We start from the raw sequence: 56450 nt of genomic DNA on the forward strand, positions 1-56450 counted from the left end.
CTCGTATGCCGGCTACGACCCTGTTTTCCTGTCCATCGCCCGCTCGGCGATCGGCGGCCTGTGTGTTTTCGGCTGGTGCCGCTGGCGCGGCATTGCGCTGTTCACGCCCGACAAAACCCTCGTCGCTGGCATTCTGGCGGGTGCGCTTTTTGGTCTCGAGTTCCTGTTTCTCTACGTCGGACTCGAGCACACGACGGTTGTGCGCAATACCTTGCTGGTCAACACCATGCCGTTCTGGATGCTGGTTGGCGGTCATTTCCTGCTGGGCGAAAGCATCACGGCAGGCAAGCTCGTTGGTCTTCTGCTCGCTTTCGCCGGACTGATCGCGGTGTTTTCCGATAAACTGAGCGCCAATGGCGGCGCAACATTGGGCGGCGATTTGCTCAGTCTCGGTGCCGGCATCCTGTGGGCCGTGACCAATATCGTCATCAAGCGGTCGAAGCTGGTGACGGCCAGCGCCGAAAAGCTGCTGCTCTATCAGCTGGCCGGGGCCGCCGTCGTCGGCATTTTGGTGATGCCTTTTGCCGGGCCGCCCGTCCGCAACTTTACCGTCTTGCCAACCTTGGCTCTGCTGTTCCAGGCCGTCTACATCGTCGCCTTCACCTATGTGCTGTGGTTCTGGTTGCTGCGGCGCTACCCTGCATCTGGACTGTCGAGCTTCACCTTCCTGTCGCCGGTCATCGGCGTGCTCTGCGGCGCCGTGTTCTTGAACGAGCCGTTGACGGTGCGTATCTTCCTGGCACTCGGCCTCATCGCCGCCGGTCTTATCATCGTCAACCGGCCGGCCCGAAAACAAAGCCCCGGATAAGCATGCGCGATATATTGAACGACCTCGAAGCTGGAAAGCAGCTCTCTGATCCGGACCCGGTGCGTCGCGCCCAGATCCAGATGAAGACGCCGCTGCCGAAGCACTTCTACAAGACCGTCGCGGTAGCACCGGTCGAAGACGGTTTTGCCGTCCATCTCGATGGCAAGCCCGTCCGCACGCCGGCCAAGGCGCTGCTGGCGCTGCCGACCGAAAAGGCGGCTGCTCTCGTCGCCGAGGAATTCGCCGCACAGAGCGAAACAATCAACCTGGTGACGATGCCGGTGATGCGTCTGGTCAATACGGCAATCGATGGCGTCGCCAGTGATCCCCAGGCCGTGCTGGAGGACATCCTGCGCTTTGCCTCGTCCGATCTGCTCTGCTACCGCGCCGATGCGCCCCAAGGACTCGTCGACCGGCAGAACGAGCATTGGGATCCGGTCATCGACTGGGTGCGCAGCGCGCTCGGCGCCCGGTTCCATCTTGCCGAAGGCGTGATCCATGTCGAACAGCCGCGCGAGACCATCGCGCTGCTTGGCCAGCATCTTGCCCAGCGTGCCGATCCGCTGCGCCTTGCCGCCATCCACGTCATGACGTCGCTGACCGGATCGGCGCTGCTGGCGCTGGCCGTCGACTTCGGCGAGCTCGACGGCGAAGCGGCCTGGGCTGCCGGTCATGTCGACGAGGACTGGCAGGCCGAGCAATGGGGCCATGATGCCGAGGCCGTCGCGCACCGCGCGGCCCGCAAGCGCGACATGATGGCGGCAGTCAGCCTGCTCGAAGCTCTCAAAGGCTGACCGCACCGTCGTTTCTATTTCGCACTGCACATTAGACCAAAGTCATAATCCCAAAGGCGGTCTGCCTCTGGGCACTGCTTTCTGTCATTTTTTGCACCGATGGCTGCACTGAGTCTGCGTTGCGAGGAAACGCGGACGATGACGCGCAGCATCGAGGACTGACGGAATCACACGGGAGGATACACTCATGGCAATGGCATCGACCGCCGGCAAAACAAGCCGCGGCATGACGCGCGAGGAGAAGAAGGTCATCTTCGCTTCCTCGCTCGGCACCGTTTTTGAATGGTACGATTTTTATCTCTACGGCTCGCTGGCAGTATTCATTGGTTCGACTTTTTTCAGTCCAACCATTCCGGAAGCGACGCGCAATATTTTCGCGCTGCTGGCGTTTGCCGCTGGCTTCCTCGTGCGCCCGTTCGGCGCATTGCTGTTCGGCCGCATCGGCGACCTTGTCGGCCGTAAATATACTTTCCTTGTCACCATGACGATCATGGGCCTGTCGACCTTCCTGGTCGGCTTGCTGCCTGGCTATGCGACTTTGGGCATCGCCGCTCCCGTGATCCTGATCATCTTGCGCATGTTGCAGGGCCTGGCGCTCGGCGGCGAGTATGGCGGTGCCGCCACCTATGTCGCCGAGCATGCACCCGACGATCGCCGCGGCTACTACACGTCGTGGATACAGACGACGGCAACGCTCGGCCTGTTCCTGTCGCTGATCGTCATCCTGATCGTCCAGGGGTCGATGACCAAGGAAACCTACGCCGCCTGGGGCTGGCGCATTCCGTTCATCGTTTCCTTCCTCCTCCTCGGCATTTCGATCTGGATCCGGCTGTCGCTTTCTGAATCGCCGACCTTCCAGCGCATGAAGGACGAAGGCAAAGGCTCCAAGGCGCCGCTGTCAGAAGCCTTCGGTCAGTGGAAGAACGCCAAGATCGCGCTGCTGGCGCTGCTCGGCCTCACAGCCGGTCAGGCCGTAGTTTGGTACAATGGCCAGTTCTACGCGCTGTTCTTCTTGCAGAACGTGCTCAAGGTCGATCCGCAATCGGTCAACATCATGATCGCGATTGCTCTGGCTGTTGGCTCGATCTTCTTCGTCGTGTTCGGCTGGCTCTCCGACAAGATCGGCCGCAAGCCGATTATCATGGCCGGCCTTGCACTGGCGATCGTCTGCACCTTCCCGTTGTTCAAGGCGCTGACCTGGGCAGCCAACCCGGCGCTCGCCACCGCGCAGCAGAACACCCGTGCGACGGTGACCGCGGCACCGGGAGACTGCAAGTTCCAGTTCAACCCGGTGGGCACGGCGAAGTTCACCACGTCCTGCGATATCGCCACCTCGTTTCTGACCAAGAACTCGGTGCCTTATGACGTAGTGGCCACGGCAGCGCCCGGCACTGCTGCGTCGGTCAAAATCGGCAACGAGACGGTTGAGTCGTATGACGCCACCGCAGCCGGCGATCAAGCCAAGGCCAAGGACGCTGTTTTCGCCAAGGCGGTAAACACGGCGCTTCAGGACGGCGGCTATCCGCTGAAACGGGCAGCGGCGAAGGTGCCGGATCAGAAGCTCGAAGCCTTCATCGCGGCCAATCCCGAACTGAAGCTCGATGCGGCCGCGATCCGCGCCGGCGAGAAGGCCATGGTTCCGGCCGACCAGGCGATCAAGGACAAGCTGCTGACTGCCGATGAGGCTGCGGGAGCTCCCGAGGTCACCGTCTACACCGTACCAGGCGGCGGTCCCTTTGCCATGTTCGCCGACCCGGCGGCGGTCAACTGGCCGATGACGATCGGCATCCTGCTCATCCTCGTGATCTTCGTCACGATGGTCTACGGGCCGATTGCCGCGATCCTGGTCGAGATGTTCCCGACCCGCATCCGCTACACCGGCATGTCGCTGCCCTACCATATCGGCAACGGCTGGTTCGGCGGGCTGCTGCCGGCGACGGTGTTCGCGCTCAGCGCCTACAAGGGCGATATCTACTACGGCCTCTGGTATCCGGTCGCCGTTGCAGCGATGTCGCTGATCATCGGCATGATCTTCGTCAGGGATACCCTCGGAACAGACCTGCACACCAAGCAGTAGCCGGCCTGTCCCGGTTCAAAGCAAAGCCCGGCGCGAGCGATCGCGCCGGGCTTTTTCAATTTATCGAGTGCAGGGCTTAGCTCTTCCGATCCTGTTTCGCTTCCTCGATCGCTGCCTCATGATACCAGGCACTTCCGAAATCCGTTCGGTTGCGTAAAGAAGCAAGTTCTGCCGCGAACTTAGCCTTTCCGCTTAAATTTGAGGCAGAAGCGCGCGCTGCCACCGGGAACATCAGGATTTTGGCCGACTGACGAGTGGAAGTGATTTCCATTGTCGGTTTCCTTTCTTCGACAGAACCTTGCCGATTCAACCTTTCCCCAACATAGGTTCAGCAACGGAAATAGGCAACATGATTACGAAAAGATCAGTACTTGCACATTATTTGTGCAAAATGTGCTTGTGGATGATCCGAACGCAGCATGACGGCGGACCAGCGATTTTGGGCGGATACAACCTCACTTTTGCCGCATCCATCGCCGGCGAGAATGGCACACGAATTGCATTTTAGTAATCCGGCAGGTCGGCTGCTGGATAGGCCGGCTCGCCCCGGCGCCATCCAGGGTTCGGTGATCAAGCAACGAGAGGCTAGAATGACGAAATACAAGCTCGAGTACATTTGGCTCGATGGATACACGCCGGTTCCCAATCTTCGCGGAAAGACGCAGGTCAAGGACTATGCCGAGTTTCCGACGCTCGACCAGCTTCCGCTGTGGGGCTTCGACGGTTCTTCGACCATGCAGGCCGAGGGCCACAGCTCCGATTGCGTTCTGAAGCCGGTCGCCGTTTATCCGGATCCCGCCCGCACCAATGGCGCGCTCGTCATGTGCGAGGTCATGATGCCCGATGGCGTGACGCCGCATGCCTCCAATAAGCGCGCCACCATCCTCGACGACGAGGGCGCCTGGTTCGGCTTCGAGCAGGAGTATTTCTTCTACAAGGACGGCCGCCCGCTCGGCTTTCCCGAGAGTGGCTATCCGGCGCCGCAAGGCCCGTACTACACCGGTGTCGGCTACAGCAATGTCGGCTCCGTCGCTAGGCAGATCGTCGAGGAGCATCTCGACCTTTGCCTTGCCGCCGGCATCAACCATGAAGGCATCAACGCCGAAGTGGCCAAAGGCCAGTGGGAATTCCAGATCTTCGGCAAAGGCTCCAAGAAGGCCGCCGACCAGATGTGGATGGCACGCTATTTGATGCAGCGCCTGACCGAGAAATACGGCATCGACATCGAATATCACTGCAAGCCGCTCGGCGACACCGACTGGAACGGCTCCGGCATGCATGCCAACTTCTCGACAGCCTATATGCGCGAAGTCGGCGGCAAGGCGTATTTCGAAGCGCTGATGGCGGCCTTCGACAAAAACCTGCTGGATCACATCGCCGTCTATGGGCCGGACAACGACAAGCGTTTGACCGGCAAGCACGAGACGGCGCCGTGGAACAGGTTCAGCTACGGCATCGCCGACCGCGGCGCCTCGATCCGCGTGCCGCATTCTTTTATCAATAACGGCTACAAGGGCTATCTCGAGGATCGCCGGCCGAACTCGCAGGGCGACCCCTACCAGATCGCCTCGCAGATATTGAAGACGATCGCCTCCGTCCCGACCAGCGCCGAGGTTTCGGCCGCGGCTTGAGCATTCGTCATGGCGTGGACCTCAGGTCTGCGCCGTGACTTTCTCTCCAATCGCATCACAATAAAAAACCCCGGCGTCTCTGCCGGGGTTTTTTCTATTGGCTGCAACGATCCGGATCACACCGAATAGTACATATCGTATTCGACCGGATGCGGCGTCATTTCGAAGCGCATCACCTCGGCCATCTTAAGCTCGATGTAGCTGTCGATCTGGTCGTCGTCGAAGACGCCGCCGGCCTTAAGGAAGCCGCGGTCCTTGTCGAGGCTCTGCAAAGCCTCGCGCAGCGAGCCGCAGACGGTCGGGATTTTCTTCAATTCCTTCGGCGGCAGATCGTAGAGATCCTTGTCCATCGGCTGTCCCGGGTGGATCTTGTTCTTGATGCCGTCGAGGCCGGCCATCAGCATGGCGGCGAAGGCGAGATAGGGGTTGGCGCCCGGATCGGGGAAGCGGACCTCGACGCGCTTGGATTTCGGCGACGAGCCGAACGGAATGCGGCACGAGGCCGAGCGGTTGCGTGCCGAATAGGCGAGCAGCACCGGCGCTTCATAGCCCGGCACCAGGCGCTTGTAGGAGTTGGTCAGCGGGTTGGTGAAGGCGTTGATCGCCTTCGCATGCTTGATGATGCCACCGATGTAGAACAGGCAGCTCTCAGACAGGCCGGCATATTCGTTGCCGGCGAAAGTCGGCTTGCCTTCCTTCCAGATCGACTGGTGGACATGCATGCCCGAGCCATTGTCGCCGAACACCGGCTTCGGCATGAAGGTGGCCGTCTTGCCATACGCATTGGCGACCTGGTGCACGACATATTTGTAGATCAGCATCTTGTCGGCGTTGCGGACCAGCGTGTCGAACTTGATGCCGAGCTCGTGCTGGGCGGCGGCCACTTCGTGATGGTGCTTTTCAACGCGCACGCCCATTTCGGCGAGCACGGTGAGCATTTCCGAGCGCATGTCCTGTGCCGAATCGATCGGCGGCACCGGGAAATAGCCGCCCTTGATGCGCGGCCGGTGACCGAGATTGCCGGTCTCGTAGTCGGTGTCGTCATTGGACGGCAGTTCGGTGGAATCCAGCCTGAAGCCGGTGTTGTAGGGATCGGCTTTGTACTTGACGTCGTCGAACACGAAGAACTCGGCTTCAGGACCGACGAAGATCTGGTCGCCGATGCCTTCGGCCTTCATGTAGGCCTCGGCTTTTTTAGCGGTGCCGCGCGGGTCGCGATTGTAGGATTCCCCGGAGATCGGATCGAGGATGTCGCACAGGATGACCATGGTCGACTGCGCGAAGAACGGGTCCATATGCACCGTATCGGAATCCGGCATCAGCACCATGTCGGACTCGTTGATCGCCTTCCAGCCTGCGATCGAGGAACCATCGAACATGACGCCATCGGCAAACATGTCTTCCTCGACCTCGACGACATCCATCGTAACGTGCTGCAGTTTGCCCTTCGGATCGGTGAAGCGCAGATCGACGAACTTAACGTCGTTGTCCTTGATCTGCTTCATGATGTCTTTGGCTGTCGTCATGTCCCTGCTTCCCTATGTGATGACGTTTTGAACATGGCCTTTTAACGGGAAAATTCAGACGGCGTCCATGCCGGTTTCGCCGGTGCGAATGCGCACCACTTCCTCGATATTGGAGACGAAGATCTTACCGTCGCCGATGCGGCCGGTCTGGGCCGCCTTGCGGATGGCTTCGATCGCGGCTTCGACCGCATCGTCGCCGAGCACGACCTCGATTTTCACCTTCGGCAGGAAGTCGACGACATATTCGGCGCCGCGATAAAGCTCGGTATGGCCCTTCTGGCGGCCAAACCCTTTGGCCTCGGTAACGGTGATACCTTGCAGGCCGGCCTCCTGAAGCGCTTCCTTCACTTCGTCTAGCTTGAACGGCTTGATGATCGCTTCGATCTTTTTCATGTAAAAAGTGGCCTCCACTGCCAAAAAAGACGGGTTGTGAGCCCCGCTTGCGCCTCAATCAAGCACGAACTGTGCCAATTGATGGGGCGCCGAACGGCCTCACATGATTTGGATACCATGCCACGCGGGAATGTACATTCGCGTCATTCGCAGCGTTGGATGCGCCATGAATGCCGCGAGCCTACACACCGCCGGTCCTGCCGTCCGCACAAAAATTGGGCAGATCGGGTATTTCATGGGCAGCTGCGCGCCGTCGTCCCGAACGATGTACGCCGCCAAATTGCTTGGGGACCTTCGTTGTTTGCGTCGGATCAAAAACTGGACAATGCTTGGGGATGTGCATGTCGCCCGCATGAGCAATGAACTTCTGTCTCCGTCCGACATGGCCGAGGCCGACCGGCTGGCGATTGCCGCTGGTCCATTCGACGGCATCGGCCTGATGCGCAATGCCGGTGCTGCGGTTGCTGCCGTAGTACTCAAGCGCTACCCGAACGCAACGCGCGTCCACGTGCTTTGCGGCCCCGGCAACAATGGCGGCGACGGCTATGTCGTGGCGCGCATCCTTCGGGAGAGCGCCGTCGACGTTTCGGTATGGGCGTCCGGATCGCCTAAAGGAGGCAGCGATGCAGCAGTCGCTGCCTCGGAGTGTCCGGTTGAAGCTCGGCCGCTGTCGGATTTCGTTGCCGAGACGGGCTCGATCGTGGTCGATGCGCTTTACGGGGCGGGGCTGTCCAAGCCGCTTTCCGGCGACCCCGCCAAGGCGATCGACAATGTGGCGGAGTTGAATTTGCCGGTCGTCGCGGTCGACCTGCCGTCGGGCGTCTCTGGTGAGAGCGGCAATGTCCTCGGTCAGGCTTTCCGCGTCCGAATCACCGTGACCTTTGCGCGAAAAAAGCCAGGCCATCTTTTGTTGCCGGGGCGCGAGCTGTGCGGCGAAATCATGCTCGCTGATATCGGCATAAGCGACAGTGTTGTAGCGCAGCTTGAACCACGAACATTCGAGAACATTCCGGCGCTCTGGCTTGGCCGCTTTCCGGTTCCGGCCGTCGACACCCATAAGTATAAACGCGGCCATGTCGGCGTCTTTTCCGGCGGGCCGTCGGCGACGGGTGCTGCGCGGCTGTCGGCGCTTGCCGCGGCAAGGAGCGGGGCAGGGGCCGTCACCATGTTGTCGCCGGCGAACGCCATCCATGTGAACGCGGCGCATCTGACCTCGATCATGCTGCGCAAGGTAGACACTGTCGCGGATGTGGACGAATTCGTCGGCAGCCGCCGGCCATCGGCCTTCGTGCTCGGCCCGGGATTTGGCATTGGTGAGAAGACGCGCGAATTCGCCCTGGCCGTGCTGAATGGCGCCCATGGGCAGGGCGGCGGGATTGAAGGCTTGGTGCTCGACGCCGACGGCGTCACCTCGTTTCGCGACGCGCCGGATGCCCTGTTCGAAGCCGCCAGCCGGCCGAGCGCGCCGGCTCTGGTGATGACGCCGCATGACGGCGAATTCGCCAGGCTTTTTTCAGATATCGCCGAGGACAAGGACCTGTCCAAACTCGCCAAGGCACGCGCCGCAGCCGAACGGGCCAACGCCACTCTCGTCTACAAGGGTGCCGACTCGGTGATCGCGGCGCCGGACGGCCGGGCGGCGATCAACGCCAATGGCGCGCCTTGGCTGGCCACCGCCGGTTCGGGCGACGTGCTGTCGGGCATCATCGCCGCGCTGCTGGCGCAGGGCATGCCGGCCTTTGAAGCGGCCTGTGCGGCAGTCTGGATCCATGCCGAGGCCGGCAGCCGTTTCGGACCGGGGCTGATCGCCGAGGACCTGCCGCTGGCGCTGGTGCCGGTCCTGCGCGAGCTTATCGAAAGTCGCGGGATAGCTGCCGAATGAACCGCATGTTCACGCTGCTCGTTGCGATCGTCAGCGCCGTATTCATGGCGCAGGCTGCGAACGCCGAAACTCCGCTGACGATCGTCGACGACCCGGCCGTTCTCGCCGCCCTCGACAGCAACGGTTACGGGTTCGCCGGCATTTTAGGCGTCGATGGCAAGGGCGATTTGAAGACGCTTTACGACAAGGCGCCGGCCTATCACGCGATCGTCGAAACGATTGCAAGCGACGTCGCGGCATTGCGGGCCGAGATGAAGGCCGGCGGCCGGCCGCTTTACGAGGTGACCGACGGCAATGTCGGCCGCGTCATGGACATGCGCTGGCTGAGGACCGAGGCCGCACGCTTCCGCCTTGTCGGCGTGGTCAACCGGCTCGACCGGCGCGACTTCGCCGCGCTGCAAGGCGATACGAGTTGCGGCGAAGTGCGCTTCGTCTATCGCCTCGTCTACAGCTTCAAGAAGAACGGCAAGGTTCTGGCCTCGCGCCTGCCGTTCAATTTCAGTGCCGTCTACAATGCCGCGCCGGATGCCGATGGCGGTTGTGTCGGCGTCGCCGGGCGCTGGGCACCACAGCTCGACGAGAACGTCGATGCCGGCTGGCTGATCGGTGGGCCGCTGGACAGGGCGGCGCTCACCTTCAAGCAGCTCGAGCTCAATGCGCAAGTGGGTGCGCTTCCCCTCCGGCCAGGAGACCGAATTCGGCGGGCAGGCTGCCTATCTCATGCGAATTTTCGGCATCGACGGAGCGGCTGCCAGCGAAAAGCCGTTGGAAAACACGCCCGATGCGGCACGCCTTGCCGAAGACGTCGCGCTGAAAGCAAGACTTGCGGACTATGTCCGCACCAGTGTCGCGGCGGTCGATCTCGGCGTCTACCAAATCCCCGATGAATTCTTGGCAAGGAAGGTCATTTCGTGGTCGACCTTCGGCAGTGCAAGGCAGGCCAACCACCCGTTCACGCCACTGTTCCAGCCCGCGGATTTCGCTGGTGTCGATTTCTCCGCGCTGAAGCTGGTGCGCACGCCGGAGGCATTGGTCGAGCGGCTGGACAACGGCGCCTGCCAGGGCTGCCATCAGGCGGGCTCGACTGCCGGCTTCCATTTCATCGGCCTTGACGACAAGACGACCTCGCCGCTCAACCACATCGAGGTTGGCATCTCGCCGCATCTCCACGCCGACATCCCGCGCCGCGTCGCCTGGCTGCGCGCGACTGCCGACGGCAAGGAACCGAACCGCTTTCGCCCGTTATCGTTCGCGCCGCCGGCGACCTGGAACGATGCCGGCGAAATCGCCTATTCGCCGGCCGAAATGGGGATGCCGTGCCTGATGCCACAGGATGCGGCCCGCTTCGGCGCGACATGGCAATGCGGCGCCGGCACCGTCTGCACGCCGCTGGCGACCGCGTCCGGCGTGCGCACCAAGCTGGCGCAATGCCTGCTGCCCAAGCACAGCGAAAGCATGTTCTCCGGCCATCCGTGCCTGACCGGCTCGATCGCCAGCAACCCGGCACAGCCTTTCAATGACCACTATACCATCACCGGTCAGTTCGCGGCGTTCGCGCCAAGCATTTCGCGCGCCGCCTACACCTGCCGACCGCCGAAGATCGGTGTGCCGGCGGGTATCGCCTATCGCGGCTGCGACGACCGGGATCGCAGCTTTGCCGCCTTCAAGACGGGCAAGCCGATGCCCAACGAGATTTGCGGGCTGGTCGGCGGCAAGAAATTCGACACCTGCGTGGCGACCAATAATTTCGACCAGTGCCTGGGCGGCGCCGTCAATCGCGGCAATCGTCCTGCCTGCTCGGCCGACCATTTCTGCCGCGAGGATTACATGTGCCAGTCGCTGCCGCCCGACATTCCCGGTATCGGCAAAGTGAAGGGCATCGGCTTCTGCTCGCCGACTTATTTTATCTTCCAGATGCGCATCGACAATCACGCCACGCCATGGTCGGGCGCTGTCCGCGCGACGAGGGGGGCCGGGTTCGGAGCGGCGGAAGCGGAATAGCCTGCGCCGACTGGGCATTAGCCGCTATAGTTTCAGGTGGATAGCTATCGATCGAGATAGTCGGCGATCTTCGATGTCCATTCGCCGTCGAAATGGCGGACATGTTCGGCGACGATCTCATCGCTCAGCAGGCTCGACAAGGCGGAAACCAGAACTGGTTCTATCTCTGGAGCCGAGCTAAATCCAAGAGCGGTCAAACGTTCGGACCAGGGCGGATGATCCGCGCTTTCGTTATCTGGCGCGTCCCAGGCCTTTTGCGCATATTCTTGCAGGATGGGAAGCCTCGACAGGTGACTGGCGGCCGCCAGAACTCTTTCAAGTGGTGGACGAGGCGGTACCATGGTGCCAAGCAGTTCACGTTTAAGCGGAATATACACTTGGTCATCGAAGAACGCACTGGCAGCACCGATCAGCAGCATGGCGCGCGCCGTTTCATATGCATTGCCGGACATCGCTGCATGACGATCTGCGTCAATTTCCGCCCGCCGCGACAACCGTATTTCTTCGCGCTCCAGCGTGCGCGACAGCGGCCCAAGCATCCAGTAGAACAGGCTGCCCGAAACGGTTTTTCCCGGTGGGGCGAAGTCGAAGATTAGATCGAAGCTCTTTTCGAGTTCGGCCAGGTTGAGCCCGCCATTTGTATCTTTATTTTTCAGATGGGCGTCCTCATGGGCCAAGATCGCCGCAAACCCCTTTTGGTCGGTCGCTGCGAGCAGCGGCAGGCCCACGGTGAGAATTGCCCTGCGACCAAGCAGGCCCAGAAACGGCCGCTCTTCACCGATACTGGCGTTGAGATCGGGGCTCAGCACGATGGTAGTCCGGCTGGCGCGGTGTTTGCCGGCAATACTCTCCCAGATGGCCCATAATTTCGGGGCTGATTCCCGAGCGATCCCCTCCACCTTGCTGGGTCGAAAACCGGCGAACAACGTCCCGATCAACAGAACGATGGCCAGCATCGCAGCTGGGATCGCAACAACGCCAGCCGCGATGACGGCGAGCGGATGCCGGTCGAGAAACCAGAACCATAAGACTATTGGGCAGAACAGCGGCAGAGCGAAAAGCAGGACGGCAAACCTGCCGAAGCGCGCTCCCATGTAGAGGATCAGGCGCGACATCAGCGCCTCACAGCGGAATGTTGTCGTGCTTCTTCCAGGGGTTTTGCATATCCTTGTTGCGCAGCATCCTGAGCGCGCGGGCGATGCGGCGGCGGGTCGAATGCGGCATGATCACCTCGTCGACATAGCCACGCTCAGCGGCAACGAAGGGGGACAGGAAGCGATCCTCGTAAGCCTTTGTGTGTGCTGCAATTTTCTCCGCGTCGCCGATGTCCTTGCGATAGATGATCTCGACCGCGCCCCTGGCCCCCATCACCGCAATCTGCGCCGTTGGCCAGGCATAGTTCATGTCACCGCGCAAATGCTTTGACGCCATGACGTCATAGGCGCCGCCATAGGCCTTTCTGGTGATGACGGTGATCTTTGGCACGGTCGCTTCGGCATAGGCGAACAGAAGCTTGGCGCCGTGCTTGATCAACCCACCATATTCCTGCGCGGTGCGGGGCAGTATGCCCGGCACGTCGACGAAGGTGACGATCGGGATCGCGAAGCAGTCGCAGAAGCGCACGAAACGCGCCGCCTTGCGGCTGGCATCCGAATCGAGCACGCCGGCCAGCACCATCGGCTGGTTGGCGACGAAGCCGACGGTGCGGCCCTCGATACGGCCGAAGCCGGTGACGATGTTTTTCGCAAAATTCTGCTGGATCTCGAAGAAGTCACCCTCGTCGGCAACTTTAAGGATCAACTCTTTGATGTCGTAGGGTTTGTTGGCATTGTCGGGGATCAGCCTGTCGAGCGACAGATCGTGATCGGTGACCGACTGGTAGCATTCGATCTCGGGAATTTCCGCCGTGTTGGAAGCGGGCAGCAGATCGATCAGCCGCCGCATCTGCAGCAGCGCCTCGACGTCATTGTCGTAGGCTCCGTCGGCGATCGAGGACTTCGTCGTGTGGATAGAAGCGCCGCCGAGGCTTTCGGCGGTGACCGTCTCGTTGGTGACGGTCTTCACCACATCCGGCCCGGTGACGAACATGTAGGAGGTTTCGCGAACCATGAAGATGAAGTCAGTCATCGCCGGCGAATAGACATCGCCGCCGGCGCAGGGGCCCATGATCAGTGAGATCTGCGGGATGACGCCGGAGGCCAGTACATTGCGCTGGAAGATCTCGGCATAGCCGCCGAGCGCCGCCACGCCTTCCTGGATGCGGGCGCCGCCGGCGTCGTAAAGGCCGATGATCGGCGCGCGGTTGCGCAGCGCCATCTCCTGGACCTTGACCACCTTTTCGGCATGGGCCTCGGACAGCGAGCCGCCGAACACGGTGAAATCCTTGGCGAAAAGATAGACCGGGCGACCGTTGACGGTGCCCCAGCCGGTAACGACGCCGTCGCCGGCGATCTTGGTTTTCTCCATGCCGAAATCGGTCGAGCGGTGCTCGACATACATGTCGAACTCCTCGAACGAGCCCTCGTCGAGAAAGACGTCTATGCGTTCGCGGGCGGTCAGCTTGCCCTTCTTGTGCTGGGCGTCGATGCGGGCCTGGCCGCCGCCCATGCGGGCGATCTCGCGGCGGCGCTCGAGTTCCTTCAGCACGTCCTTCATGACCGGTCCCCGAAACGGAAAGCTGCATTGTGGTAATCATGCCCGCGAGAGAGCGCAAGCGCCGCTTCCTCATGGCTTTTGCTGCGCTGCAGCATCGGCCCCTTGCATTTCGATCGGAACTGGGCCATATGCGGCGGCATAGGCGCTTGGGCCGGGATAATCCGGCCTTCTCGACGAATGAGACTGGTTGCGTCTGTTTTCCCTCTTCCCGACAGATCGGCAAGGTGGCGAAAAAGCCCCGTGGCATGATGCCTGCGGGCACGACAGCGCAGCCGTGTGGACGATAATGTCCGCCCGCCTTGTCGTTTCATGACAATTTTCGACGGCAGGTTGCGCCCTGCCGCCCATTGATGTTTGCGGCCAGGAGCCGCATGAAAGAAGAATATTTTGACCAATGAAAACACTTTGATCGGTAAGGACACTGGGGAACTGAACGGTTTCGCCGCACTTGGAATTACCGGCGCACTGCTCAAGGCCACCACTGCCGCCGGCTTTACCGATCCGAAGCCGATCCAGGCCCAGGCGATCCCGCCGCAGCTCGAAGGCCGCGACATTTTCGGCATCGCCCAGACCGGCTCGGGCAAGACGGCGGCGTTCGCGCTGCCGATCCTGTCGAAGATCATCGCACTTGGCACCAAGCGCCGGCCGAAGACGGCCCGCGCGCTGATCCTGGCGCCGACACGTGAACTCGCGGTGCAGATCGAGGAGATGATCAAGCTGCTCGCCAAGGGCGCGCATGTATCGACCGCGCTCGTGCTGGGCGGCGTCTCGCGCTTCAGCCAGGTGAAGAAGGTTGCGCCCGGCGTCGACATCCTGATCGCAACGCCCGGTCGGCTGACCGACCTTGTGCGTGAAGGCGACCTGATGCTTGCCGACACCAAATGGCTGGTGCTCGACGAAGGCGACCGCATGCTCGACATGGGCTTCATCAACGACGTGAAGCGAATCGCCAAGGCGACGGCGCCGGACCGTCAGACGGTGCTGTTCTCGGCGACTATGCCGGCCGAGATCGCCGAACTGGCGAAAGGCCTGCTGAAGAACCCGATCCGCGTCGAAGTCGCTCCTCACAGCACCGCGGCAGCCGAGATCGTGCAGGGTGTCGTCTTTGCCCGCACCAAGCAGAAGCGCCAGGTGCTGGCCAACATGCTTGCCGATGAGGCGATGAAGTCCGTCATCATCTTCTCGCGCACCAAGCATGGCGCCGACAGGGTGACCAAGGATCTCGAGCGCGACGGCTTCAAGGCCGCCGTCATCCACGGCAACAAGTCGCAGAACGCCCGCCAGAAGGCACTCAACGATTTCCGTGAGGGTTCGGTGCGCATTCTCGTGGCGACCGACATTGCTGCACGCGGCATCGACGTGCCCGGCATCAGCCATGTGGTGAATTTCGACCTGCCGGACGAGGCGGAGAGCTATGTCCACCGCATCGGCCGCACCGGCCGCAACGGCATGGACGGCATCGCCATCACACTCTGCGACCCGTCTGAAAACAGCAAGCTGCGTCAGGTCGAGCGCATCATCCGCACCAAGCTGCCGATCGTTGCCGACCATCTCGGCAGCCCCGATCCGCAGCGCAATCCCGCCGAGAAGAACGAGCGCAGCTTCGAACCGGCCAATGATCGCAACGACCACAATGGCCGTCGCGACGGCAGGCGGCCCGGCGGCGCAAACAACGGCTTCGGCAAGAAGCGGTTCGGCGACAAGCCGGCCTTTGCGGGCGAGCGCAAGCCGGAAGGCGCCAAGCCCTTCAAGGGCAATAACAAGCGCCGCTTCGGCGGCAAACGGCCAACAGCGCGGGCCGCATAATCTGACCGTGTTGCGGTCGGCCAAGCCCGGCTTGGTCACACACGATTGAAGAGGGCGACCGGAGCGATGCTTCGGTCGCCCTCTTGCTTGGGGACCTTTGGTTCACTTTACCACCGCCTCGATCCACACGACGATCCGCTGCGCGAGGAAAGCCGTGGTCGATGGCGACAGCGCGTCGCCGGCAATGACGTGGTTGTCCGGGTCGCCGGTATCGTCGACCGGCATCAATTCATGTGCGGCGCCCCAGCGACCCGCAAGCACGATCGCTCGCCCATCACCGATCCTACTCGACTGGCGGCTTGCGGTCGAAATTCAGCGGCCGCGCATTCCAGCGGGTGACCGTGCTGATCACCCATCGGCAGAACGGCCTCGGCAGCATCCTGAGCAGCTTCAGCGTCCAACTCAGGCGGCGTGGGAAAGTGACTTCGAAGCCGCCGTATTCGATGCCTTGCGCGATGCGGCGCGAGGCCAGATTGACCGGCATCAAGCCCGGCATCGGCAGGAAGTTCTTTTCGGTCAGCCGCGTGTCGACAAAGCCCGGATTAATCACCTGGATGCGGACGTTCATCTTGTCGAAATCGTATTTCAGCGACTCGGCCAGGATATTGACCGCCGCCTTGGTGCCGCCATAGGCGGCGGTGGTGGGCCAGCCGAAATAGGCGGTAACCGAACCGATCAGCACGACATGGCCGCGCGAGCGCACGCGCATGCGTTCGATGACTGGCAGCAGGCCGTTGATGATGCCGAAATAATTGACTTCGAAAGACCGACGGAAATTGCGCGCCACAAGATCCTCGCCCGGCGTTGCGATATAGCTTCCAGCGTTGAACACTGCCAACACGATCGGACCGAGATCTTTCTCGATCGCTGCAACCGTCTTCGCCATGCGTTTTTCGTCGGTCACGTCGCAAGGATAGGCTGCGACACGGCCCGCCATCTGCGCCGTTTCGACGATGAGCGTATCGATCGGATGGTCATCTGGCGCAGTCACCGCGACGACATAGCCCCGAGCGGCAAGATCCTTGGCCAGCGAACGGCCGATACCGCTGCTGCCGCCCGTAATCCAGGCGACGCCATGCTTCGGATTGGCCCGATAGAGTGTCATGTTGCGCCCCGCCGGCTCTTCTTAGCCTGTGCTCTACCGGTGAAGAAATCGAATGAAAAGAGTGCTTTTCGGTACATGGTTGAAATGAATACCGGTCGGGCGCTCCTGGCTGCAGGAATTGCAGTGTGCGAAATGCGACTGGACCAGGCAAATTCTTGCCTTGAAACCGAAGCTTCGGGTTTCTAGGGTTTCGCCGCACCCACAAAGGAATCTCCATGCCCCGTTCTGTGATCGACGTGATCGGCAACACGCCCCTGATCCGCCTCAACAAGGCCTCGGAAGCAACCGGCTGCGAGATCCTGGGCAAGGCCGAATTCATGAATCCCGGGCAGTCGGTAAAGGACCGCGCCGGCCTGTTTATCATCCGCGATGCGGAGCAGCGCAGGCTGCTGCGGCCCGGCGGCGTCATCGTCGAGGGGACGGCCGGAAATACCGGCATCGGATTGACACTGGTTGCCAAGGCGCTCGGCTACCGCACGGTGATCGTCATTCCCGACACCCAGAGCCAGGAGAAGAAGGATACAATCAAACTGCTCGGCGCCGAGCTGATCGAAGTGCCCGCCGTGCCTTACAAGAACCCGAACAATTACGTGAAGCTGTCGGGCCGACTGGCCGAGCAGATGGCGAAGAGCGAGCCGAACGGCGCGATCTGGGCCAACCAGTTCGACAATGTCGCCAACCGTGACGGCCATATCCGCACCACGGCCGAAGAAATCTGGAACCAGACCGACGGCAAGGTGGATGGTTTCGTGTCGGCGGTCGGTTCCGGCGGCACTCTGGCAGGCGTCGGTTTCGGGCTGAAGGCCAAAAACAACCAGGTCAAGATCGCGCTGGCCGATCCGCTGGGGGCAGCGCTCTATTCCTTCTACACCAGCGGCGAGCTGAAATCCGAGGGCAGTTCGATCACCGAAGGCATCGGGCAGGGGCGGATCACCGCCAACCTCCAAGGCTTTACACCCGATTTTGCCTTCCAGATCCCCGACGAGGACGCGCTGCCGATCGTATTCGACCTGATCCAGGAGGAGGGGCTTTGCGTTGGCGGTTCGACGGGCATCAACATTGCCGGCGCCATTCGCCTGGCGCGCGAGCTAGGCCCCGGCCACACCATCGTGACCATGCTTTGCGACTACGGCACGCGCTACCAGTCGAAGCTGTTCAATCCTGAATTCCTGCGCGAAAAGAAGCTGCCGGTGCCGGGGTGGATGGAGCAACAGAGCACGATTTCGGTACCGTTCGAAAGGGTTGCGTGATGGCGCACAAGACCGAAGCGCTGTTTCGTGACGACGCCTATCTGGGGACGGCCGACGCCACCGTCGTCGCAGTCAATGATCGCGGCGGCATCATTCTGGACCGGACGGTGTTTTACGCCACATCGGGCGGGCAGCCGGGCGACACCGGCAGCCTCGAACGCGCCGACGGCACCGGCATAGCGATTGCCGCTACGATCACCGGCGAAACCAAGGACGAGATCATCCATGTGCCGGCGCCGGAGCAGGCAGTTCCAAAGGTGGGCGAGCGCATGAGGCTCGCCATCGACTGGCCGCGGCGGCAGTTGCTGATGCGCATGCATTCTGCCTGCCACCTGCTTACCGTCGTCTGTCCGTTCCCGATCACCGGCGCCGCGGTTTCCGAGGAAGACAGCCGTATCGATTTCGACATCCCGGACGCCGGCTTTACCAAGGAAGACGTGACGGCCAGACTGATGGAGCTGGTGCGAGCCGACCACCCGATCTTCACCCGGTTCATTTCCGACGAGGAACTGGCATCCAATCCGGGCTTGGTGAAATCCAAGAATGTGCGGCCCCCGGCCGGCACGGGAAGGATCCGATTGGTCTGCATCGGCGAGAACGCTTCGATCGACAGCCAGCCTTGCGGCGGCACCCATGTAAAGAGCACCAGCGAAATCGGCGAGATCCATATCGGCAAGATCGAGAAGAAGGGCCGCGAGAACCGGCGCTTCCGCATTCGCTTTGGTCCTATGCCGCCAGCCTGATATAGGACTGCGACGGGCGGGACAGGAGAGAAAAGATGGCCGACGACAGTCCTTTCACCATCGATGCCGATTGGTTACAGAAGCGGCTCGGCGAACCCGGCCTGACGATTGTCGACGCGTCCTGGTATCTGCCGGCGCAAAAGCGTGACGCGCGCGCCGAGTACGACGTAGCGCATATTCCAGGCGCCCGCTTCCTCGACCAGGATGCGGTTTCGGACCCCGACGCGGCTCTGCCGCACACGCTGCCGTCGCCGCAGCATTTCGCGCAATATGTCGGCGCGATGGGTATTTCGGCCGATGACACGATTGTTGTCTATGACGGGCCAGGGTTCTTTTCTGCACCGCGCGCCTGGTGGTTGTTTCGCGTCATGGGCGTGTTCCAGGTCTATATACTCGACGGCGGCTTCGATCGTTGGAAAGCCGCCGGACGGCCGATGACTGCGGAGCCGACGAAGATCGCGCCTTGCGTGTTTTATGCCAACTTCGATGCCGCCCGCGTCGCCAGCCTTGCCGACATGCGCCGGATCGTCGAGACGGGGGAGAGCCAGATCGCCGACGCGCGCTCGCCTGGCCGTTTTGCCGGCACCGAGCCGGAGCCGCGCCCCGGCATCCGCTCCGGCCATATGCCGGGCGCGCACAACGTGCCGTTTTCGGCGCTTTCGGAAAACGGCGAATTGTTGCCGAAGGACAGGCTGCGCAAAGTGATCGACGGAGCCGGCATCGACCTGTCGAAGCCGGTCGTCACCTCCTGCGGGTCGGGCGTCACCGCGGCAGCCGTCACGCTAGCTTTGGAGACGCTTGGCCATGCCGACAACAGGCTTTATGACGGTTCATGGACCGAATGGGGCGGGCTTTCCGACACGCCTGTCGTGACGGGCAAGGACTGACGGTGATGGAAGACGGATCGCTGGAAGACATCGATGTCACCGTGACGTTTCTCGAAATGCATGTGCCGCCTGCCTATTCGCCGCCGCTGCCGTACAACCGCCAGATCGCGCTGCTCAAGACCAAAGACATTCCCCTGCATTTCTACCGCTATTTGATGGATCGGGTCGGCCGCAAATGGCACTGGGTCAATGTTTTGAGGCTGAGCGACGAGGAGCTTGCGGCGGGCATCCACCGCGAGGACCGCGACATCAGGGTGCTTTATCTGGATGGTGCGCCGGCCGGCTTCTTCGACCTCAAGCCGCATTTGCCGGAGGAAGTGGAACTCGCTTATTTCGGAATGATGGAGCACGCGACCGGGCAAGGCATCGGCCGCTGGTTCCTCGGTGCGGCAATCGCCGCAGCCTGGTCGCACGGGCCAAAGCGGGTGACGGTGCAGACCTGCACCCTCGATCACCCAGCAGCACTGCCGCTCTATCAAAAACTCGGCTTTACGCCAGTGGCGCAAAAAAAGGAGGTCGTACATCCGATGTCTTTTGCCGAGCGCGCGGCCAGCGTCATGCGGCCCTGATTTTCAGGCCCGTTCATCCGAGCTTCAGCTTGTCTTTGCAATGTCCCAGAGTCTCTGGATCAACACTCAAAGGCGAGCCCGACTTGAATGAGCTTGGCTCTTTCCATATCGCTATCGTCTAAAAACCGATGGGTGATGGAGGATCGCACGATGGCAATACGCGTGGTAATGGCCGGCGCGACCGGCTGGGTCGGCAAAGCGCTGGTTCCGGCGATCGGGGCGCAAGGCGACATGGCGCTGGCCGGGGCTGTATCACGCAGCGGCGCGGGGCAGGATTCCGGTCTGCTGGTTGGTATGCCGGCTAATGGTATTGCCGTTTCGGCCTCGCTGGCCGAGGCGCTGGAGGCGCCGTCGGACGTGCTGGTCGACTTCACCAAGCCGCATGTCGTGAAAGACCATGTGCTGCTCGCCATCGACAACGGGCGGCACACGGTGATCGGCACGTCGGGACTGGGAGCTGCCGACTATGCCGAGATCGACGCCGCGGCGCGCGCCAATGGCGTCGGCGTTGTTGCCGCTGGCAACTTTTCCATCACCGCCACGCTGATGAAGCGGTTTGCACTTATGGCGGCAAAATACGTGCCGGACGTCGAGGTCATCGATTATGCTAGTGCAAAGAAGCCCGACGCGCCCTCCGGAACCGCACGAGAGCTTGCTGAAGCGCTGGCCGACATCCGCAAGGCCTCAACGGCAAAGCCGGTCTCCGAGGTCTCCGGCGTGCCGGCCACACGCGGTGGTGGGGTCGGCGCAGGCGAGGGGGTGCAAGTGCACGCGCTTCGCCTGCCGTCCTACATCCTGTCCTGCGAGGCGCTGTTCGGTCTGCCAGACGAGCGGCTGACCATACGCCACGACGCCGGCTCGTCCGCGGCGCCTTACGTGGCGGGCACGCTGCTCGCCATCAGACGGGTACAGCAGATCAAAGGTCTGGTTCGTGGTCTCGACGCGCTGATGGATTGATCCATTTCGGCAGGAATCGGGTGGGAAGCTCTGCCTTGCGAGCATAATTTCCGGTCGACGACACCGGAGATTTTGCCATGACGCTAAAATTCAAAGCCTTGCCAACCAATGCTGTCCGGGCACTTCAGCGCGGCGGGCCGGATGCTTATGGCTTGAAGCCAGAGCGGCAACTTTCGGATGGCGACGGCGTGCCTTGCCGTCATTGCTTGAAAAATATTGCTGTGGGAGAAGCCTATCTTGTTTTGGCCTATCGGCCTTTTCCGGAGCTGCAGCCTTATGCCGAAACGGGGCCGATCTTTCTGCATGCGAAAGAATGCGAACGCGCCGCCGAGGGGAAAATGCTTCCCGAAATGCTCGAAAGCAGCGATTACATTGTGCGCGGTTATGGCAAGGACGACCGCATCGTTTACGGCAGCGGCGGCGTCATTCCGACCGACGCAATTGCCGCACGGGCAGAGACGTTGTTCGAACGCGACGACATCGCTTACGTCCACATCCGCTCGGCGCGCAACAATTGCTATCAATGCCGGATCGACCGCGCGTAACCGGACAGGCTGCACCGGCTTGGGGCTGTCGTACTCCCGTCGCATACAAGCGGTAGAAACACACTGTCGATCGATTTGCCGACCGCGGATGAACCGGCGGGAATTTTCGACAACCGAGGAAGCGGGGCTTTGGCTCCGCTTTTTTGTTGTCCGGTTATTCCGCGCGCCCGACACTTTTCAGTTTTTCGACATAAGAAAAAACCCGTCGGACGAATCCGACGGGCACTGGAGAGGCAGATTCGGACAGCTCAGGCGGCGAGAACGGCCTTCGGCTCGACCAGGTCGTAACCGAGCGCTTCGGCCACTGCGCGATTCGTGATCTTGCCCTTGTGGACGTTCAGCCCGTTGCGCAGATGGTGGTCGTCTACCAGCGCCTTGAGGCCCTTGTCGGCGAGCTGCAGGCCATAATGCAGCGTCGCATTATTGAGCGCGTGGGCCGAGGTGACCGGCACCGCACCCGGCATGTTGGCGACGCAATAGTGGATGACGCCATCGACCTCATAGGTCGGCTCGGCATGGGTGGTGGCGTGCGAGGTCTCGAAGCAGCCGCCCTGGTCGATGGCGACGTCGACCAGCACGGCGCCTTTCTTCATGCCCGACAGCATTTCGCGCGTCACCAGCTTCGGCGCTGCTGCCCCCGGGATCAGCACGGCGCCGACGACGATGTCAGCCGAAAAACATTCTTCCTCCAGCGCCTCGACGGTCGAGTAGCGGGTGTGGACGCGGCCGCCAAAGATGTCGTCGAGCTGACGCAGGCGCGGGATCGAGCGGTCAATGATGGTGACGTCGGCGCCAAGGCCGGCGGCCATCCGTGCAGCATGCAGGCCGACGACGCCGCCGCCGAGCACAGTGACCTTGCCGGGGAGCACGCCGGGCACGCCGCCAAGTAGCACGCCGCGGCCACCATTGGCCTTTTGCAGCGCCGTTGCGCCCGCCTGGATCGACAGGCGGCCGGCGACTTCCGACATCGGTGCTAGCAGCGGCAGACCGCCGCGCTCGTCGGTGACCGTCTCGTAGGCTATCGCGGTCACGCCGGAGGCCAGCAGGCCCTTGGTCTGCTCCGGATCCGGGGCAAGATGCAGATAGGTATAGAGGATCTGGCCGTCGCGGAGCTGAACCCATTCGTTGGGCTGCGGCTCCTTGACCTTCACGATCATGTCAGACTTGGCAAAAACGTCGGCGGCCGTTTTGGCAATCGTGGCGCCGGCGGCGCGATACGCGTTGTCATCGGCGCCGATGCCGGCGCCGGCGCCGGTCTCGATCAGCACTTCATGGCCATGCGCGACATATTCACGGACCGAACCCGGTGTCAGGCCGACGCGGTATTCATGGTTCTTGATTTCCCGGGGGCAACCGACGCGCATCTTTTTTCTCCTGATCCGGCCCTTTGGGGCTCGTTCCCTATCTAGAGATAGTGAACCACGAATCGTTCGGTAAGTGTTTGCGAATGCGCTTGCCAGAGAGGCCACTGTTCGATAATCGTTGCGCAAAACATTAGAATTATCGCAGGAACCCGCAAAAATGCCGCTCGACAGGATTGATATCGCCATTCTCGAGACGCTGCAGAAAGACGGGCGGATACCCAACGCAGCGCTCGCCGAGAAGGTTGGCCTGTCGCAGTCGGCCTGTTCGCGGCGGCTGGACAATCTGGAGAAATCCGGAACCATCCGCGGCTATCACGCACGGCTGTCCAACGCTGCACTTGGGCACCAGATGACGGCGATCGTGCATATATCGCTGTCCGGGCAATTCGAGAAGACGTTGTCGGATTTCGAGGCAGCGATAAAGCGCTGCCCGAACGTCCTGTCCTGCCATTTGATGTCGGGCGAATATGACTACATCCTGCGCATCGCGGCAAAGGATCTCGTCGACTACGAACGCATCCACAAGGAGTGGCTGTCGGCAATGCCGCATGTGACGAAGATCAATTCGTCTTTTGCCTTGCGCGAAATCGTCGATCGCACGGCCGTGGGAATGAAGCCTGAACTCGCCTAGGCCCCGAACTCGCCTAGGTGTTGACTGCCTCGGTCACCACACGGTCCATCCGAATGTCGTGCGGCTGCGGGTAGATGGTGACGATGCGCTGCAGTTCGTAGCCGACGCCGATGACCAGCGGTTTGAAGGGCATCGCGGCAAGCGTGCGATCGAAGAAGCCGCCGCCATAACCCAGGCGAAACTGCCCGGGATCGATGCCGACGATCGGCGAAATGACGATGTCGGGCAACACCGGATCACCCTCGGCCGGTATCGGGATATTCCAGACGCCCTTCTCCAGCCGGTCTCCGTGGGCATAGGCGCGAAAGACAAGCGGCCGGTCTTTCTCGACGACGACGGGCATCGCCGTGCGCCCGCCCCGCGCGTTAACGGTTTCCATCCACGGGCGCAGGTCCGGCTCGCCGCGAAACGGCCAATAGAGGCTGACCATGCGGCCGGCGATGTCGCCGATCACCGCGTCGAGCCCTTCGGCAATGCGCTGCGACATGGCTGTGCGCGTGTCGGCCGAAACGGCAAGGCGGGATACGATCAACCGCTCGCGCTCGGCCTTGCGCCAGCGCCTTACGTCGGTCCAGTCGGATAGCGGCGCTTGGAACTCCGGATCGAGCTCGTGCATAAAACAAGGCGGCGAGGCGTACTGCGCTGGGTCTTCATCTTCATTCCTAGCCATGCTTCACCTGCAATGTACTATTCCAACCAAGTCGTATCTGGGACGTAAGCTATATCCGGGAATGAGTCTGCAGCATGCGTATTCACGACATCAAGAGACGAGTCCCAGGCAGTTGCAGCGCAGGCATTGCTGCACTGCACAACGATACTTACATCAGCCTTGGCGAGAGGGATGAGTGAGATGAACATAGCCAACCATCACGTCGTCGTCGTAGGCGCCGGTTTCGGCGGCCTCGAATTCACCCGCGCACTTGCCGGCGCGCCGGTGCGCATCACCATGATCGACAGGCGCAATCATCACCTTTTTCAGCCGCTGCTCTACCAGGTGGCGACGACGGCCCTGGCCACCTCCGAAGTGGCTTGGCCGATCCGCCATCTCCTGCGCAGGCGCAAGGACGTGACGACGCTGCTTGCCACCGTGACTGGCATCGACCGCACCGGCAAGCGGGTGCTGCTGCAGGACGGCGGCACGGTCGCCTACGACACGCTGGTGCTGGCCACCGGTGCGCGGCACGCCTATTTCGGCCATGACGAATGGGAGCCGTTCGCGCCGGGCCTGAAGACACTGGAGGACGCCACCACCATTCGACGGCGTATTCTTTTGGCTTTCGAGCAGGCCGAGCGGGAAACCGATCCCGCCAAGCGCCAGGCACTGCTGACGCTGGCGATCGTCGGCGGCGGGCCGACCGGCGTGGAATTGGCCGGCACCATTGCCGAACTGGCGCATGACACGCTGCGCGGCGAGTTCCGCAACATCGACACGCGGCAGACGCGTGTGGTGCTGATTGAGGCCGGCGACCGCGTTCTTGCCAATTTCGCGCCGGAACTCTCCGATTATGCAATGAAGGCGCTCGAACGGCTCGGCGTGACCGTCGAACTCGGCCGGGCGGTTACGCGCTGCGATGCCGAGGGTGTCGTCTTCGGCGACAGGCATTTGCCGGCCAGGACAATCCTGTGGGCGGCGGGCGTCGCCGCTTCGCCGGCCGCCGAATGGCTCGGCGCGGCAGCGGACCGCGCGGGCAGGGTGCTGGTCGAGCCCGACCTCACTGTACCGGGAAACCCGGAGATTTTCGTCATCGGTGACGTAGCGCACGTCCTGCGACCGGATGGCCGGCTGGTGCCGGGCGTCGCGCCCGCCGCCAAGCAGCAGGGACGGCACGTCGCCACGGCGATCAAGGCAAGGCTTGCCGGTGACGCGACACCGCGTCCTTTCAGCTACAGGCATGACGGCGATTTGGCGACGATCGGCAAGCGCGCGGCGGCCATCGATTTCGGCTGGATCAAGCTTACCGGCCGGCTTGCCTGGTGGCTATGGGGCTTGGCGCATATTTACTTCCTGATCGGCTTTCGTAACCGGCTTGCGGTTTCCCTGAGTTGGCTATGGATCTACTTCACCGGTCAGCGCAGCGCGCGGCTGATCACCCAGGGCGACGACGATAAGGGCTGATTGTTCGCTGCCGGACATTCATCGGCGCGTCACCTCCTCTTGATGGAATCGGCTTCTGGACTCGGCTGGATTTCGGCGCGAAGCTTTGCTTCGGGCAGGACTTGTCACGTCGTGGAAGGAAGAGAGAACGAATGTCCCAATTGCGCCACCTCGTCTCACGCCGCGATTTCCTCGCCGGCGTTGCCGCCAGCGGAGCGCTGATCATGCTGCACCCGTTCTCCGCCCGGGCTCAAGCCAATCAGGCGCATCTGAGGATTATGGAGACGACCGACATCCACGTGAATGTGCTGCCTTACGACTATTACGCCGACAAAGCTAACGACACGATGGGGCTATCGCGAACGGCATCGTTGATTGAAGCCGTGCGCAAGGAAGCAACCAACGCGATGCTGATCGATAATGGCGACCTTCTGCAAGGCAACCCGATGGGCGACTACATCGCCTACGAGAGGGGGATGAAGGATGGCGATCTGCATCCGGTCATGAAGGGCATGAACCTGCTCGGCTTCGAATGCTCGACGCTCGGCAACCACGAGTTCAACTATGGCCTGTCGTTCATGGACAAGGTGCTGGCCGGTGCCAATTTCCCGTTTGTCTGCGCGAACCTGATCCGCGGCACGGAGCTCGCCGCGAACCCGCGCGACGACAAGCTTTATCTCAAGCCTTACGTCATCCTCGAAAGGAACATCAAAGACGGGTCGGGCACCGAGCAACCGATCAGGATCGGCATCATCGGCTTCGTGCCGCCGCAGATCATGGTCTGGGACCTGAAAAATCTCGAGGGCAGCGTCAAGACGCGCGACATCGTCGAGGCGGCCAAGGCGTGGGTGCCGCAAATGAAGGAAGAAGGCGCCGACATCGTCATTGCGCTCTCCCATTCCGGCATCGACGTGAAGCAAAGCGACATGATGGAGAACGCCTCCTTCTTCGTTGCCGGTGTCGAAGGTATCGATGCGGTGTTCACCGGCCACCAGCATCTGGTCTTCCCCGGCAAGAAGGACTTTCAGTCGCTGGAAGCCGTCGATACGGCGAAAGGCACGTTGCAAGGCAAGCCCGCCGTCATGGCCGGCTTCTGGGGCTCGCACATGGGGCTGATCGATCTGTTGCTGGAGCGCGACGGATCGACGTGGAAAATCGTTTCGACGACCTCTGAGGCCAGGCCGATCTTTGAGCGGGTCGACAAGACGAACAAGCCGACCGTCGCGGACGACCAGCGCATCGTCGACGCGCTCAAACAGGACCACGAGGCGACGCTTGCCTATGTGCGCCGGCCGGTCGGCAAAACCTCGGCGCCGCTCTATTCCTATTTTGCGCTGGTCGCCGACGATCCATCGGTGCAGATCGTCAGCCAGGCGCAGACCTGGTACTTGAAGGACATCCTGAAGAACACAGAGTGGAAGGATATGCCGCTGTTGTCGGCGGCGGCACCGTTCAAGGCGGGCGGGCGCAACGGCGCCGACTATTACACCGACGTACCGGTGGGCGATATCGCCATCAAGAACGTCGCCGACCTCTACCTCTATCCAAACACGGTGCGCGCCGTCGAAATCACCGGGGCAGAGGTGAAGGAATGGCTGGAAATGTCGGCCGGCATCTTCAACCGGATCGAGCCCGGCAAAGCCGACCAGGCGCTCATCAACACCGACTTCCCGTCTTATAATTTCGACGTGATCGACGGCGTTACCTACCGGATCGATCTGTCGCAGCCATCGAAATATGATTCGAAGGGCGGGCTGGTGAATGCTGGCTCGACCCGCATCATTGACTTGATGTTCGACGGCAAACCAATTGGTCCCAAGCGGAAATTCGTCGTCGCCACCAACAACTACCGAGCCGGCGGCGGGGGCAATTTCCCGGAGATCAATGCCTCGAAGATCATCTACGAAGCGCCCGACACCAACCGCGACGTGATCGTGCGCTATATCGTCAGCAAAGGCACCATCAACCCGTCGGCGGACGCCAACTGGTCGTTTGCGCCACTACCGGGAACCAGCGTCGTATTCGAGACCGGCGCCAAGGCGAAGGAGTTTATTGCGCAAGTGAAGTCGCTGAAGATCGAGCCGGCGGGCGAGGGCGAAGCGGGCTTTGCAAAATACCGCATCACGCTTTGAGGCAAGGATTTGAGCGTCGGCTCGAAACTGTCTCAGCGTTAAGATACTGTCCCGATACGGCCAATCCGTTTGAGACAGGGGCCCTCTTCAAGCAGGTGGTGCGAAACGCCGCTTGACGGCGGCATGACCAGATCCAGCGCGTCCGTCGAAATCCCACCGGAATAATCGTGTGGCAGTTGGTCGATCGAGGCGGGAAGCGGTCGTCGAAGCCGAGCGGGGTTATCTTTCCAAGGCGCCCTGCAGCGGTAGCGCCATTCTGGCCAGCAAGCATCGCAGCGGACAGACCAAAGGCCGTTAAAATTCGGGGAGGGTCCCAGCAGGGCCGGAATCACTATGGTTGCAAGCATCCATATGCGCTAGTTTTAGCCATGCGTTATGTCATCATCATCACGACCGTCACCTTTTTCCTGATCTGGGACGGCATTTACAACCAAGGCCGCTACCTCGACAGGATCATCAGGGAGGTGACCCGCGTCGTGCACTATGTAACCAGCATGGTGTAGTTTCTCTTTTTCGCCACGGTTCGCCGACGCGACATCCTGCCGATTGACGGCACGCTCCCGCTGACACAAAAGAACGCCGGTCCAACGGTCCAGGAGGCTGGGTTGATCCGGCATATCGTTTTCTTCAGCGCACGGCGTAAAGTGGACGTCGAGGCAGTGCGTACGGGTCTGCTGGCGCTCGGCAAGATACCCCACTCGCGCCATTTCGAGGTGATGCTCAACACCAAGGTCGACCCGCTCTCGGATGAAATCGATGTGGTCGTCTATGCCGAGTTCGAGGACGAAGCGGCGCTCGCCGCCTACAAGGCGCATCCGCTCTATGCAGAGACGACCAGCCGGGTCAAACCTCTGCGCGAATTGCGTTATTCGGCCGACATCGTTGCAAGTTGACGACCCGCCGTCCCCTACGCGCTGATGTGGTCTTTCCGCTGAGGCGTCGGCCAAGCCCTTGAACCATTTTCAGGAATGAGGCACATCGCGCGGGACATGACAGAGAACACCCCCGCAAGCCCTCATCCGCTCGATCACTTGGTGCTGCCGACAGCGAGCCTCGATGTTGCGCGGGCGCGCTTGACCTTGCTCGGCTTTACCGTTGCGCCGACAGGTATCCACCCTTTCGGAACCGAAAACTGCTGTGTCTTCCTCACCGACGGCACCTATCTCGAGCCGCTCGCGGTCGCTGACCGGCAGGCCGCGGCAACGGCGATCGCGAACCGCAATGTCTTTGTCGTGCGTGATCGCACGTATCGCGAAGAAAACGGCGATGAAGGATTTTCTGCCGTGGCGCTGGGCACCGAAAGCGCCGCCGCGGACCACGCGCGCTTCATCGAAGCCGGCCTGTCGGCGGGAGACATGCTCAGCTTTTCGCGCGCCTTCGCTGATGCGACGGGAAAAAGCGACACCGCATCGTTCAAACTGGCCTTTGCGGCTACAGGCAAGGCAACGGACGCTTTTCTCTTCGCCTGCGAGCGGATCAATGCGCCGAACGTCGACCGCACTGCGTTGCAGGCCCACGCTAATGGCGCAACCGGCATTGTCGAAATCGTGGCAGTCAGTGGCGAACCCTTCGAACAACGCAATGTGATTTCGATCGCGGCTGGGATCAAGGCGCAGGGCGGCGGCACTGTCTATGAGCTGCCGAATGCCGTCGTGACCGTTCTGGATCCTGCAGCCTATTCGGCACGTTTCGGCATTCCTGCCGGCGCGCCATCTGAACTCCGCTTTGCTGGGATCGTCTTTTCGGTTAGGCACGGCGACACCGTCGCAAAGCTGCTTGCAGCCAATTCCGTCGAACACGACATACGCGGCGGTGATATCATCGTGCCGCCGGCGCCAGGGCAGGGCGCAGCCTTCATTTTCCTGGAGATCGCATGAACAAGCTCAATCCTCTGATGCCAAATTCTTCCGTTGCGATCGGCAAGGTCATTTTCGGCAACAGCGCGCCCCTATCGCTGATCGCCGGTCCATGCCAGCTGGAATCGCGGCAGCACGCTTTCGACATGGCCGGTGCACTGAAGGAATTGACGGAACGGCTCGGAATCGGGCTCGTCTACAAGACCAGCTACGACAAGGCCAATCGCACCTCGCTCGGCGGCACGCGCGGTGCGGGACTTGAAGCGGCAATGCCGATCTTCGACGATTTGCACAACAATTTTTCGCTGCCGATCCTGACCGACGTCCACACTGAGGAACAATGCGCGATCGTCGCGCCGCATGTCGACATTCTGCAGATTCCTGCCTTCCTCAGCCGGCAGACCGATTTGCTGATTGCTGCGGCAAGAACCGGCAAGGTGGTCAATGTAAAGAAGGGCCAATTCCTCGCCCCGTGGGACATGAAGAACGTCATCGCCAAGATCACCGGCTCCGGCAACGCCAATGTCTTGGTGACCGAGCGCGGCGCATCCTTTGGTTACAACACCCTGGTGTCCGACATGCGGGCGCTGCCGATCATGGCCGAGATCGGCGCGCCGGTGATTTTCGATGCCACCCATTCCGTGCAGCAGCCGGGTGGGCAGGGCGGTTCGTCTGGAGGCGACCGGCGCTTTGTCGAGACGCTGGCGCGCGCGGCCGTCGCGGTTGGCGTCGCCGGCGTCTTCATCGAGACGCACCAGGACCCCGACAACGCGCCTTCCGACGGTCCCAACATGGTGCCGCTAAAGGATCTTCCCGCATTGCTTGAACGGCTGATGGCGTTCGATCGCATTGCCAAAAGCGTGGGTTGAACCAGCAGTTGCGCCACAGCAGCGCGGCCAAGAAAACTTTGAAGAATTTCGAACCCGCCTGGAACCTTAGCCCGCGGCCCTCATTGTCAAAATCTAATGTCAACGACGACGAGGAGCACACCATGACGACCCAGACGGGACACACCGAAGCCATCGCCGCTTCGCGGGTTATCGGCACATCGGTCTACAATACGGAAGGCACTCATATCGGCGACATCGAGGACGTCATGCTCGACAAACTGTCGAACGGAATCATGTTTGCCGTGATCGGTTTCGGCGGATTTCTCGGCATCGGCGAGAAATACCACGCCATTCCGTGGGCGAGCCTTGACTATGATGAGAACAAGGGCGGCTATGTCGTGCCGTTCACCAAAGACCAGCTGATGGCCGCTCCTTCCTATTCGATCAACGAGCTGACCGGCGCCGACGGCGAGGCCGCGCGTGACGCCTCATACAACTACTACAAGGTCGAGCCTTACTGGCACTGACCTTACTGGCACTGACTAAGTCTCCTGGAATCAAAAAGGCCCCCAGGAAATCGGGGGCCTTTCGATGTGGCGGGATGCTACTGCGCAATCTGCAGGGCCGGCAAAGGCGACGATCCCTGCGGGGGTTGCTGATTGTCGCACGACGTCAGGAACGCAGCCGCGATCAGGAACAAACTCACAATACCGCTCAACTGGGACATGGCGAAACTCCTCCTGTTTCGCCCCGCGCGACAACAGCCATAAACCAGAAACCGGCATGCCGCGTATGACAAATGATGACAGCGCTTCGTGCTTCGTGAATCCGTAGCGCACGGGCAATATTTGCAAGTGCCCCGATTGCGTTTTGCGGCGCTTTGGCTAAGAGGTGCGCGACGCTTCAATCGATCAATCGGGGACATCGCAATGACGGCCATCATCGACATTGTCGGGCGTGAAATCCTGGACAGCCGCGGAAATCCGACCGTCGAGGTCGACGTCGTGCTTGAAGACGGCTCGATGGGTCGCGCCGCGGTGCCGTCCGGTGCCTCTACCGGCGCGCATGAGGCGGTCGAACTGCGCGATGGCGGCCCCCGCTATCTCGGCAAAGGCGTGCTCACGGCGGTCGAGGCGGTGAACGGCGAGCTGTTCGAGGCGATCGGCGGCATGGAGGCAGAGAATCAGATCCATATCGACCAGACCATGATCGAGCTCGATGGTACGCCCAACAAGAGCCGGCTCGGCGCCAATGCCATCCTCGGCGTGTCGCTGGCTGTGGCCAAGGCCGCGGCCGAAGCGGCCGACCTGCCGCTCTATCGTTATGTCGGCGGCACCAAGGCCCATGTGCTGCCGGTGCCTATGATGAACATCATCAATGGCGGCGCGCATGCCGACAACCCGATCGATTTCCAGGAATTCATGATCCTGCCGATCGGCGCGCCGACGCTACGCGACGGCGTGCGCTGGGGCTCGGAGATCTTTCATACGCTGCGAAAGAAGCTGAAGGACGCCGGCCATAACACCAATGTCGGCGACGAGGGCGGCTTTGCCCCCAACCTGAAGAGCGCGCCGGCCGCGCTCGACTTCATCATGGAATCGATCGAGCAGGCTGGCTTCAAGCCCGGCGAGGAGGTTGCGCTAGGCCTCGACTGCGCGGCGACCGAATTCTTCAAGGATGGCAACTACGTCTATGAAGGCGAGAGGAAAACCCGCGACCCGAAGGCGCAGGCCAAATATCTAGCCAAACTCGCTGCCGACTACCCGATCATCACAATTGAGGACGGCCTGGCCGAGGATGACTGGGACGGTTGGAAAATACTGACTGATCTCATCGGCAAGCAAACGCAGCTGGTTGGCGACGATCTGTTCGTCACCAACACGGCGCGGCTGCGCGACGGCATCCGCATGGGTGTCGCCAATTCGATCCTGGTCAAGGTCAACCAGATCGGCTCGCTTACCGAAACGCTCGACGCCGTCGAGACCGCGCACAAGGCCGGCTATACCGCGGTGATGTCGCACCGCTCGGGCGAGACCGAGGATTCGACCATCGCCGACCTCGCCGTTGCCACCAATTGCGGGCAGATCAAGACGGGCTCGCTGTCGCGCTCGGATCGCATGGCCAAGTACAACCAGCTCATCCGCATTGAGGAGGAGCTCGGCAAGCAGGCGCGATATGCCGGCAAGTCGATCGTGAAAAGCTGATTTCGAGAGAAAATCCGTGGCGACGAGGGCGGGGACATTCCCGCCCTTTTTTGCTTCCAGGCTCTGAATCCAACAGGCTGTAACTGTCCATTAAGCACAATCGGGCGACAAAGGCGGCGTAGAGGATTCGGACCATGTGGACACGCCAGCACAAGCAAAGAAACACCGGCCGGCTGATCATCCCCTCGCTCTGCGTGGTGTTCCTGACTTATTTCGGTTTCCATGCCTATCATGGCGAGTTCGGCATCTATTCCAAGTATCAGCTCGAAGCTGAGACTGCCGAATTGCAGGGCAGGCTCGATGCCGTCAGGGCGCGCCGGATCGATCTCGAGCGCCGCGTTCAGCTGATGCATGAGGGCACGCTGGAGAAGGACATGCTGGACGAGCAGGCGCGCAAGGCGCTTAATCTGTCCCACGCCGACGAGATCACCATCATGCTGCCGGTCGCAAGATAACCTGATCTCAGTTAATCAGCGATATTTGCAATGATTTTAATTGCTTAGATGCATGACAGCCATGCGTTTTCGGCATGGCGAAAGCCTTCCCTGCATGTTAGCCTGCCTCAAATCGGTGGGAGAACTGATCTCCCTCGCTGTCCGCCAAGAGACGCCAACAGGGAGTGATGCATGGCCACCGCCACCAGAAAAGCGCCTGCCAAATCCAAATCAGACGGCAAGATGCCGGGCCTTTCCACCCCGAAGCCTGTTGAATTCACCAAAGACCAGGAGCTTGCCGCCTACCGGCACATGCTGCTCATCCGCCGCTTCGAGGAAAAGGCCGGCCAGCTTTACGGCATGGGCTTCATCGGCGGTTTCTGCCACCTCTACATCGGCCAGGAAGCGGTCGTTACCGGCATGAAGATGGCGCTGATCGACGGCGACCAGATGATCACCGCCTATCGCGACCATGGTCATATGCTGGCCATGGAGTTGTCACCGCGCGGCGTCATGGCCGAACTGACCGGGCGCCGTAGCGGCCTGTCGAGAGGCAAGGGCGGCTCCATGCACATGTTCTCCAAGGAGAAGCATTTTTACGGCGGCCACGGCATCGTCGGCGCGCAAGTGTCGCTCGGCACCGGCATTGCCTTCGCCAACCGCTATCGCGGCAACAACAATGTGACGCTGACCTATTTCGGCGATGGCGCGGCGAACCAGGGCCAGGTCTACGAAAGCTTCAACATGGCCTCGCTGTGGAAGCTTCCGGTGATCTACATCATCGAGAACAACCGCTACGCCATGGGCACCTCGGTCTCGCGCTCGTCGGCCGAGACGGATTTCTCGCACCGCGGCGCGTCCTTCAAGATTCCAGGCATCCAGGTCGACGGCATGGATGTGCGCGCTGTAAAGGCAGCCGGCGACCTCGCCGCCGAATGGTGCCGCGCCGGCAACGGGCCGCTCATTCTCGAAATGCAGACCTATCGTTACCGCGGCCATTCGATGTCGGATCCGGCAAAATACCGCTCCAAGGAAGAAGTGCAGAAAATGCGCTCCGAACGTGACCCGATCGAGCAGGTCAAAGCGCGGCTGCTCGACAAGAAATGGGCAAGCGAGGACGAGCTCAAGGCCATCGACAAGGAAGTCCGCGACGTTGTCGCCGACGCCGCAGAATTTGCCCAGAACGACGCGGAGCCGGATCCGTCCGAGCTCTGGACCGACATCGTACTTTAACGAGAGGGCAAGGACATGCCGATCGAAATTCTCATGCCCGCCCTCTCGCCGACCATGGAAGAGGGTAATGTTTCCAAGTGGTTGAAGAAAGAGGGCGACAAGGTCGCGGCGGGTGACGCCATTGCCGAGATTGAGACCGACAAGGCAACGATGGAAGTCGAAGCCGTGGACGACGGCACGCTTGCCAAGATCGTGGTTCCTGCCGGCACCGAAGGTGTCAAGGTCAACACGCTGATCGCTGTGCTGGCCGTCGATGGCGAAGACATCGACGAGGCAGGCGAAGGTATCGGCGAGGAGGCTGTTGAGGCGCAAGCAGCAGCGCCCGCTGCCGCTCCGGCCCCCGCGGCTGCTGCGGCCAAGAGCGAAGCGGCAGCACCTGTTGCCGCTGCGCCCAGGTTGGAAATTGCCGCCGATCCGGACATCCCGGCCGGCACCGAAATGGTCTCGACCACAGTGCGTGAAGCCTTGCGCGACGCAATGGCGGAGGAAATGCGCCGCGACGGCGACGTCTTCGTCATGGGCGAGGAAGTCGCCGAGTACCAGGGCGCCTACAAGATCACACAAGGCCTGTTGCAGGAATTCGGTCCGAGACGCGTGGTCGACACGCCGATCACCGAGCACGGCTTTGCCGGCGTTGGTGTTGGCGCGGCGATGGCCGGCCTGAAGCCGATCGTCGAATTCATGACCTTCAACTTCGCCATGCAGGCGATCGACCAGATCATCAATTCAGCCGCCAAGACGCTCTACATGTCCGGCGGCCAGATGGGCGCCCCGATCGTCTTTCGCGGCCCGAACGGCGCTGCTGCCCGCGTCGCCGCGCAGCATTCGCAGTGCTATGCCGCCTGGTACAGCCATATTCCTGGATTGAAGGTGGTGATGCCTTATACCGCCGCCGACGCCAAGGGTCTGCTCAAGGCGGCGATCCGCGATCCGAACCCGGTCATCTTCCTCGAAAACGAAATCCTTTACGGCCACTCCTTCGACGTGCCGAGGATGGACGATTTCGTGTTGCCGATCGGCAAGGCGCGCATTCACAAATCCGGCAAGGACGTGACCATCGTCTCGTTCGGCATCGGCATGACCTACGCGCTCAAGGCGGAGGCGGAGTTGCGTGGCATGGGCATCGATGCCGAGATCATCGACTTGCGCACCATCCGCCCGCTCGACTTCGACACGATCATCGCCTCGGTCAAAAAGACCAATCGCCTCGTGGTGGTCGAGGAAGGCTTTCCGCAGAACTCGGTCGGCGACCATATCGCCAATCAGGTCTCACAGCGCGCCTTCGATTTCCTCGATGCACCGGTCATTACAATTGCCGGCAAGGACGTGCCGATGCCCTATGCGGCGAACCTCGAAAAGCTGGCGCTGCCCAATGTCGGCGAGGTCGTCGAGGCGGTCAAAGCCGTCACGTATCGCTGAGCAGGGCGGGAGGACAAAATGCCGATCAACATCACCATGCCGGCGCTGTCGCCCACAATGGAAGAGGGCAATCTTTCCAAGTGGCTGGTCAAGGAAGGCGATAAGGTTTCGCCCGGCGACGTGATTGCCGAGATCGAGACCGACAAGGCGACGATGGAAGTCGAAGCCGTCGACGAGGGCACGGTCGCCAAGCTGGTGGTTCCGGCCGGCACAGAAGGCGTCAAGGTCAATGCGCTGATCGCGGTGCTGGCTGCCGAGGGCGAGGATGCTGCTTCTGCCGCCAAAAGCGGTGATGGCGCTGCGCCGGCCAAGGCTGAGGCTCCGAAAGCGGAAGCCCCCAAAGCTGAAACATCAAAGCCCGAAGCGTCGAAGCAGGAGCCTGCCGCACCTGCGCCTAAGGCGGAAGCGGTGCCGGTCGCCAACGGCCACGCAAGCGGTGAGCGCATCTTCGCCTCGCCGCTGGCCCGGCGCATTGCCAGGGAAGCCGGCGTCGATGTCGCGGCGCTGACAGGCTCCGGCCCGCATGGTCGCGTGGTCAAGGCCGATGTCGATGCCGCAATTTCCAGTGGCGGCGCCAAGGCGGCACCAGCAGCAAAAGCGGCGCCCGCCGGCACTCCGGCACCTGCGGCCGCAGCACCCAAGGCGATGTCGGACGAGCAGGTGCTCAAACTGTTTGCCGAAGGCTCCTACGAGCTGGTCCCCCACGACAATATGCGCAAGACCATTGCGCGGCGGCTGGTCGAAGCCAAGACCACCATCCCGCATTTCTATCTGACGCTCGACTGCGAGCTCGACGCACTTCTGGCCCTGCGCACGCAGATCAATGCGGCCGCGCCGGTGAAGAAGACCGAGAAGGGCGAAACGCCGGCCTACAAGCTGTCGGTCAACGACATGGTCATCAAGGCTCTTGCCATGGCGCTGATGGCGGTTCCGGATGCCAATGCGTCGTGGACAGAAAACGCCATGATCAAGCACAAGCACGCTGATGTCGGCGTTGCCGTATCGATCCCCGGCGGCCTGATCACCCCGATCATCCGGCGTGCTGACGAAAAGACGATGTCCGTCATCTCCAACGAGATGAAGGATCTTGCCGGCCGCGCCCGCAGCCGCAAGCTGAAGCCGGAAGAATATCAGGGCGGCACCACGGCGGTGTCCAATCTCGGCATGTTCGGCATCAAGGATTTTTCTGCCGTCATCAACCCGCCGCATGCGACGATCCTGGCGGTCGGCGCCGGCGAGCAACGCGCGGTGGTCAAGAACGGCGAGATCAAGATCGCCACGATCATGTCGGTGACGTTGTCGACCGATCACCGCGCCGTCGACGGTGCGCTCGGCGCCGAGCTGCTCGTCGCCTTCAAACGCATGGTCGAAAACCCGATGGGCATGCTGGTTTAAGAGAGGGGAACAGGGCGGTGCGGAAATTCTTCACCAGCCTTTTTGCCTTCTTTCTTTCCGGTTTGGCGGGCGGATTGGTGGCGCAGTGGCTCGCCGTCGCCACCAATGCCGACGTAGAGTACATCCTTGTGTTCATGATCTCGGCTCTCGTCATCGTCCTCGTGACGGTCGCGTTCTTCATCGCACAATTCATGTCGGACCCACGACGGGCAACAAAGCTGACCGCGACCATAGGGGTAGCGTTTTTTGTTCTCGTTGGAGTTTTCCTGATCGGCTGGACTTTCTCCCAGCCCCCAGGCAAGAGCCAGTGGTCGGGCGATCTTCCCATAGTCGCCGGTCTCGTCCTGCCAGGCATCGCTACGGTGCTGGTCCAGTGGCTTTTCGTGCGCTGGCGATTGGCGCGCTCGCAACCAGGTTTCGGCGGGGCAGGCACATGAAGACGGTCCTCTGCTACGGCGATTCGCTTACCTGGGGCTATGACGCGGCAGGCCTTGGCCGGCATCCGCTGGAAGATCGCTGGCCGAGCGTGCTGCAGGCGGCATTGGGCAGCGGCGTCGAGGTCATCGCCGAAGGCCTGAATGGCCGAACCACCGCCTTTGACGATCACTTGGCCGGAGCGGACCGCAATGGCGCAAGGCTGTTGCCAACCATCCTGACGACGCATGCGCCGATCGACTTGATCGTCATCATGCTCGGCGCCAACGATATGAAGCCGTGGATTCACGGTAATCCGGTCGCGGCCAAACAAGGCATGCAACGCCTGATCGATATCGTGCGCGGTCACGATTACCCGTTCGATTGGCCGGCGCCGCAGATCCTGATCGTCGCGCCGCCCGTAGTCAGCCGCACGGAAAACGCCGAGTTCAAGGAAATGTTCGCCGGCGGCGATGACGCATCAAAGCGGCTGGCGCCGCAATATTCCGCCCTTGCCGACGAGGCCGGCTGCGGCTTCTTCGATGCCGGCACGGTGGCCAAAACCACGCCGCTCGACGGCGTCCACCTGGACGCGGAAAACACGCGGAACGTCGGGCAAGCGCTGGCGCCGCTCGTGCGCCTCATGTTGGAATTGTGAAGGAGAAAGCCGTGGCTGAGAACTACGACGTCATCATCATCGGCTCCGGCCCCGGCGGCTATGTCACTGCAGTGCGTTCGGCCCAGCTTGGCTTCAAGACGGCGATCGTCGAGCGCGAGCACTTGGGCGGCATCTGCCTCAACTGGGGCTGCATTCCGACCAAAGCGCTGCTGCGCTCCGCCGAGATCATGCACTATTCGGATCATCTGAAGGACTACGGCCTGAAGATCGATGGCAAGGTCAGCGTCGACACAGCCGCCGTCGTCGATCGCTCGCGAAAGGTCTCGCTGCGGCTCAACGGCGGCGTCAGCTTCCTGATGAAGAAGAACAAGGTCGACGTCATCTGGGGCGAAGCCAAGCTGACCAAACCTGGCGAGATCGTCGTGTCGAAATCGTCGAAGAAGCCGATGGAGCCGCAGCCGCCGGCGCCCAAGGGCGTCAAGGGCGAGGGCACCTATAGCGCCAAGCACATCATCCTGGCGACCGGCGCCAGGCCGCGCGCGCTGCCTGGCATCGAGCCTGACGGCAAGTTGATCTGGACCTATTTCGAGGCGATGGTGCCGAAAGAGATGCCGAAATCGCTGCTGGTGGTGGGCTCGGGCGCCATCGGCATCGAGTTCGCCTCGTTCTACCGCACCATGGGCGCCGAGGTGACGGTGGTCGAACTGCTGCCGGCTGTGATGCCGGTCGAGGACGCCGAGGTCTCGAAATTCGCGCAGAAGCAGTTCGAGAAGCAGGGCATGAAGATCATCCTAGAAGCCAAGGTGACCAAGGTCGAGAAGGGCACTAACTCGGTCACCGCGCATGTCGAGATGAAGGACGGCAAGGTCGAGAAGATCACCGCCGATCGCATGATCTCGGCCGTCGGCGTACAAGGCAATATCGAGAACCTCGGCCTCGAGACGCTCGGCGTGAAGACGGACCGCGGTTGCGTCGTCGTCGACGGCTACGGCAAGACCAATGTGCCGGGCGTCTACGCCATCGGCGACGTTGCCGGACCGCCGATGCTCGCCCACAAGGCCGAGCATGAGGGCGTGGTCTGTGTGGAAAAGATCGCCAATTTCCCCGGCGTGCATGCCATCGACAAGCTGAAGATCCCGGGCTGCACCTATTGCAATCCGCAAGTCGCCTCGGTCGGACTGACGGAAGCCAAAGCGAAAGCCGACGGCAAGGACATCCGCGTCGGCCGCTTTCAGTTCGCGGCAAACGGCAAGGCGATTGCGCTCGGCGAGGACCAAGGCTTCGTCAAGACCATTTTCGACAAGAAGACCGGCCAGTTGCTGGGTGCCCACATGGTCGGCGCAGAAGTAACCGAACTGATCCAGGGCTTCGTCGTGGCGATGAATCTGGAGACCACCGAGGAAGAGCTGATGCACACGATCTTCCCGCACCCGACGCTGTCGGAGATGATGAAGGAGAGTGTACTCGACGCCTATGGTCGCGCACTGAATGCATGATAAATTAGTTGGGGCGAGTCTCACACGGAAGACACAAAGGAACTCGACGGCAGAGCAATTCGTTTCGCAGGCATCATCCATCATACAAGGAGAGGGCATATGGAAATGAACGGCGTGGGCTGGGTTGCAGCCATCATCATCGGCGGCCTGGCGGGATGGCTCGCCGAGATGGTCATGAAGAGCAATACCGGCATCCTCATGAACATCGTTCTCGGCATTGTCGGCGCAATCGTGTTGAACGCCATCTTGCAGGCCCTGAACATCGGCATCTTCGGCGTCGGCTGGATAGCCTATCTGATCACCGGCTTCATCGGTGCCTGCATTCTGATTGCGGTCGGACGACTGGTGCGCCGCTAACCTCTGTCGGCACTTGCTATGCGAAAAAGGCCACCGCGGCATGCGTGATCGCGGCCTTTTTCTTTTCGCCGAAAAGTCCTAGATGACGTGGGTAGAGCGAGCGCTGGACAAGCGCTTGCCAATGAGCCGGGTTTCACATGGTCACCGTCCTCGACACGATTGCCAATGCGCCGCGCCTGCGGCATCCTGAAAAGGCGCACAAGCCGGATCAGGACGTACTGCGCAAGCCTGACTGGATCCGCGTCAAGGCGCCGATGTCGAAAGGCTATGCCGAGACGCGCGAAATCGTGAAGTCTCACAAACTGGTGACGGTTTGCGAAGAGGCGGGCTGCCCCAATATCGGCGAGTGCTGGGAGAAGAAGCACGCCACCTTCATGATCATGGGCGAGATCTGCACGCGGGCCTGCGCCTTTTGCAATGTCGCCACCGGCATCCCGACCGCACTCGATCCCGACGAGCCGGCGCGTGTCGCGCATGCGGTCAAGCAAATGGGCTTGAGCCATGTCGTCATCACCTCCGTCGATCGCGACGATCTCGCCGATGGCGGGGCCCAGCATTTTGCCGATGTCATCCGTGCGATCAGGGCAGCAACCCCGTCGACGACGATCGAAATCCTGACGCCCGATTTCCTGCGCAAGGACGGTGCACTGGAGATCGTCGTGGCGGCCAAGCCGGACGTTTTCAACCATAATCTCGAGACCGTTCCGTCGAACTATCTGACTGTTCGGCCGGGTGCGCGCTATTTCCACTCGATCAGGCTCTTGCAGCGGGTCAAGGAACTCGACCCCTCGATCTTCACCAAGTCCGGCATCATGGTCGGCCTTGGCGAGGAGCGGAACGAAATCCTGCAGCTGATGGACGATTTGCGTTCGGCCAATGTCGACTTCATGACCATCGGCCAATATCTGCAGCCGTCGAAGAAGCACCATCCGGTGATCCGCTTCGTCACGCCGGAGGAATTCAAGTCCTTTGAGACGATCGGCAGGACCAAGGGCTTCCTGCTGGTAGCGTCGAGCCCACTGACGCGCTCGTCGCACCATGCCGGGGACGACTTTGCCAGGTTGCGCGCGGCGCGCGAAGCGTTTCTCAGGAAGTCCGCCTAACACACTGGTTTCATGCCACAATTCGAAGCCCATCGCCGCGTCGCGCATACGCCGGAACAGATGTTCGCTCTGGTTGCCGATATCGAATCCTATCCGCAATTCCTGCCGCTTTGCGAGGCACTTACGGTTCGTTCGCGCAAGGAACGCAACGGACGCACCCTGCTCATCGCGGACATGAGCATCGGCTACAAGGCGATCCGCGAGACTTTCACCACGCAGGTGCTGCTGAAGCCTGACGAGAACGCCATCGACGTCAAATATATCGACGGCCCGTTCAAATATCTCAGCAATGTCTGGCGCTTCGACCCGGCGGACGGCGGCGGTTGCAACGTCTGTTTCTTTATCGATTATGAGTTCAAGAGCCGCATTCTGGGTGCGCTCATGGGAACCATGTTCGACCGCGCCTTCCGCATGTTCTCCGAGGCGTTCGAGAAACGTGCCGAAATCATCTACGGCGCGCCATCGACAGCCTGATCCGCGGCGAGCGCGCGCAGACCCAGTTCAAGCGCATGTCGGACCGTCTCCCGGCGAATGAAATCACGGCCCTTGTCGGCGAACAGCTGGCATTCGCTGACCACCGGCCGGCCAGCCACGGCAACGCCGAACCAGACCAGGCCGACAGGTTTCTCCGCCGAGCCGCCGCCCGGACCGGCGATGCCAGTCACCGCCAGCGCGAGACCGGCCGGCGAATGCGCCAAGGCCCCGGCCGCCATCTCCACCGCAGTCTCGCGCGAGACCGCGCCGTGCGCTTCGAGCGTAGCGGCCGAGACGCCGAGCATCTCGGTCTTGGCCTGGTTGGAATAGGTGATGAAGCCGCGATCGACCACCGCGGAAGAGCCGGCGATGTCGGTCAGCGCGGCGATGATCATGCCGCCGGTGCAGCTCTCCGCCGTCGCCAGCATGATGCCGCGCTGCTGGCAGGCCTGAAGCAGGGCATCTGCGAGATCGCTATTGCTCACTCGGGGACATCCCCTGGAAATACAACGCTGGCGGTCGCGATGGCCGCTATGCCTTCCTCACGGCCGACGAAGCCGAGCTTCTCATTGGTTGTCGCCTTGATCGAGATGCGGTCGCGCGAAATTCGCAGCATTGCAGAAAGCGTTTCGGTCATGGCCTCGCGATGCGGGCCAACGCGCGGCGCCTCGCAGATCAGGGTGATGTCGGCGTTGGCGATGCGCCCGCCGCCCTCGCGCACCAGCTTCACCGCGTGTTCGACGAAGATGCGTGAAGCGGCCCCTTTCCACTGCGGGTCGGAGGGCGGGAAATGCGTGCCGATGTCACCGGCGCCGCAGGTGGCCAGCAGGGCGTCGGTCAAGGCATGGAGACCGACATCGGCATCCGAATGGCCGGATAACTTCCTGTCGTGTGGAATGGCGACGCCGCACAGGGTGACATGGTCGCCGGGCTCGAACGCATGCACGTCATAGCCATTGCCGGTTCGGATGTCGGGAAAACGTGGGGCGCTGGAAAGCCGCTGGTCCGCCATTGCAATATCCCGTGCCCAGGTCAGTTTGACATTGTCCGGCGAGCCGGGAACGATCTTCACCGGAATATGCGCCCATTCGGCGATTGCCGCATCGTCGGTAAAATCCGCCTTGCCCAGATGATGAGCCTTTTCGTGCGCGGCCAGGATCGGCCAGAACGGAAAGCCTTGTGGTGTTTGTGCGGCATGGAGCCCGGCCCTGGACACTGTTTCGCCGATCATGCCTTCGGCCGTTTCGCGCTTCAGCGTATCGGCAACGGGCAAAGCAGGCAGCGCTCCCTGGCGCTCTTCAATGGCGGCGATCGTACGGTCTATCAGTTCCGCATCGACAAACGGCCGAGCCGCATCATGGATCAGGACCCGGCCCGGCGCATGGCTTCTCAACGCCAGCAGTCCAAGCCGGACGGACTCCTGGCGTGACGTACCGCCGATCACCGCGACGACACGGTCGGCGTTCGCGCCGGCGGCGCGGCGGAAAAGCGCGTCGTCTTCGGCATGTATAGCAACGACGACAGCTCCAATTTTCGGATGCGTCAGAAAGGCGTCGAGCGTGCGTGCGATAACGGCGCCGCCGCCAATCTGCTGGTACTGCTTCGGCCCCTTGGCCTGTCCGGCGCGCGCGCCGCGGCCGGCGGCAACGATGACCACCGCGACCTTGTCGTCCGCAGCTTGCTTTTCGTTGACATCTCTCATGCCGAGACGCTTAGCGCATGATCCCGAAAAGTGATATCGCTTTCGGAAGACCCAGGATTGATGCGGTGCGGCGATCCGTATTTTCCCAAATGCGCCTTAATATCACGACATTGCGCGTTGCACATTGCCATCATTCTGGCTAGAGAATGTGCAGCAACCGAAGGTGCTTGGTTTTTGTGCATGCCTGATGTGACCAAATTGGCTTCGCCGCTGGATGTGGGTGGCGTGAGAATCCACAACCGCGTGTTTCTCGCGCCGATGTCGGGCATCACCGACGAACCGTTTCGGCAGCGCGCCCATGCGCATGGCGCCGGGCTGGTTGTTTCGGAAATGGTGGCGAGCGGGGAGCTTGCAAAGGGCAGGGCTGGCTCGGGCCTGCGCATCCGTCATTCCGGGCTGCCTGTCCACATGGTCCAGCTTGCCGGCCGTGAGGCGGTGCACATGGCCGAGGGCGCGCGAATCGCAGCCGGCGAAGGCGCCGACATCATCGACATCAATATGGGCTGTCCGGCCAAGAAGGTGACGGGCGGCTATGCCGGTTCGGCACTGATGCGAGACCTCGACCACGCGCTGTCGCTGATCGAAGCGGTAGTCGGCGCGGTCGACGTGCCGGTCACGGTCAAGATGCGGCTCGGCTGGGACGAAGGCGCGCTCAACGCGCCGATGCTGGCGCGACGCGCTGAGCAGGCCGGGGTGATGATGGTGACGGTGCACGGCCGCACGCGTTGCCAGTTCTATCAGGGCACGGCCGACTGGCGTGCCATTGCACGCGTCAAGCAGGCCGTCTCGATCCCTGTGGTTGCCAATGGCGATGTCGGCTCGCCGGCGGAGGCTGCGTCGATCCTCGACCAGTCCGGCGCCGACGCGGTGATGATCGGCCGCGCGCACTATGGCGCGCCTTGGACGGCCGGCAGCATTGTAGCGGCCGCGCTGGCCGAGCCGGTAGCCGGCATGCCGGCCAGCCCGCAAGCGCTGGGCGACTACGTCATTGGCCATTACGAAGACATGCTGACGCTCTATGGCGTGGAAAGCGGATTGCGCCAGGCGCGCAAGCATCTCGGCTGGTATCTCGACCGCCACGCCGCGACAAGCGACGACCGGCGCAAGGCCATACTCACGTCCTTCGAGCCTGGGCGTGTCGTTGCCTTGCTGCGCGACGTATTTTCAAGCGCTCCCGAAGCGGCGAACCTGCGGAGTGCGGCATGAACGCCACCGTCACACAGAGCACGGATATGGCGGACGCCGCGCATATTGTGCTCAACACCATTCGCCGGCCGGTGATCATGGTCGATCCGCAAGGCTTCATCACCTTCGCCAATGCCGATGCCGAGGATTTTTTCCGTTCGAGCGCCACGATGCTCGCGCGCAATACGCTGCACAAGCTCATTCCTTTCGGCAGTCCGCTGCTGACGCTTGTCGACCAGGTGCGCGAGCGCCGGGCGCCAGTCAACGAATACCGGGTGGACGTGTCGTCGCCGCGGCTCGGCATCGAGAAGGTGGTCGATCTCTACGTCGCGCCTGTGACGGAATTTCCAGGCTCCGTCGTGGTAATGTTCCAGGAACGCTCAATGGCCGACAAGATCGACCGGCAGATGACGCATCGCGGTGCGGCGCGCTCGGTCACCGGCCTTGCCGCGATGCTTGCCCATGAGATCAAGAACCCGCTGTCGGGCATTCGTGGTGCCGCGCAGCTGCTTGAACTGTCGGCGTCCGACGAGGATCGCGCACTGACCAGGCTGATCACCGACGAGACCGACCGCATTGTCTCGCTGGTCGACCGCATGGAGGTGTTTTCGGACGAGCGGCCGATCGACCGCTACCCCGTCAACATCCATGTCGTGCTCGACCATGTCAAGGCAATCGCCAAGAACGGTTTTGCCAAGAGGATCAAGATATTAGAGGATTATGATCCATCATTGCCTCCGGTCTTTGCCAATCGCGACCAGCTCATCCAAGTATTCCTCAATCTGGTAAAAAATGCCGCCGAGGCGATCGGCAGCGATCCGCAGGGCGAGATCATGCTGTCGACCGCCTTCCGCCCGGGCATCCGTGTTTCCGTGCCCGGAACGCAGGACCGCGTGTCGCTGCCATTGGAATTCTGCGTGCGCGACAACGGTTCGGGTGTCTCCGAGGATATCCTGCCGATCCTGTTCGATCCCTTCATCACCACCAAGCCGAACGGCTCCGGTCTCGGTCTGGCGCTGGTCGCAAAGATCGTCGGCGAGCATGGCGGCATTATTGAATGCGAATCGACGCCGCGCGGGACCACCTTCCGTATCCTGATGCCGGCGTGGAAAGAAACTCAGTTTGGCACCGACGACGACGGTGAAGGAGACCGCAAATGACCGTTCGCGGCAATATTCTCGTCGCTGACGACGATGCGGCCATCCGCACAGTCCTCAACCAGGCGCTTTCGCGCGTCGGCCACGACGTGCGTGTCACCTCCAATGCTTCGACGCTGTGGCGCTGGGTTGCGGCGGGCGAGGGCGATCTGGTTATCACCGACGTTGTCATGCCTGACGAGAACGCCTTCGACATGCTGCCGCGCATCAAGAAGGCGCGACCGGAACTGCCGGTCATCGTCATGAGTGCGCAGAACACGTTCATGACTGCGATCCGGGCCTCCGAAACCGGAGCCTATGAATATCTGCCGAAACCGTTCGACCTGACGGAGCTGCTCAACATCGTCAACCGCGCGCTTTCCGAGCCGCGGCGGCCCAAGATCGATACGCGTGCCGACGAGCCGCCTGAAACGATGCCGCTGGTCGGCCGCTCGGCGGCCATGCAGGACATCTACCGCATGCTGGCGCGCATGATGCAGACCGACCTGACGGTGATGATCTCAGGCGAATCGGGTACCGGCAAGGAACTGGTGGCGCGCGCGCTGCATGAATATGGCCGTCGTCGTGGTGGCCCCTTCGTCGCCATCAACATGGCGGCGATCCCACGCGACCTGATCGAATCGGAACTATTCGGGCACGAGAAGGGCGCCTTTACCGGTGCACAGAACCGCTCCACTGGCCGTTTCGAGCAGGCCGAAGGCGGCACGCTCTTCCTCGACGAGATCGGCGACATGCCGATGGAAGCGCAGACGCGGCTGCTGCGTGTGCTGCAGCAGGGCGAATACACCACGGTCGGCGGCCGCACGCCGATCAAGACCGACGTGCGCATCGTCGCCGCTACCAACAAAGACCTACGCACGCTGATCAATCAGGGGCTTTTCCGCGAGGACCTGTTCTACCGCTTGAACGTTGTGCCGCTCAGGCTGCCGGCGCTGCGCGAGCGATCGGAGGACATTCCGGACCTCGTCCGGCACTTCTTCAAGCTCGGCGCCAGCGAAGGCCTGCAGACCAAGCGCATTTCCACCGGCGGCATCGAGCTGATGAAGCGCTACCCATGGCCCGGTAATGTGCGCGAACTCGAAAACCTCATCCGCAGGCTGGCCGCACTGTATTCGCAGGACGAGATTTCCGCCGAGATCATCGAGGCGGAGTTGAAGACCGGCGAAAGGCCTGTCGTTCCAGGTGGCGGCAACCTCATTCCCGACGACCTTTCCATCGGCCAGGCGGTGGAGCATTTCCTGCAACGCTATTTTGCCTCGTTTGCCGGCGACTTGCCCCCGGCCGGGCTCTATCAGCGAATCCTCTCCGAGGTCGAATACCCGCTGGTCCTCGCCTCGATGACCGCAACGCGCGGTAACCAGATCAAGGCCGCCGAATTGCTGGGGCTCAACCGCAACACGCTGCGCAAAAAGATTCGCGAACTCGGCGTCAACGTCTACAAATCGTCCAGGCAGGTCTAGACGAATCCCTTTACGAGCGCTTTCCAGGGGATCGATTGCCGAAAGATTTCCGTCTCGGCCACACTTGTTGCATAATCGCCACAATGCGTTGCATACATCCGACGCAATTACTGGCTCTAGACGGCGACATGGCCCTGCACGCACCGACACTGAGCAAATCGCTTTTCAGCAATACGGGCGCGCGAGACGGTCGCCGGCTGCTCGCGCTGCCGGGCGTGATCGCCGTTGCCGGTGCGCTGGTGACGGCGGCGATCTCCTTCGCCATTCTGGTCGGCGCGACGCCGATCACGCCCGACGCGAGGACGACGCTGGCGCTGATTGCGCTTAATGCGGCGTTCGTCCTGTTTCTGATCTTGCTGGTCGGCCGCGAGGTGCATCGCATTCTGATGGCACGACGGCATGGCAAGGCTGCGTCGCGCCTGCATGTGCGCATAGTGGCGATGTTTGCGCTAGTCGCCGCCATCCCCGCGATCATGGTGGCGATCATCGCGTCGATCACGCTCGACATCGGCCTCGACCGCTGGTTCGAGATCCGCACCAAGACGATCGTCAATTCGTCGTTGTCTATCGCTGACGCCTATGTGCAGGAAAACGCGCGAAATCTTCAGGGCACGACGTTGTCGATGGCTTACGACCTCGACGCTTCGCGCACGCTTTATGGCCTCGATCGTACCGGTTTTCTCGACCTCATGAACAAGGAGGCGGTGGGACGCTCGCTGGCGCACGCAGCACTCATCAAGCCCGATGGTTCCTTCGTTATGAGCGCCAAGACCGACGCGGACTTTGCCATGCCGGAGCCGCCTAAGGGCGCCGTGGCAAGCGCTGCCGACGGCAAGCCGGTGCTGATAGAACCGCGCACCCGCAACATCATGGGTGCCATCGTCAAGCTGCGCGAGATCGACGGCCTCTATCTCTACACCATCCGCCTCGTCGATCCCGAGGTGATCAAGGCGCGGCAGATCGTCAAATCCAACACCGCCGAATATCGCGGTCTCGAAGACAATCGCCGCACCTCGCAAGTGGCTTTCGCGCTTCCCTATCTGTCGCTGACGCTGATCATCATCCTGTCCGCCATCTGGACCGGCATTGCGGTGGCCGACCGCCTGGTGCGGCCGATTCGTCAGCTCATCGGCGCGGCCGATGAGGTCGCTACCGGCAATCTCGACGTAGCCGTGCCTGTCCGCCCCTCCGACGGTGACGTCGCCTCGCTCGGCGACACCTTCAACAAGATGCTGATGGAGCTGAAATCGCAGCGCAACGAGATCCTGTCGGCCAAGGATTTGATCGACGAGCGGCGGCGCTTTTCGGAGGCGGTGCTTGCCGGCGTCACCGCCGGGGTCATCGGCGTCGATCCATATGGGATCGTCACCATCGTCAACCGTTCGGCCGAAACGATGCTGGCCATATCCGCCACGGCAGCGCTTGGGCAGAACCTTTCCGCCGTGCTGCCGCATGTCGGCCGCGTCTTCGAGATCGGCCGCAAATCGGGCAAGCCGGTCTATCGCGAACAGGTCACCTTCTATCGTGCCGGCACCGAACGGACCTTCAACGTGCAGATCACGATTGAAGCCGGCGACGACGGTTCGGAGGATAAATCCTACGTCGTGACAGTCGACGACATTACCGATCTGGTCCAGGCACAGCGTTCCTCCGCATGGGCCGACGTGGCGCGGCGCATTGCCCACGAGATCAAGAACCCGCTGACGCCGATCCAGCTTTCGGCCGAGCGCATCAAGCGCCGTTACGGCAAGGTCATCACCGAGGACCGTGAGGTTTTCGATCAATGCACCGACACCATCATCCGCCAAGTGGAGGACATCGGCCGCATGGTCGACGAGTTCTCGGCGTTCGCCCGCATGCCGAAACCGGAAATGAAGGCCATCGATCTGCGCGATTCGTTGCGCGAAGCCTCGTTCCTGGTCGAAGTGAGCCGCGCCGACATCACCTTCGAGCGCGTCTTCGGCAATGAGCCGCTCAAAGGCACGTTCGACAGCCGGCTGATGGCGCAGGCGTTCGGCAACGTCATCAAGAATGCTGCCGAAGCCATCGACGGACTTGATGCAGAGGATCGTCCGCACGGCATAATCCGGATTCAAGCCGGGCGTCAGAATGGCGCGATTCGAATCGACGTCATCGACAACGGCAGGGGCTTGCCGCGCGAAAACCGGCAGCGCTTGCTCGAGCCTTACATGACGACACGCGAGAAAGGCACCGGGCTTGGCCTCGCTATCGTCAAGAAGATCGTGGAGGACCATGGCGGGCGACTCGAATTGCACGATGCACCAGCGGACTTCCACGATGGGCGGGGTGCAATGATCAGCATCATCCTGCCGGTTGCCGCCACCGTTCCGGTACGCGGCGAGGGCAAGACGGAACACGAAAAAGAAACTGAAAAGGTCGGTAATGGCGTCTGATATTCTCATCGTCGATGACGAGGAAGACATCCGCGAACTCGTCGCCGGTATCCTGAGCGACGAAGGTCACGAAACACGCACGGCGTTTGACGCCGACAGCGCGCTTGCGGCGGTTGCCGACCGGGCACCCAGGCTGGTCTTCCTCGACATCTGGCTGCAGGGCTCGCGGCTCGATGGCCTGGCCTTGCTGGACGAGATCAAGACGATGCACCCGAACCTGCCGGTGGTGATGATCTCGGGCCACGGCAATATCGAAACGGCAGTCTCGGCCATCCGCCGCGGCGCCTATGATTTCATCGAAAAGCCATTCAAGGCCGACAGGCTGATCCTCATTGCCGAACGGGCGCTCGAAACCTCCAAATTGAGACGCGAGGTTTCGGATCTCAAGCTGCGCAGCGGCGAGACTTTCGACCTCATCGGCATGTCGTCGGCAATGAGCCAATTGCGCCAGACCATCGAGCGCGTCGCGCCGACCAACAGCCGCGTCATGATCATTGGCCCCTCCGGCTCGGGCAAAGAACTGGCGGCGCGCGCCATCCACGCACTGTCGGCGCGCAAGAGTGCACCGTTTGTGACGCTGAGCGCCGCCAACATCACGCCTGAGCGTATGGAGATCGAGTTGTTCGGCACCGAATCGAACGGCGTCGAACGCAAGGTCGGCGCGCTGGAGGAAGCCCATCGCGGCATTCTCTACATCGATGAAGTGGCCGACATGCCGCGCGAGACGCAAAACAAGATCCTGCGCGTGCTGGTCGAACAGCAGTTCGAGCGGGTAGGGGGCACCAAGCGGGTCAAGGTCGACGTGCGCATCGTCTCGTCGACCTCGCAGAACCTGGAAGCCATGATCGCCGACGGCCGTTTCCGTGAGGACCTTTATCATCGCCTGGCCGTGGTTCCGGTCATGGTGCCGGGACTGGCCGAGCGTCGCGAGGACATTCCTTATCTGGTCGACAATTTCATGAAGCAGATCGCTCGCCAGGCCGGCATCAAGCCGCGCCGCATCGGCGACGACGCGCTGGCGGTGCTGCAGGCGCATAACTGGCCGGGCAACGTTCGCCAGTTGCGCAACAATGTCGAGCGGCTGATGATCCTGGCGCGCGGCGACGATGTCGATGCGCCGATCACCGCCGATCTCCTGCCTGCCGAGATCGGCGACGTCATGCCGCGCACTCCAAACAAATCCGATCAGCACATAATGGCGCTGCCGCTGCGGGAAGCGCGCGAACAATTCGAGAAGGACTATCTGATCGCCCAGATCAACCGTTTTGGCGGCAATATCTCGAAGACGGCAGAGTTTATCGGCATGGAACGCTCTGCATTGCACCGCAAGCTGAAGTCGCTGGGCGTCTGACAGCCAAACCAGTCGTGGCCCACCCAATTATCGGTTACGGCGGTCTTGGAATCGCATAAGAAAGCTGGACTTCTTTCAGGGATTAGCCATGCCGCGCATTGCGTATGTGAACGGGCGCTACGTCGCTCACGCCGAAGCTTCCGTGCATATCGAGGACCGTGGCTATCAATTCGCCGACGGCGTCTACGAGGTCTGCGAGGTGGCACGAGGCTTCATCGTCGACATGCCGCGCCATCTCGCCCGATTGAACCGCTCACTTGCCGAACTCTCGATCGATTGGCCGATCACGCGCGGCGTGCTGCCGCTCGTCATGCGCGAGGTGGTGCGCCGCAACCATGTCGTCGACGGCCTGGTCTATGTCCAGGTGACACGCGGCGTCGCCAGCCGCGAGTTTTTCTTCCCCCCGGCGGACACGAAGCCGTCGCTGGTGGTGACTGCCAAAAAAGCCGATCCTGCAGCTGCCGCGAAGCGGGCCGAGAGCGGGATCCGGGTTATCACGGTGCCGGAGAACCGGTGGGATCGGGTCGATATCAAGTCGGTCGGCCTACTGCCGAACGTGCTGGCCAAGCAGAAAGCCAAGGAAGCCGGCGCTCAGGAGGCCTGGTTCGTCGATGTCGACGGCACCGTCAAGGAAGGTGGATCGTCGAACGCCTGGATCATCACCGGGGATGGCGTGCTGGTGACGCGGCCGGCCGAGCACGGCATCCTGCGAGGCATCACCCGTACGACGCTGTTCGACGTGGCCGCCAAGCTCGGCCTGAAGATCGAGGAGCGCGGTTTTTCGGTGGCTGAAGCCAAGGCCGCGCGCGAGGTTTTCATCAGCTCCGCGACCACGATTGCCATGCCGGTGGTGGCGATCGATGGCGCTCCCGTCGCCAACGGCCACCCGGGCTCGATAACAGTTTCATTACGGCAGGCCTTTTTTGACGTTGCGGAAAAAAGTCCAGCCTGATAACCGCACAGATGGAATGAACATCAATATATCTCGTTCTGCTTGTCGTTACTGACGGCAACATGGTGTTTGCGTGCTTGACATGTGCCGGCTAATTTGGCGCATTGGCCTGCAAACCGAAGGGGATCGGCGAAAGACAAGAACAATGGCGGAACGATCGCAAAATCTTCAGGACCTGTTCCTGAATTCAGTTCGCAAGAGCAAAAATCCACTCACCATCTTTCTCATCAACGGCGTGAAGCTGACCGGCGTGGTCACTTCGTTCGACAATTTCTGCGTTCTGCTGCGTCGCGACGGCCATTCCCAGCTTGTCTACAAGCACGCTATTTCCACGATCATGCCGAGCCAGCCGGTTCAGATGTTCGATGGTGAGGAAAGCCAGGGCGCCTGATTGGCACGTGAGAAAGACGCGGACCGCAGCGTTCGCGGAAAACCAGCACATCAGACCGGGACAGAGGCCAACGGCCCGACCCGGGCGGTGGTTATCGTGCCGGTGCTTACCCGGCAGCCTCGTGGCGACGACGACACCAACCGCCCCCGCCTGACCCGTTCCGCCGAGGCTCGTCGCGACGAGGCCGTCGGCCTCGCCAGCGCAATCGACCTCGACCTGGTCCACACGGCGGTGGTGACCGTCAACGATCCACGCCCGGCGACCTTGCTCGGCAGCGGCAAGGTGGCGGAGTTCGCTGAGATCGTCAAAGAGGGCCACGCGGAAGTGGTCATTGTCGATCATCCGCTGACCCCGGTACAGCAGCGCAACCTCGAAAAAGAGTTGAACGCCAAGGTGCTCGACCGCACCGGGCTGATCCTGGAGATTTTCGGCGAGCGCGCCCGCACCAAGGAAGGCACGCTGCAGGTCGATCTTGCCCATCTCAACTACCAGAAAGGCCGCCTTGTGCGGAGCTGGACCCACCTCGAGCGCCAGCGTGGCGGCGCCGGCTTTCTCGGCGGCCCTGGCGAGACCCAGATCGAGTCGGATCGGCGTGTGCTGCAGGACAAGATCACCAAGCTGAAGCACGAGCTCGAAACTGTGCGCCGCACCCGCGACCTGCACCGCGCCAAGCGCAAGAAGGTGCCATTTCCGGTGGTGGCGATCGTCGGCTACACCAATGCTGGCAAGTCGACTCTGTTCAACCGGATGACCGGAGCAGGGGTGCTGGCCGAAGACATGCTGTTTGCCACGCTCGACCCGACGCTGCGCCGCGTGCGCCTGCCGCACGGCACGCCGATCATCCTTTCCGATACGGTCGGCTTCATTTCCGACCTGCCAACGCATCTGGTCGCGGCCTTCAGGGCGACGCTGGAGGAAGTGGTCGAGGCAGACCTCGTCATTCATCTGCGCGACATCTCCGATCCCGATACGGCCGCGCAGGCCGAAGATGTCGAGCGCATCCTTGCCGATCTCGGCGTCGATGCCCGCGATAGCAAGCGCGTCATCGAAGTATGGAACAAGATCGACCGGCTCGACGAGGGCAACCGGGCGCGGCTGCTTGCCGATGGTGCTGACGGCAAGAAGGCACCGCCGATCGCCATATCGGCGGTAACCGGCGAGGGCATCGATGCGCTGAAGGCGATCATCGAGACGATGATGTCGGGCGAACTGGAGACGTTCACCGTCACACTCAAGCCCGACCAACTCGGCGTCGTCGACTGGCTTTACCGCAACGGCGACATCGTCTCGCGCGACGACAATGAGGATGGCAGCGTGACCGTCGCGCTCAAGGCTACACACAGCGCTCGGCAGGAGATCGAAAGCCGATTGCGCCGTCAAAACAACGGGTAGAGGCGTTTACTTCGCGCTTTTTGCCTGCTGCCAGAGCGCTTCCATCTCGTCCAGCGTCGCCTCTTCGAGGCTGTTTCCCGACGCTTGCAGCGTCCGCTCGACATAGTGGAAGCGCGACCGGAATTTTTCGTTGGTGCCGCTGAGTGCCGCTTCGGAATCAATTTTGAGGTGCCGGCCGAGATTGACGACCGCAAACAGCATGTCGCCGAACTCGTCCTTGATCGGCGCAGTGTCGCCTTTGGCCAGCGCCTCGCGTAGTTCGCCGATCTCCTCCTCGATCTTGTCGAGGATCGGCGCCGCCTCGCTCCAGTCGAAGCCGACGCGGGCGGCCTTTTCCTGCAGCTTGAGCGCCCGGGTCAGCGCGGGCAGGGCGACCGGCACACTGTCGAGAAAGCCCTTGCCATGGTCTTCCGGGTCGAGCCCACGGGCGAGGCGCGCACTGCGCTTCTCCGCCTTTTCCTCTGCCTTGATCTTTTCCCACATGCCCTTGGCCATGCCGGCGCAGCGCGCCTTGTCGTCGCCGAAGACATGGGGGTGGCGGCGGATCATTTTTGTGGTGATGGCCAGGACCACATCGCCGAATGAAAATTCGCCGGCCTCCTCGGCCATTTGCGCGTGGTAGACCACTTGCAGCAGGAGATCGCCGAGTTCATCCCGCAGATCGTCCAGATCGCCGCGCGCAATGGCGTCCGCCACTTCGTAGGCTTCCTCGATCGTGTACGGCGCGATTGTCGAAAAGTCCTGCTCGATATCCCACGGGCAGCCGGTTTCCGGCGCCCGCAGCGCGGCCATGATCTCGATCAGCCGGGAAATGTCTTTCGAGGGTTTCATCAGGCGAACGCTATCCTGTACCCGGCCGCGCGGCCAACGGCTTCAGACGGCGAGGGCGTCCTGTCCACAGATGGGCGGCCAGACTATGATCCGAAAGTGGAAGCCGGTTTCCCGAAAAGATCCTAGTTAGCAAAAGCATCAGTCGAGCACGGAGACGATCGCCTTGGCGAGCGCATCCATGCCGTCCTCGGGCAGGCCGGCAACATTGATGCGGCTGTCGCCGACCATGTAGATGCCATGCTCGGCGTGCAGCCGCTCGACTTGCGCTTCCGACAGGCCAAGCCGGGAAAACATGCCGCGATGGCTGGCGACGAAATCGAAACGGTCGGAGTTGGACTGCCGGCGCAGCGCCTCGGCGAACTGGACGCGCAGCCGCAGCATGCGCAGCCGCATCTCTTCAAGCTCTGCCTCCCAATCGGAACGCAATGCGGGGTCTTCAAGCACGATGCGCACCGCCGCCGCGCCGTGGTCCGGCGGCATCGAATACATGGCACGTGCCGCCGACAGCATCTGGCCCATCGCCAAATCCGCCTGCGCGCCGTCTTTCGCCATGATCAGCGCTGCACCGACTCGGTCGCGATAGACGGCAAAGTTCTTCGAGCAGCTCGAGGCAACGACCATTTCCGGAACTTTTGCCGCCAGAAGGCGCAAGCCGGCGGCATCCGCATCAAGCCCGTCGCCAAAGCCCTGATAGGCGATGTCGACAAAGGGCACCAGGCCGCGCTCAACGACAAGATCGGCAATGGCAGCCCATTGCGAGATGTCTAGATTGGCGCCTGTCGGGTTATGGCAACAGCCATGCAACAATACGACGTCGCCAGGATTCGCGGTTCTCAATGCATTCAGCATGTCGTCGAAGCGAACCGCACCAGAAGCAGCGTCGAAATAGGGATATTCGCGTGTCTGCAGGCCAGCGGCGCGCATCACCGGCATGTGGTTCGGCCATGTCGGATCCGACAGCCAGACCATCGCGTCGGTGCGGGTCCTTTTCAGCAGCTCTGCTACCAGCCGCAGCGCGCCGGAGCCGCCTGGCGCCTGCGCCGCACGAATGCGCGTCATGTCGGCGACTGGGCCGAACACCAACCTGGCCACCGCCGCGTTGAAGGCGGTATCGCCGGCAAGGCCGAGATAGGTCTTGGTATCCTGGCCCTGCAGCAGCCGCTTTTCGGCTTCGCGCACCGCGCGCATCACCGGCGTCTTGCCGTCGCGATCCCTATAAACGCCGACCCCAAGATCGACCTTGTCGGGACGCGGATCGGCGCGATAGAGACCGATCAAGGCCAGGATCTTGTCGGCAGGCGCGGGCTGGAGATTTTCGAACATCGATAAGGTTCCGTTGGCGGCGGAGTGATACGCAAACCGGCCGTACTTTGCCAGCAGTTTCATATGCGTCAACTCGGCGCCGGTTTGCCTCGAGGGCGGCCGATACTATCTGGCGGGCGAGAGCGGGCCCGATATCTCCCAGGACGAGAACGCGGCGAGCCGTAAGAAAATTTCGGGGAGAGCGGGATTAACATCCCGACCTGCTCCGTAAACAGGACATGAAACGGCCGATGCCACGCTTCGATATTCTGGGACAGCTCGGTTCGCTGCGCCGCTATGCACGCTCGCTGACGCGCGACAGCGCCGATGCAGAGGATCTGGTGCATGATGCGCTGGTGCGTGCCTATGAGCGACGCGGCAGCTTCCGCTCCGGCGGAAATCTTCGCGTATGGCTGCTGTCGATCGTCCATAATGCATTCATCGACGGTCTGCGGTCCCGCAAATCCGAAGCAATGCGCATCGAACAGGCCGGCTATCTCGCCGAGGCGAATGTCCCGGCTCCGCAGGAACATTCGGTCCGTCTGGCGCAGGTGCGCGAAGCGTTTTTCGAATTGCCGGAGGAGCAGCGTTCGGCGTTGCATCTCGTCGCCATCGAGGGGCTTAGCTA

The 56450-nt window shown here is 61.8% G+C and carries 54 protein-coding genes and 1 pseudogene (1 of these 55 running past the window's edge); 41 read left to right on the plus strand and 14 right to left on the minus strand.

The window, feature by feature from the left end; translation table 11 throughout:
• The 3 genes from NKK47_RS18580 to NKK47_RS18590 form a co-directional block, all read left to right on the plus strand.
• A partial coding sequence (locus NKK47_RS18580) for a DMT family transporter (RefSeq protein WP_352577831.1) occupies positions 1 to 808 on the plus strand: 808 nt, incomplete at its 5' end.
• Between the two features lie 2 nt (positions 809 to 810).
• Positions 811 to 1602 (plus strand): ATP12 family chaperone protein, encoded by a 792-nt coding sequence (locus NKK47_RS18585; RefSeq protein WP_352577832.1) that lies wholly within the window; start codon positions 811 to 813, stop codon positions 1600 to 1602.
• Positions 1603 to 1789: 187 nt separating this feature from the next.
• Positions 1790 to 3679 (plus strand): MFS transporter, encoded by a 1890-nt coding sequence (locus NKK47_RS18590; RefSeq protein ID WP_352577833.1) that lies wholly within the window; start codon positions 1790 to 1792, stop codon positions 3677 to 3679.
• Between the two features lie 76 nt (positions 3680 to 3755).
• Here the strand turns inward: NKK47_RS18590 and NKK47_RS18595 are convergent, their stop codons facing one another.
• On the minus strand, positions 3756 to 3950 hold the full coding sequence (locus NKK47_RS18595) for a DUF2735 domain-containing protein (RefSeq protein ID WP_292660390.1): 195 nt from the start codon (positions 3948 to 3950) through the stop codon (positions 3756 to 3758).
• A gap of 319 nt (positions 3951 to 4269) precedes the next feature.
• Here NKK47_RS18595 and NKK47_RS18600 point away from each other — a divergent pair, with 319 nt between their 5' ends.
• Entirely contained in the window at positions 4270 to 5310 is a 1041-nt protein-coding gene (locus tag NKK47_RS18600; RefSeq protein ID WP_352577834.1) for a glutamine synthetase beta-grasp domain-containing protein, read from the plus strand.
• A 116-nt stretch (positions 5311 to 5426) separates the two neighbouring features.
• On the opposite strand, the gene glnA is transcribed toward NKK47_RS18600, so the two are convergent.
• Positions 5427 to 6836, minus strand: a complete 1410-nt coding sequence (gene glnA, locus NKK47_RS18605) for a type I glutamate--ammonia ligase (RefSeq protein ID WP_352577835.1) — start codon at positions 6834 to 6836, stop codon at positions 5427 to 5429.
• A 54-nt stretch (positions 6837 to 6890) separates the two neighbouring features.
• Positions 6891 to 7229 (minus strand): P-II family nitrogen regulator, encoded by a 339-nt coding sequence (locus NKK47_RS18610; protein WP_019857988.1) that lies wholly within the window; start codon positions 7227 to 7229, stop codon positions 6891 to 6893.
• A 352-nt stretch (positions 7230 to 7581) separates the two neighbouring features.
• On the opposite strand from NKK47_RS18610, the gene NKK47_RS18615 reads away from it, so the two are divergent.
• On the plus strand, positions 7582 to 9111 hold the full coding sequence (locus NKK47_RS18615) for an NAD(P)H-hydrate dehydratase (protein WP_352457513.1): 1530 nt from the start codon (positions 7582 to 7584) through the stop codon (positions 9109 to 9111).
• Positions 9112 to 9876: 765 nt separating this feature from the next.
• Entirely contained in the window at positions 9877 to 11112 is a 1236-nt protein-coding gene (locus NKK47_RS18620; protein WP_352577836.1) for a hypothetical protein, read from the plus strand.
• A gap of 44 nt (positions 11113 to 11156) precedes the next feature.
• Here NKK47_RS18620 and NKK47_RS18625 read toward each other — a convergent pair whose 3' ends face one another.
• Both NKK47_RS18625 and NKK47_RS18630 read right to left on the minus strand, forming a co-directional pair.
• On the minus strand, positions 11157 to 12227 hold the full coding sequence (locus NKK47_RS18625; RefSeq protein WP_352577837.1) for a M48 family metallopeptidase: 1071 nt from the start codon (positions 12225 to 12227) through the stop codon (positions 11157 to 11159).
• Between the two features lie 7 nt (positions 12228 to 12234).
• Positions 12235 to 13767, minus strand: a complete 1533-nt coding sequence (locus tag NKK47_RS18630) for an acyl-CoA carboxylase subunit beta (protein ID WP_352577838.1) — start codon at positions 13765 to 13767, stop codon at positions 12235 to 12237.
• Between the two features lie 387 nt (positions 13768 to 14154).
• Here NKK47_RS18630 and NKK47_RS18635 point away from each other — a divergent pair, with 387 nt between their 5' ends.
• Positions 14155 to 15573: a DEAD/DEAH box helicase gene (locus NKK47_RS18635; RefSeq protein WP_352577839.1), complete on the plus strand. Its 1419-nt coding sequence runs from the start codon at positions 14155 to 14157 to the stop codon at positions 15571 to 15573.
• Positions 15574 to 15675: 102 nt separating this feature from the next.
• On the opposite strand, the pseudogene NKK47_RS18640 reads toward NKK47_RS18635, so the two are convergent.
• Positions 15676 to 15831 (minus strand): annotated as a pseudogene (locus NKK47_RS18640) (alpha/beta hydrolase); the annotation flags it as partial.
• 25 nt (positions 15832 to 15856) lie between these two features.
• Positions 15857 to 16678 (minus strand): SDR family oxidoreductase, encoded by an 822-nt coding sequence (locus NKK47_RS18645; RefSeq protein ID WP_352457508.1) that lies wholly within the window; start codon positions 16676 to 16678, stop codon positions 15857 to 15859.
• A 215-nt stretch (positions 16679 to 16893) separates the two neighbouring features.
• Between NKK47_RS18645 and NKK47_RS18650 the strand changes: the two genes are divergently transcribed.
• The 6 genes from NKK47_RS18650 to NKK47_RS18675 all read left to right on the plus strand — a co-directional run bounded on the left by NKK47_RS18650 (position 16894) and on the right by NKK47_RS18675 (position 21629).
• A complete protein-coding gene (locus NKK47_RS18650; RefSeq protein ID WP_352457507.1) occupies positions 16894 to 17928 on the plus strand; it encodes a cysteine synthase A in 1035 nt (344 codons plus the stop codon).
• The gene (locus NKK47_RS18655) at positions 17928 to 18671 is read left to right on the plus strand and encodes an alanyl-tRNA editing protein (protein WP_352577840.1); all 744 of its coding nucleotides are present in this window, start codon (positions 17928 to 17930) and stop codon (positions 18669 to 18671) included. The genes NKK47_RS18650 and NKK47_RS18655 overlap by 1 nt, the downstream gene beginning before the upstream one ends.
• 35 nt (positions 18672 to 18706) lie before the next feature.
• Positions 18707 to 19558, plus strand: a complete 852-nt coding sequence (gene sseA, locus NKK47_RS18660) for a 3-mercaptopyruvate sulfurtransferase (protein WP_352577841.1) — start codon at positions 18707 to 18709, stop codon at positions 19556 to 19558.
• 5 nt (positions 19559 to 19563) lie between these two features.
• Entirely contained in the window at positions 19564 to 20127 is a 564-nt protein-coding gene (locus NKK47_RS18665; protein WP_352448953.1) for a GNAT family N-acetyltransferase, read from the plus strand.
• A 150-nt stretch (positions 20128 to 20277) separates the two neighbouring features.
• A complete protein-coding gene (gene dapB, locus NKK47_RS18670) occupies positions 20278 to 21084 on the plus strand; it encodes a 4-hydroxy-tetrahydrodipicolinate reductase (RefSeq protein ID WP_352577842.1) in 807 nt (268 codons plus the stop codon).
• Positions 21085 to 21161: 77 nt separating this feature from the next.
• Positions 21162 to 21629: a DUF1203 domain-containing protein gene (locus NKK47_RS18675; RefSeq protein ID WP_023675101.1), complete on the plus strand. Its 468-nt coding sequence runs from the start codon at positions 21162 to 21164 to the stop codon at positions 21627 to 21629.
• A gap of 248 nt (positions 21630 to 21877) precedes the next feature.
• On the opposite strand, the gene ald is transcribed toward NKK47_RS18675, so the two are convergent.
• The gene (gene ald / locus NKK47_RS18680; protein WP_023675100.1) at positions 21878 to 22993 is read right to left on the minus strand and encodes an alanine dehydrogenase; all 1116 of its coding nucleotides are present in this window, start codon (positions 22991 to 22993) and stop codon (positions 21878 to 21880) included.
• Positions 22994 to 23150: 157 nt separating this feature from the next.
• Here ald and NKK47_RS18685 point away from each other — a divergent pair, with 157 nt between their 5' ends.
• A complete protein-coding gene (locus NKK47_RS18685; RefSeq protein ID WP_023675099.1) occupies positions 23151 to 23624 on the plus strand; it encodes an Lrp/AsnC family transcriptional regulator in 474 nt (157 codons plus the stop codon).
• 13 nt (positions 23625 to 23637) lie between these two features.
• On the opposite strand, the gene NKK47_RS18690 is transcribed toward NKK47_RS18685, so the two are convergent.
• Entirely contained in the window at positions 23638 to 24294 is a 657-nt protein-coding gene (locus NKK47_RS18690) for a 5-formyltetrahydrofolate cyclo-ligase (RefSeq protein WP_352577843.1), read from the minus strand.
• Between the two features lie 180 nt (positions 24295 to 24474).
• Between NKK47_RS18690 and NKK47_RS18695 the strand changes: the two genes are divergently transcribed.
• From NKK47_RS18695 to NKK47_RS18725, 7 genes are all read left to right on the plus strand, one after another.
• The gene (locus NKK47_RS18695) at positions 24475 to 25740 is read left to right on the plus strand and encodes an NAD(P)/FAD-dependent oxidoreductase (protein ID WP_352457504.1); all 1266 of its coding nucleotides are present in this window, start codon (positions 24475 to 24477) and stop codon (positions 25738 to 25740) included.
• Between the two features lie 131 nt (positions 25741 to 25871).
• A complete protein-coding gene (locus tag NKK47_RS18700) occupies positions 25872 to 27851 on the plus strand; it encodes a bifunctional 2',3'-cyclic-nucleotide 2'-phosphodiesterase/3'-nucleotidase (protein ID WP_352577844.1) in 1980 nt (659 codons plus the stop codon).
• A gap of 368 nt (positions 27852 to 28219) precedes the next feature.
• Positions 28220 to 28354 (plus strand): hypothetical protein, encoded by a 135-nt coding sequence (locus NKK47_RS18705; protein WP_352577845.1) that lies wholly within the window; start codon positions 28220 to 28222, stop codon positions 28352 to 28354.
• Positions 28355 to 28456: 102 nt separating this feature from the next.
• Positions 28457 to 28744 carry a Dabb family protein gene (locus NKK47_RS18710; RefSeq protein WP_352577846.1) on the plus strand — a complete coding sequence of 96 codons (288 nt, stop codon included), beginning with the start codon at positions 28457 to 28459 and terminating at the stop codon, positions 28742 to 28744.
• Between the two features lie 96 nt (positions 28745 to 28840).
• Positions 28841 to 29728: a VOC family protein gene (locus NKK47_RS18715; protein WP_352457501.1), complete on the plus strand. Its 888-nt coding sequence runs from the start codon at positions 28841 to 28843 to the stop codon at positions 29726 to 29728.
• Complete coding sequence (gene kdsA / locus NKK47_RS18720) at positions 29725 to 30576, plus strand: 3-deoxy-8-phosphooctulonate synthase (protein ID WP_352457500.1); 852 nt, start codon at positions 29725 to 29727, stop codon at positions 30574 to 30576. Before NKK47_RS18715 ends, kdsA begins: the two co-directional genes overlap by 4 nt.
• Positions 30577 to 30698: 122 nt before the next feature.
• The gene (locus NKK47_RS18725) at positions 30699 to 31064 is read left to right on the plus strand and encodes a PRC-barrel domain-containing protein (protein WP_023675091.1); all 366 of its coding nucleotides are present in this window, start codon (positions 30699 to 30701) and stop codon (positions 31062 to 31064) included.
• Positions 31065 to 31141: 77 nt separating this feature from the next.
• On the opposite strand, the gene NKK47_RS18730 is transcribed toward NKK47_RS18725, so the two are convergent.
• Positions 31142 to 31264 carry a hypothetical protein gene (locus NKK47_RS18730; RefSeq protein WP_084642452.1) on the minus strand — a complete coding sequence of 41 codons (123 nt, stop codon included), beginning with the start codon at positions 31262 to 31264 and terminating at the stop codon, positions 31142 to 31144.
• 202 nt (positions 31265 to 31466) lie between these two features.
• Here NKK47_RS18730 and eno point away from each other — a divergent pair, with 202 nt between their 5' ends.
• The 11 genes from eno (at position 31467) to NKK47_RS18785 (ending at position 41685) form a co-directional block, all read left to right on the plus strand.
• On the plus strand, positions 31467 to 32741 hold the full coding sequence (eno, locus tag NKK47_RS18735) for a phosphopyruvate hydratase (protein ID WP_023675089.1): 1275 nt from the start codon (positions 31467 to 31469) through the stop codon (positions 32739 to 32741).
• A gap of 134 nt (positions 32742 to 32875) precedes the next feature.
• Positions 32876 to 33196, plus strand: a complete 321-nt coding sequence (locus NKK47_RS18740; protein ID WP_023675088.1) for an FtsB family cell division protein — start codon at positions 32876 to 32878, stop codon at positions 33194 to 33196.
• A gap of 222 nt (positions 33197 to 33418) precedes the next feature.
• Positions 33419 to 34408 carry a pyruvate dehydrogenase (acetyl-transferring) E1 component subunit alpha gene (pdhA, locus tag NKK47_RS18745; RefSeq protein ID WP_245274631.1) on the plus strand — a complete coding sequence of 330 codons (990 nt, stop codon included), beginning with the start codon at positions 33419 to 33421 and terminating at the stop codon, positions 34406 to 34408.
• A 15-nt stretch (positions 34409 to 34423) separates the two neighbouring features.
• Positions 34424 to 35827 (plus strand): pyruvate dehydrogenase complex E1 component subunit beta, encoded by a 1404-nt coding sequence (locus NKK47_RS18750; RefSeq protein WP_352577847.1) that lies wholly within the window; start codon positions 34424 to 34426, stop codon positions 35825 to 35827.
• Between the two features lie 18 nt (positions 35828 to 35845).
• Positions 35846 to 37222 carry a pyruvate dehydrogenase complex dihydrolipoamide acetyltransferase gene (locus tag NKK47_RS18755; protein WP_352457498.1) on the plus strand — a complete coding sequence of 459 codons (1377 nt, stop codon included), beginning with the start codon at positions 35846 to 35848 and terminating at the stop codon, positions 37220 to 37222.
• 17 nt (positions 37223 to 37239) lie between these two features.
• On the plus strand, positions 37240 to 37659 hold the full coding sequence (locus NKK47_RS18760; protein ID WP_352577848.1) for a hypothetical protein: 420 nt from the start codon (positions 37240 to 37242) through the stop codon (positions 37657 to 37659).
• The gene (locus tag NKK47_RS18765; RefSeq protein ID WP_352457496.1) at positions 37656 to 38294 is read left to right on the plus strand and encodes an SGNH/GDSL hydrolase family protein; all 639 of its coding nucleotides are present in this window, start codon (positions 37656 to 37658) and stop codon (positions 38292 to 38294) included. The genes NKK47_RS18760 and NKK47_RS18765 overlap by 4 nt, the downstream gene beginning before the upstream one ends.
• An 11-nt stretch (positions 38295 to 38305) precedes the next feature.
• Entirely contained in the window at positions 38306 to 39751 is a 1446-nt protein-coding gene (lpdA, locus tag NKK47_RS18770) for a dihydrolipoyl dehydrogenase (RefSeq protein ID WP_352577849.1), read from the plus strand.
• 99 nt (positions 39752 to 39850) lie between these two features.
• Entirely contained in the window at positions 39851 to 40108 is a 258-nt protein-coding gene (locus tag NKK47_RS18775) for a GlsB/YeaQ/YmgE family stress response membrane protein (protein WP_023675081.1), read from the plus strand.
• Between the two features lie 137 nt (positions 40109 to 40245).
• Complete coding sequence (gene lipA, locus NKK47_RS18780) at positions 40246 to 41211, plus strand: lipoyl synthase (protein ID WP_352457494.1); 966 nt, start codon at positions 40246 to 40248, stop codon at positions 41209 to 41211.
• A 12-nt stretch (positions 41212 to 41223) separates the two neighbouring features.
• Entirely contained in the window at positions 41224 to 41685 is a 462-nt protein-coding gene (locus NKK47_RS18785) for a type II toxin-antitoxin system RatA family toxin (protein ID WP_352577850.1), read from the plus strand.
• Here NKK47_RS18785 and NKK47_RS18790 read toward each other — a convergent pair.
• Entirely contained in the window at positions 41661 to 42170 is a 510-nt protein-coding gene (locus NKK47_RS18790) for a CinA family protein (RefSeq protein ID WP_352577851.1), read from the minus strand. The genes NKK47_RS18785 and NKK47_RS18790 overlap by 25 nt on opposite strands.
• Positions 42167 to 43387: a bifunctional 2-C-methyl-D-erythritol 4-phosphate cytidylyltransferase/2-C-methyl-D-erythritol 2,4-cyclodiphosphate synthase gene (locus NKK47_RS18795; RefSeq protein ID WP_352457491.1), complete on the minus strand. Its 1221-nt coding sequence runs from the start codon at positions 43385 to 43387 to the stop codon at positions 42167 to 42169. Before NKK47_RS18795 ends, NKK47_RS18790 begins: the two co-directional genes overlap by 4 nt.
• Before the next feature lie 180 nt (positions 43388 to 43567).
• Between NKK47_RS18795 and dusB the strand changes: the two genes are divergently transcribed.
• The 8 genes from dusB (at position 43568) to hflX (ending at position 53689) form a co-directional block, all read left to right on the plus strand.
• Positions 43568 to 44593: a tRNA dihydrouridine synthase DusB gene (dusB, locus tag NKK47_RS18800; RefSeq protein WP_352457490.1), complete on the plus strand. Its 1026-nt coding sequence runs from the start codon at positions 43568 to 43570 to the stop codon at positions 44591 to 44593.
• Positions 44590 to 45732 carry a two-component system sensor histidine kinase NtrB gene (locus tag NKK47_RS18805; protein WP_023675075.1) on the plus strand — a complete coding sequence of 381 codons (1143 nt, stop codon included), beginning with the start codon at positions 44590 to 44592 and terminating at the stop codon, positions 45730 to 45732. Before dusB ends, NKK47_RS18805 begins: the two co-directional genes overlap by 4 nt.
• Entirely contained in the window at positions 45729 to 47189 is a 1461-nt protein-coding gene (gene ntrC, locus NKK47_RS18810; protein ID WP_023675074.1) for a nitrogen regulation protein NR(I), read from the plus strand. Before NKK47_RS18805 ends, ntrC begins: the two co-directional genes overlap by 4 nt.
• 128 nt (positions 47190 to 47317) lie before the next feature.
• Positions 47318 to 49603, plus strand: a complete 2286-nt coding sequence (locus tag NKK47_RS18815) for a sensor histidine kinase NtrY-like (RefSeq protein ID WP_352457489.1) — start codon at positions 47318 to 47320, stop codon at positions 49601 to 49603.
• Positions 49593 to 50954, plus strand: coding sequence for a nitrogen assimilation response regulator NtrX (ntrX, locus tag NKK47_RS18820; RefSeq protein ID WP_023675072.1), 1362 nt, complete (start codon positions 49593 to 49595; stop codon positions 50952 to 50954). The genes NKK47_RS18815 and ntrX overlap by 11 nt, the downstream gene beginning before the upstream one ends.
• Before the next feature lie 88 nt (positions 50955 to 51042).
• The gene (locus NKK47_RS18825; RefSeq protein ID WP_023675071.1) at positions 51043 to 51906 is read left to right on the plus strand and encodes a D-amino-acid transaminase; all 864 of its coding nucleotides are present in this window, start codon (positions 51043 to 51045) and stop codon (positions 51904 to 51906) included.
• Positions 51907 to 52051: 145 nt separating this feature from the next.
• Positions 52052 to 52297, plus strand: a complete 246-nt coding sequence (hfq, locus tag NKK47_RS18830) for an RNA chaperone Hfq (RefSeq protein ID WP_006202172.1) — start codon at positions 52052 to 52054, stop codon at positions 52295 to 52297.
• The gene (gene hflX, locus NKK47_RS18835; protein WP_352448932.1) at positions 52298 to 53689 is read left to right on the plus strand and encodes a GTPase HflX; all 1392 of its coding nucleotides are present in this window, start codon (positions 52298 to 52300) and stop codon (positions 53687 to 53689) included.
• A gap of 6 nt (positions 53690 to 53695) precedes the next feature.
• On the opposite strand, the gene mazG is transcribed toward hflX, so the two are convergent.
• Both mazG and NKK47_RS18845 read right to left on the minus strand, forming a co-directional pair.
• Positions 53696 to 54520 (minus strand): nucleoside triphosphate pyrophosphohydrolase, encoded by an 825-nt coding sequence (gene mazG / locus NKK47_RS18840; protein ID WP_352577852.1) that lies wholly within the window; start codon positions 54518 to 54520, stop codon positions 53696 to 53698.
• A gap of 138 nt (positions 54521 to 54658) precedes the next feature.
• Positions 54659 to 55843: an amino acid aminotransferase gene (locus NKK47_RS18845; RefSeq protein ID WP_352577853.1), complete on the minus strand. Its 1185-nt coding sequence runs from the start codon at positions 55841 to 55843 to the stop codon at positions 54659 to 54661.
• A 218-nt stretch (positions 55844 to 56061) separates the two neighbouring features.
• Here NKK47_RS18845 and NKK47_RS18850 point away from each other — a divergent pair, with 218 nt between their 5' ends.
• Positions 56062 to 56450, plus strand: partial view of a sigma-70 family RNA polymerase sigma factor gene (locus NKK47_RS18850; protein WP_502896504.1) — the 5' portion only. The gene runs 145 nt beyond the window's last position; only the first 389 of its 534 coding nucleotides appear in the window; the start codon lies at positions 56062 to 56064; its stop codon lies beyond the right edge, outside the window.

It is taken from the genome of Mesorhizobium sp. M0019, assembly GCF_040323975.1.
GTDB lineage: Bacteria > Pseudomonadota > Alphaproteobacteria > Rhizobiales > Rhizobiaceae > Mesorhizobium.

What these genes read in the sequence shown, in the direction of transcription:
- NKK47_RS18585 (WP_352577832.1), top strand. Translation starts at nt 811, where the DNA reads ATGCGCGATATATTGAACGACCTCGAAGCTGGAAAGCAGCTCTCTGAT.
- NKK47_RS18590 (WP_352577833.1), top strand. Translation starts at nt 1,790, where the DNA reads ATGGCAATGGCATCGACCGCCGGCAAAACAAGCCGCGGCATGACGCGC.
- NKK47_RS18595 (WP_292660390.1), bottom strand. Translation starts at nt 3,950, where the DNA reads ATGGAAATCACTTCCACTCGTCAGTCGGCCAAAATCCTGATGTTCCCG.
- NKK47_RS18600 (WP_352577834.1), top strand. Translation starts at nt 4,270, where the DNA reads ATGACGAAATACAAGCTCGAGTACATTTGGCTCGATGGATACACGCCG.
- glnA (WP_352577835.1), bottom strand. Translation starts at nt 6,836, where the DNA reads ATGACGACAGCCAAAGACATCATGAAGCAGATCAAGGACAACGACGTT.
- NKK47_RS18610 (WP_019857988.1), bottom strand. Translation starts at nt 7,229, where the DNA reads ATGAAAAAGATCGAAGCGATCATCAAGCCGTTCAAGCTAGACGAAGTG.
- NKK47_RS18615 (WP_352457513.1), top strand. Translation starts at nt 7,582, where the DNA reads ATGAGCAATGAACTTCTGTCTCCGTCCGACATGGCCGAGGCCGACCGG.
- NKK47_RS18625 (WP_352577837.1), bottom strand. Translation starts at nt 12,227, where the DNA reads ATGTCGCGCCTGATCCTCTACATGGGAGCGCGCTTCGGCAGGTTTGCC.
- NKK47_RS18630 (WP_352577838.1), bottom strand. Translation starts at nt 13,767, where the DNA reads ATGAAGGACGTGCTGAAGGAACTCGAGCGCCGCCGCGAGATCGCCCGC.
- NKK47_RS18645 (WP_352457508.1), bottom strand. Translation starts at nt 16,678, where the DNA reads ATGACACTCTATCGGGCCAATCCGAAGCATGGCGTCGCCTGGATTACG.
- NKK47_RS18650 (WP_352457507.1), top strand. Translation starts at nt 16,894, where the DNA reads ATGCCCCGTTCTGTGATCGACGTGATCGGCAACACGCCCCTGATCCGC.
- NKK47_RS18655 (WP_352577840.1), top strand. Translation starts at nt 17,928, where the DNA reads ATGGCGCACAAGACCGAAGCGCTGTTTCGTGACGACGCCTATCTGGGG.
- sseA (WP_352577841.1), top strand. Translation starts at nt 18,707, where the DNA reads ATGGCCGACGACAGTCCTTTCACCATCGATGCCGATTGGTTACAGAAG.
- NKK47_RS18665 (WP_352448953.1), top strand. Translation starts at nt 19,564, where the DNA reads ATGGAAGACGGATCGCTGGAAGACATCGATGTCACCGTGACGTTTCTC.
- dapB (WP_352577842.1), top strand. Translation starts at nt 20,278, where the DNA reads ATGGCAATACGCGTGGTAATGGCCGGCGCGACCGGCTGGGTCGGCAAA.
- NKK47_RS18675 (WP_023675101.1), top strand. Translation starts at nt 21,162, where the DNA reads ATGACGCTAAAATTCAAAGCCTTGCCAACCAATGCTGTCCGGGCACTT.
- ald (WP_023675100.1), bottom strand. Translation starts at nt 22,993, where the DNA reads ATGCGCGTCGGTTGCCCCCGGGAAATCAAGAACCATGAATACCGCGTC.
- NKK47_RS18685 (WP_023675099.1), top strand. Translation starts at nt 23,151, where the DNA reads ATGCCGCTCGACAGGATTGATATCGCCATTCTCGAGACGCTGCAGAAA.
- NKK47_RS18690 (WP_352577843.1), bottom strand. Translation starts at nt 24,294, where the DNA reads ATGGCTAGGAATGAAGATGAAGACCCAGCGCAGTACGCCTCGCCGCCT.
- NKK47_RS18695 (WP_352457504.1), top strand. Translation starts at nt 24,475, where the DNA reads ATGAACATAGCCAACCATCACGTCGTCGTCGTAGGCGCCGGTTTCGGC.
- NKK47_RS18700 (WP_352577844.1), top strand. Translation starts at nt 25,872, where the DNA reads ATGTCCCAATTGCGCCACCTCGTCTCACGCCGCGATTTCCTCGCCGGC.
- NKK47_RS18705 (WP_352577845.1), top strand. Translation starts at nt 28,220, where the DNA reads ATGCGTTATGTCATCATCATCACGACCGTCACCTTTTTCCTGATCTGG.
- NKK47_RS18715 (WP_352457501.1), top strand. Translation starts at nt 28,841, where the DNA reads ATGACAGAGAACACCCCCGCAAGCCCTCATCCGCTCGATCACTTGGTG.
- kdsA (WP_352457500.1), top strand. Translation starts at nt 29,725, where the DNA reads ATGAACAAGCTCAATCCTCTGATGCCAAATTCTTCCGTTGCGATCGGC.
- NKK47_RS18725 (WP_023675091.1), top strand. Translation starts at nt 30,699, where the DNA reads ATGACGACCCAGACGGGACACACCGAAGCCATCGCCGCTTCGCGGGTT.
- NKK47_RS18730 (WP_084642452.1), bottom strand. Translation starts at nt 31,264, where the DNA reads ATGTCCCAGTTGAGCGGTATTGTGAGTTTGTTCCTGATCGCGGCTGCG.
- eno (WP_023675089.1), top strand. Translation starts at nt 31,467, where the DNA reads ATGACGGCCATCATCGACATTGTCGGGCGTGAAATCCTGGACAGCCGC.
- NKK47_RS18740 (WP_023675088.1), top strand. Translation starts at nt 32,876, where the DNA reads ATGTGGACACGCCAGCACAAGCAAAGAAACACCGGCCGGCTGATCATC.
- pdhA (WP_245274631.1), top strand. Translation starts at nt 33,419, where the DNA reads ATGCCGGGCCTTTCCACCCCGAAGCCTGTTGAATTCACCAAAGACCAG.
- NKK47_RS18750 (WP_352577847.1), top strand. Translation starts at nt 34,424, where the DNA reads ATGCCGATCGAAATTCTCATGCCCGCCCTCTCGCCGACCATGGAAGAG.
- NKK47_RS18755 (WP_352457498.1), top strand. Translation starts at nt 35,846, where the DNA reads ATGCCGATCAACATCACCATGCCGGCGCTGTCGCCCACAATGGAAGAG.
- NKK47_RS18765 (WP_352457496.1), top strand. Translation starts at nt 37,656, where the DNA reads ATGAAGACGGTCCTCTGCTACGGCGATTCGCTTACCTGGGGCTATGAC.
- NKK47_RS18775 (WP_023675081.1), top strand. Translation starts at nt 39,851, where the DNA reads ATGGAAATGAACGGCGTGGGCTGGGTTGCAGCCATCATCATCGGCGGC.
- lipA (WP_352457494.1), top strand. Translation starts at nt 40,246, where the DNA reads ATGGTCACCGTCCTCGACACGATTGCCAATGCGCCGCGCCTGCGGCAT.
- NKK47_RS18785 (WP_352577850.1), top strand. Translation starts at nt 41,224, where the DNA reads ATGCCACAATTCGAAGCCCATCGCCGCGTCGCGCATACGCCGGAACAG.
- NKK47_RS18795 (WP_352457491.1), bottom strand. Translation starts at nt 43,387, where the DNA reads ATGAGAGATGTCAACGAAAAGCAAGCTGCGGACGACAAGGTCGCGGTG.
- dusB (WP_352457490.1), top strand. Translation starts at nt 43,568, where the DNA reads ATGCCTGATGTGACCAAATTGGCTTCGCCGCTGGATGTGGGTGGCGTG.
- NKK47_RS18805 (WP_023675075.1), top strand. Translation starts at nt 44,590, where the DNA reads ATGAACGCCACCGTCACACAGAGCACGGATATGGCGGACGCCGCGCAT.
- ntrC (WP_023675074.1), top strand. Translation starts at nt 45,729, where the DNA reads ATGACCGTTCGCGGCAATATTCTCGTCGCTGACGACGATGCGGCCATC.
- NKK47_RS18815 (WP_352457489.1), top strand. Translation starts at nt 47,318, where the DNA reads ATGGCCCTGCACGCACCGACACTGAGCAAATCGCTTTTCAGCAATACG.
- ntrX (WP_023675072.1), top strand. Translation starts at nt 49,593, where the DNA reads ATGGCGTCTGATATTCTCATCGTCGATGACGAGGAAGACATCCGCGAA.
- NKK47_RS18825 (WP_023675071.1), top strand. Translation starts at nt 51,043, where the DNA reads ATGCCGCGCATTGCGTATGTGAACGGGCGCTACGTCGCTCACGCCGAA.
- hfq (WP_006202172.1), top strand. Translation starts at nt 52,052, where the DNA reads ATGGCGGAACGATCGCAAAATCTTCAGGACCTGTTCCTGAATTCAGTT.
- mazG (WP_352577852.1), bottom strand. Translation starts at nt 54,520, where the DNA reads ATGAAACCCTCGAAAGACATTTCCCGGCTGATCGAGATCATGGCCGCG.
- NKK47_RS18845 (WP_352577853.1), bottom strand. Translation starts at nt 55,843, where the DNA reads ATGTTCGAAAATCTCCAGCCCGCGCCTGCCGACAAGATCCTGGCCTTG.